Below are 57,671 nucleotides of genomic sequence, written 5' to 3'. Positions count from 1 at the left end.
CCGCCGAGCATCTCGGCGACCCGGAACGCGAGGTCGAGGGACTGACTGTGGTTGAGCCGGGGGTCGCAGGCGGTCTCGTACCGGCGGGGCAGGTCCTCGACGCCCACGGCGCTGCCGCCGCCGACGCATTCGGTCACGTCGTTGCCGGTGAACTCCACATGGATGCCGCCGGCGTGCGTGCCCAATTGCTGGTGGACCTCGAAGAAACCCTGGACCTCGTCGAGGATGACGTCGAAGCGGCGGGTCTTGTGGCCGCTGGGCGTCTGGTAGGTGTTGCCGTGCATCGGGTCGCAGACCCAGGCGGCCCGCGCGCCGGCCTCGACCGCCTTCGTCACCAGGGCCGGCAGCCGGTCGCGTACCCGCTCGGCGCCCATCCGCGCCACGAACGTGAGCCGGCCGGGCTCGCGGTGCGGGTCGAGCCGGTCGAGGTAGCCGAGGATGTCGTCCGGCCGGGTGTCCGGGCCGATCTTGACGGCGACGGGGTTGCGGATCCGGCTGAGGAAGTCGATATGCGCGCCGTCCGGCCGGCGGGTGCGCTCCCCGACCCAGACGAGGTGGCCGCTGGTCGCGTACGGCAGCCCGGACCGCTCGTCCGTACGGGTCAGCGCCCGCTCGTAGTCCAGCAGCAGCCCTTCGTGGCTGACGAAGAACTCGGCGGTCTGCACACCGTTGGGCTCCACCCCGCAGGCGTGCATGAACAGCAGGGTGCGATCGATCCCGTCGGCCAGTTCCTCGTAGCGCCCGGCGGCGGGCGAGTCGGCGACGAACCCCCGGTTCCAGGCGTGCACTTGGCGCAGATCGGCGAAGCCGCCCTGGGTCAGGGCGCGGACGAGGTTGAGGGTAGTGGTCGACGCGTCGTACATCCGGCGCATCCGGCGCGGGTCGGGTCGGCGCGCGGCCGCGGTGAACTCCAGACCGTTGACCGCGTCGCCCCGGTAGACCGGCAGCGTGACACCGTCGCGGGTCTCGGTCGGCCTGGAGCGGGGCTTGGCGTACTGGCCCGCCATCCGGCCGACCTTGACGACCGGCATCGACGCGGCGTACGTGAGCACCACCGCCATCTGGAGCAGGGTGCGCAGCTTGCCGCTGATCGCGTCGGCGGAGGTCTGTCCGAAGGTCTCCGCACAGTCGCCGCCCTGGAGCAGGAACGCCTCACCGCGCGCCACCGCCGCCAGCCGCTCCCGCAGCCGGTCGCACTCCTCGGCGAAGACCAGCTGGGGCGCGGCTCTCAACTCGGCCACCACGGCGTCGCGTTCGGCCGGGTCGGGCCACTGCGGCTGCTGGGCGGTGGCGAGCGGGGCGTCCACCGCACCGGCCGGGCCCGGCAGGGGCGCGGGGCGCGGCGGGGCGATCCGCGTCGAACCGATGTGGCCCTCTTGTGCGGGTTCCTTCATCACAGCCCCCAGAATGAGTTCGGGTTCAATTCCGTTACGTGTGTGCTGTCAGATGTGTGCCGTCAGGTAGGGCGCGCGTCCGGCCCGCTCCGTGCGCCACGGGTCTGGCTCCGCTCACTGCGCGGCTGTTTCACTCACCGTGTTCACTTGCCGTGTCCACTTGCCGTGCCGCTTCACCGGTCATCCACCGGATCTGCCGCCGGCCCCCTCATCTTCCCTTGCCCCTTCTCTTTCCTCTCCCTTTTCGCCAGCTTTTCCGCGGCTTTTCACCGGCCGCCGTCCCGCTGACGGGGAATGCCCGCGAACCCGAGGAGTTCGGATGCCGGGCAACGCACCGGTAAACGCCGCCGGATAGGTGGCGGACCACACGCGCACCACCGCTCCCCCCTGGCTCCGCCGACTCCCCCGTCCCGGCCCTTTCCGTGCAGGTCACCGCGCCTCCGCTGCCTGCGCACGACCCGCCGGCACTGTATGTGCCGCTGACCGGGGCGGCGGGCCGACGCCCGGCGTTCCTGCCGGAGAATCTCGCCGGGCGTGGGCGGACCGCCGCCCGGCGGTCGTCGGGCACGGCCGGCTCACCGGGGTCCGGCTCTTCGCCCGGCACATCGAGGTCGACGGCGCGGCCACGCTGCGTCCCGCGCCGGGCACCGCCGCCGAGCCGTGCGACCTGGCCCACGCCGAAGGTCCCGGCACCGGAGCCGACGAAGGCCGCGACCGGTTCGGCTGCACCCGCTCCGCGCAGGTGTGACCGCTGCTGCGGGCCGCGCGGGAACTGTCCACCGCGGACCGCGGACCACGAACTGCCAGGCGCCGGGTGCGCGTTCGGCTTCCTGGCCCCTCTCCGCTACGAGGCCGCCCGGCACCGGGAGCCGCTGCCCGCGCGGGAGGTGTTGCGCGGCGGCCCGGACGCGACGCCGACGCTCTTCCGGGAGACCGTCCGGTACGGCCAGGAAACCGGCGCGGTGCGGCTGCCGACCTCGGTGTGCGACGCCTTCCCGCCCGTCGCCTTCCCGACGTGGCCGCCCACGCAGCGCGCGCCGCCGCCCTGGCCGGCCGATCCGGCTGCCTGACCCGAAGCGCCCGCCCCACTCTCCGTCCGGGCCGGTGTCGAGCGCGCCACCTTCCTCCGCCGGGCCGAACGGCGCCTGGCGCACATCCGTCGTCGGTCAGCAGCGTCAGCGACCGGTCGTTGGTGGCGATCTCGTGCACGACGATGACCGGTACGTAGTCCGCGCGCCGACGATCAACAGCCTTACCCGCAGCGGATATTCGTCGGTTGGTGACAATTCCCGCACCGGCCGCCTGGACGCGGGTCCGGTTCAGACGGGCGGGACCGGTTCGGCGCGCAGTGCGGCGAGGCTCTCCTCCGGCGGGCGGAACTCCGGCCGACAGCAGCCCTCCGCCTCGCGGTGCACGGCGCCCGGCAGCCGGTGCCGGCGCACGACGGCGGCCGACGCGGCCCGGAGCGCGGGGACTTCCAGCGCGCCCGAGAGCCGTACCGAGACGGTGTGAGTCCGACCGACCCGCGTGTCCTGGAACGGTTGAGGAACCGGAGCCTTTGCCGGACGGGCGACAGTCCGGCCGCTCCGTCCGTGACTTCCGCAGGTTTTCCGGCCGTGTTTTCCCCGGCCGCTGCGTCTTCCGCGCCTTCCACGCCTTCCACGCCTTCCGCAGATCCCAGGACTTCGCTTGGTCCCGTTCTTTCCACAGGAACAATGTTTTCCACGAGACCAGCGCTTTCCGCGAAAGCAGGCTGGCACCGGGAGTTCAGACAGCCAGAGACATCAAGTGGCAGGCAAATAGCGCCGGTTGGCGCGGTGCCGGGCCCTGCGCGGCCGCCGGGCGCCCGTCGGGCCGGGGCAGGACCGGGGCAGCGCGACAGCCGACGGTCCCGCTCCCGCGGAGCCCGTCGGCCGTGATGTGCGCCACCGGCCGTGGTGCGCGCCGTTGTCCGCCGTCCGGCGCAGCGCTATTCGCGCATACCGATGGCGTCCACCGGGCGGGTGCGCAGCGCCATCCTGGTCGGCAGCAGTACCGCCGCCGCGGCCAGCGCCGAGGTCGCCGCGACGATGGCCAGGTACAGCAGCGGCGGGATGTACGGCACCGGCGAGGACGTCAGCCCCAGGCTCACCGTCATCAGGGGCAGCAGCGGGACGACGGTGCCGGCCACCACGGCGATCAGGATGACCATCAGCGTCTCGGTGCGCATCATCCGCATCACCTGCTCGGGCGTCGCCCCGACCAGCCGCAGCAGGGCGAACTCCCGGGTCCGCCCCAGTGTCGTCATCACCAGTGTGTTGGCGACCGCGACCGCGATGTAGCCGAAGACGAGTACCAGCGGCAGGGCGCTGCCGAACAGTCCGGCCGACGCCGTCCGCTGTTCGGCGACCGGCAGCCCGCCCTCGTCCATGACCTTCAGGCCCGGGTACTTCCTGCTGGTCTCCGCCAGTTCACCGGCGACCTGCTGCTTGTCCGCGCCCGGCGCGAGCCGTACCAGGACGGAGTCGTCCAGCCGTGCGGAGCTGTGCGCGATCACCGCTTCGTGCGGCAGCGTGACATCGCCGAAGCCCAGTCCGCGCCGGTAGACGGCGACGACCCTCGCCTCCTGCCGGGCGCCGTCGGGCAGGTGCAGCCGCACCCTGTCCCCCACCCCGGCCCCCAGGGTGCTCGCCGCGCCGTCGCTGAGCGCGACCGTGTCCGGGCCCTGGCCCAGGCCCGCCAGATCGCCCTTGTCGACCTGGAGATCGAGGAGCCTGTCCAGCTTCCGCGGCGTCACGCCCTGCGCGTCGTAGTCGAAGATTTCCGGGGAGTCCAGCAGCTTGCGGGAGGCGAACAGCTTGATCCGTACGGTCCCGGCCGCCGCCTCGACGCCCGGCAGCCGCCGGATGTCCTCGGTGGCGGCCGGCGGCACACCGCCGGCGTCGCTGCTGAGCGTGTAGTCGGCGATCACCCCGGCCGCGGCCTGCTCCTCGGCCGCCTCGGAGGTGGTGGTGGGGATGAACAGCTGGACGGAGGCGAAGCCGATCGCCAGGATCAGCGGCCCGATGCCGGCGGCCAGCCGGCGGGCGTTGGCCCGGGTGTTGGCGACGGCCAGACGGCCCAGCGTGCCGAACCGCCGCTGGAAGGGCCGCGCCAGCAGCCGGGTCGCCCGGCCCACCACCGGCGGCGCCAGCATCAGGATGGCGATGACCATGACGAGGCCGCCGCTGCCCGCGCCCGCGACGGCGAAGATGCTGCCGAAGAAGAGCGGCAGCAGCGAGGCGGCCAGCCCGAGCACCAGCAGCAGTACCCCGAAGGCGATCCGGGCCCGGCCCAGTGTCGGTTCCTCGGTCCCTGACCGGCTCAGCGCCTCCACCGGCCGGATCGACACCACCTTGCGGGCCACCGCGAACCCCGCGACCTGCGCGGTGAGCACACCGATGGCCACCGCGGCGAGCATCGGGACGGGACCGTAGGAGAACGCGAAGTCGCCCGGTACGACGCCGATGAGGGAGAGTGCGCCGCGCAGCACCTCCGCCGCCGGCACCCCTGGCAGACAGCCCAGCATCGACGCCGGCAGCGAGATCACCAGCGCCTCACCGGCGATCATCTTGTGGATCTGCCGGGGCGTCGCGCCGACCGCCCGCAACAGCGCCAGTTCCCGGCGCCGTTGGTGCACGCCCAGCGCCAGGGTGCTGCTGACCACCAGCATCGTGATCAAGATGACCGTGCCGCCCAGCGATCCCGCGAGCTCCTTGAGCCTGCCGCGCGCGGCGGCCACGTCCGGGTTCTCCACGCCGCTGCGCCCGTCGCCGGTGTAGATGTCCACCGGGGTCCCGCCGAGCTTCTTGCCGATCCGGTCGGCGAGTTCCCCGGGGTCGGTGCCCTTCGTGGCGAGCACGCCGATCGCCGAGACCTGGTCGTCGCGGCCGTAGAGCTCGCGGGCCTGCGCGTCGGAGAAGAACACCGGCGGACTGCGCAGTGTGCCGCCGGGCCCCTGGTAGGCGACCACGCCGACGACCTTGAATTCGGCGGCCGCCCGGGTCGTCGCCAGCCGCACCGTGCCGCCGGTGGCGACACCGGCCCGGTCGGCGAGGGACTTCTCCAGCACGACCTCACCGGGCCGCTCCGCGCCGCGGCCGCCGACCCGGGCGAACGGGCCGAGTACGGAACCGGCCCAGGTCGTGCCCAGGGTCCGCCGGTCGTCGTCGCCCTTGAGGATCTCGCCGTCCTTGCCGACCAGTTCGGTGGGGAAGCGCAGATCGGCCACCGCCCGCCGCACTCCGGGCACCGACGCCGTGGTGCCGGCCAGGGAGCGTGCCACGCCGACCGGGCCGGGCAGGCTCCTGGTCTTGGTGTTCCGGCCCTCGGTGACCGAGAACTCCTGCTTGCCCGCCACGACCACCGCGGCGGCGCCGTAGCGCTGCACCGGGACCCCGGAGCCGATACCGGACTGGAGGATGACGCCGAACGCGGTGATCAGGACGGACGCCCCGAAGAGCGCCACGAACGCCCCCACGAAGCCGCTCTTGCGCTCCTTGACCGTCTTCAGTACGAGGCGGAACACGGCTCACCACTCTCCCAGGCGGGTCATCCGCTCGGCGATCCGGTCCGGTGTCGGCCCGGTCAGCTCCTCCGCGTACCGGCCGTCCGCCAGGAACACCACCCGGTGCGCGTAGGAGGCGGCGACCGGGTCGTGGGTGACCATCACCACGGTCTGGCCCGTCGAGTCGACGATGTCCCGCAGCAGTTGCAGCACCTGCCGGGCGGTGCGGCCGTCCAGCGCGCCGGTGGGCTCGTCGGCGAAGACCACCTCGGGCCGGGCGGCCAGCGCGCGGGCGATGGCGACGCGCTGCTGCTGGCCGCCGGAGAGCTCGGACGGCCGGTGGGCGAGCCGGTCGCCCAGCCCCACCTGGGACACCACCCGGTCCAGCCAGGCGCGGTCCGGCTGCCGGTCGGCGAGCATCAGGGGCAGCGTGATGTTGTCCGCAACCGTCAGCGCCGCCATCAGGTTGTACGCCTGGAAGACGAACCCGACGCGTTCCCGGCGCAGCATGGTCAGTTCGACCTCGGTGAGGTCCGACAGGTCCGTGCCGCCCAGCACCACGGTGCCGGCGTCCGGCCGGTCCAGTCCCGCCGCACAGTGCAGGAACGTGCTCTTGCCCGCGCCGGAGGGCCCCATGACCGCGGTGAACGAACCGCGCAGGAAGCCGAGGGAGAGATCGCGCAGGGCGTGTACGGCGCCGGCGCCTCTGCCGTAGGTCTTGCGGACGCCGTCCAGGCGTACGACCTGGTGGTTACCGTCGGCCGGGCCGCCGCCGGTGCCGTGTCCCGGAGGCGTGGCCTCGTTCGCACGGGAGGCCATGGCCCGTGCCGCCTCGGCCCGTGCCGCCCGTTCCCTTCTGCTCACATCCGGTCCTTCGCTGCGCGGTCGTCCGTCGTGCCCTGCCGATCAGCACGCTAGGTTCCCGGCTCCTCGGGAACCACCGCGTGGACTGGAGGGTGAAAGGTGCAGTTAAGTGCCCCCTCGGCCGCCCGAAGGCGCCGGTCAGGCCCCGGACCGGTGGCGCGGGGCGGCCGTCCCCGGGCCGGTCTCCGCCGCCGGTGGTACGGTGCTGACGCCGCTGCTCCGGGGGGTTCAGTCATCGATGTCCACGCCCCTGTTCACCGCGTCGCGCCGGCTGCTCCGGCCGCCGTTCAGGGAACTGCTCCGGCAGATCTTCCGCCGCTTCCCGCCGTCCGCCGGTTACGTCCTGGTGTGCCTGGGCACCGGCCTCGCCGGGCTGCTGGCGCTCTACGCGCTCGCCATCGTCTTCGCCCTGTGCCTGGTGGGTACGGGCTTCCTGCTGCTGCCCACGGCGTTGCGCGCGCTGCGCCGGTTCGCCGAGTTCCACCGCCGCCAGGTCTCCCGCCAGTTGCGCGTCGGCGTGGCCACCCACTACCGGCTGCCGGAGGACGGCGCGCCGCCCGGGGCGCCGCCGTCGCTGCGCGATCCGGCCGTGCGCAAGGACCTCGTCTGGCTGCTCGCGCACAGCGTGCCGGGCACGCTGACCTGTGTCGCGGCGCTGATCGCGTGCGGCCGCGCGGTCAACTGGCTCTCCGCGCCCGTGTGGTGGCGGCTCGCACCGCGCGAGCGGGGCTCCATCATCATGATCACGGTCGATTCCTGGCCGAAGGCGATCGGCGCGATGGCCGTCGGGGTGGGCTACGCGGTGGCGGCCGCCGCCGTGCTCTCGCTGCTGGCCCGGCTGCACGCCCTGGGGTCGCGGCGGCTGCTGACCGCCCGTGCCCGGGTGCCACTCGCCCAGCGGGTCAAGCACCTGTCCGTCACCCGCGCCGAGGCGCTGGACGCGCACGACGCCGAACTGCGCCGCATCGAACGGGATCTGCACGACGGCGCGCAGGCCGGGATCGTCGCCGTCTCGCTGCGCCTGGGCCTGATCCGGCGGGCGCTCAAGAACCGGCCCGAGCAGGTCCCCGAGATGGTCGAGGCGACCCAGCAACTGACCCAGCAGGCACTGGACTCGCTGCGCCAGCTGGTGCGCGGGATCTATCCGCCGGTACTGATCGACCGCGGTCTGGTGGACGCGGTCCGGGCGCTGGCCGCGCTCTCCGCGGTGCCCACGAGGATCGATATCGATGAGCGCGCGGCGCCGCTGCGCGCACCGGCGGCGGTGGAGGCGGCGGCGTACTTCGTCATCTCCGAGACGATGACGAACATCGCCAAGCACAGCGGGGCGGACAGCGCCCTGGTGTGGCTGCGGATCACCGAGCGGGGCATCTCCCTCCGGGTGGAGGACAACGGACGCGGTGGCGCGTCGGAGCATGCCGGCAGCGGGATCATGGGCGTACGCCGCCGGGTCGCGGCCTTCGACGGCAGCACCGAGCTGACCAGCCCGCCGGGCGGCCCGACCGTACTCAGAGTGGAGATTCCATGCGGATCCTGATCGCCGAAGACAACGCGCTGCTCCGGGAGGGGCTGGTCCTGCTGCTGGCCGGCGAGGGCCACGAGATCTGCGCCACCGTCGACAACGGTGACGATCTGCTGCCCGCGCTGCTCGAACACCGCCCCGACGCCGCGGTGGTGGACGTCCGGCTGCCGCCCACCTTCCGCGACGAGGGCCTGCGCGCGGTCGTCGCGGCGCGCCGCGAAATCCCGGACCTGCCGGTACTGGTGCTGTCGCAGTACGTCGAGCGGGCGTACGCGGCCGAGCTGCTGGCGCAGAGCGCCTCCGGCGTCGGCTATCTGCTCAAGGACCGGGTGGGGCGTACGGAGGAGTTCCTGGAGGCGCTGGAGCGGGTCGCGGCCGGGGGGACGGCGATGGACCCGGAGGTGATCTCCCAGCTGATGATCCGCAAGGCGGGCGACGATCCGCTGGGCTCGCTCACCCAGCGGGAGCGGGAGGTGCTGGCGCTGATGGCCGAGGGGCAGAGCAACAGCGTCATCGCCGAATCCCTGTTCATCGTCGAGAGTTCGGTCAACAAGCACATCGGCAACATCTTCACCAAGCTCGAACTGCCGGCCCCGGCCAACGGACACCGCCGGGTGCTGGCCGTTCTGGCGTATCTGCGGGCCTGACGGGGGCGGGGGCGGCGGGGGTCACCGTCGGTGGCGGCGGCCGGTGCCGGTGGCTGGTGGCCTGTGCCGGTGGCTGGTGGCCGGTGCCGGCGGTTGGCGGCCGGTGCCGGTGGCCGGTGGCCGGTGGTCAATGGCCGGTGGTGTACGGGACCGGCGGCCGTCCCGCGCCGTGGTGGGCGCTCGGCCGGTGCCCGTCTCCGGTGCGGGGAGCCGGGGGGAGATCCGGATCGTCCGTAGCTGCCTCAACTCCCGCTGTCCGAGGGTCCGTTCGGCAATTCCCAGACCGTTGAGCGCTTGCGGCGAGTCGGCCCTCGCACGTCAGATGCGGGTCGATGTGGAGAAGACCGGGCTCGCCGGGCGGCGAGCCGACCACGTGGCTCTCCCGGGGTTTCTCCGCCGGAGTCATCGGTGAGCTCGTCGGCCATCCCTGACCATCCCGCGAACGGCCCCTCGCCCGGGGCCTGATCGCCGGCCTGCGACATGGACCGCGCCACGTCGAGGTGCAGTTCTCTGCTACCTCGCTTCGGGAGTGTGCCCTACTGCGCCCGGCCGCCCGGCGGCGCAGGATGGAGTCATCGCAGAGCCCGCCACCGCGGGCGGCGGACCACGACAGGAGGCCGTCAGGTGACACCGAAGGAGTCAGGGCCCGTAGCAAGGAGGCGCCGTGAACGGGCCGGTGCCGTGGTCGCCGCGGTGATCACCGCGGCGGCACTGACCGTGGGACTGGCCGGTTGCCGCGACGTGAGCGCCAAGACCGCCGACCGCGTGGAACTGTGCGCGAAGATCGTGGGCAAGACGTTCACCAATCCGTTTCCGAACGATGCGGAAAAGACGAAGCGGGACATCAGGAAGCGCGCCGACGAGCTGGACGAGATGGCCAAGGAAGCGCCGGACGAGAAGCTCCGTCAAGCCATCGAATCGACCGCGGAGAAGATGCGCAGCGCCGAGGTCAAGGGCAAGGGCACGAGCCGCACGGTCCTCGGGTACATCTCCGAGCAGAACGACCGGCTCAAGGACCTGCGCCACACCTGCCTGAACCGCGACGACTACAAGTAACGACGACTACAAGTCACCCCGTGAACGGGTCCCGGCCGACGCGCGGCCCGCTGCTCGCGCGTCGCCGGCACCCGCTGCCGGGCTCCTTGGGTCTCTTCCGTCACCCGAGGGCCCGGCCCCCCTTCCCAGCACCGAATCACCGAACCCAGCGTCAGGAGCAGTCATGCCGGACTCCAGCGATTGGAAGCCGACCAAAGAGCGCCCCATGTGGCCCTGGATCGTGCTCGCCGTCGTCGCCGTCGGCGTCGTCATCAATGTCCTCCTCACGATCTGAGGACGGCGCCCGCCCCCACGTCCGAGAGCACCGTCCCCGCACGGCCGCACACCCCCTGCCGAATCCGGTGCAGGGGGTGTCTGCGGAGCGGTCAGCGCTCCCAGCCGCCGGGCCGGTCCGCCCCGCGCCCCACGGCGCCACGGCTCTCCCGGGAGGGGAGCACCGCCGCCGCGATCACCAGGAACACCGCGCCGCCCACCACGTTGAACAGCCCCTGTCCCAGGTCGGTGAAGTGGAAGGCATCCGACGGGACCGCCTGGATCTGCTGGACCAGGAAGAGGCCCCCGGTGGCGAGGCCCAGCAGCGCGGACACCGCCAGCACCGCCCGGGAGCGAAGGCCCAGGCCGAGCAGGGCCAGCGCCGCCGCGAGCGCCAGGGGCAGCAGCATGGAGGTGGCGAGCGCGGCGGTGCCGCCGTCGTGCAGCCCGGTGATCAGGTCGGTCACCGGCACCGACCGGGGATCGCGGCCTCGGTACCAGGGCTGGAAGGCACTCGCCACCAGCGCCGCACCGCCCACGAGGGTGATGAAGATCGTCGCCGTCAAACGTGCCATGGAAAGGAACTCCTGCTTCTTGTCATCGGTGGATCGTGGGGTCGGTTGTCGGTTGTCGGTCTTCAGCCGTCGGTCGTCAGTCATCGGCCGTCGTACGCCGGACGCCGGTCTGTCGTGGTGCCGTGGTGCGGGCCGTCGGCCGACGCCATGGCGTGGTGCCGACCGATGCGGTGCCGGCCGTCGTTCTCGGTCAGCGCCCCGTCGATGCCCCGTCAGCCCTCGGCCGGTGCGTCATCAGCGGCCGCCAGGACCGGCCGGGTGCCGGCTGCGCAGGACGGATCTGGCGGGCAGGAGGTAGCCGGCGGCGGCCGTCAGCACGGCCGTCCCGACGATCAACGCCGCCTGGCCGGGCGGCAGATAGGGGAGCGAGCCGGTCAGTGAGAAGCTGAGCGCGGTGAGCGGGATCGCCGCCGCCAGCCCGCCGACGACCACCCCGACGGTGATCACCATCGCCGCCTCGGTGCGCAGCATCCGCCGTATCTGACGGCGGCTCGCGCCGACCAGCCGGAGCAGCACCAGCTCCTGGCGGCGGCCCACCATGATGAGCGTCAGCGTGCTGAGCACGGCGATGGCCGTGAAGCCGCCGATCACCCCCACCGCGAGCATCGTGATCACCTGTCCGAGACCCCGGTCCTCGGCCTGGAGGTGTTCGCTCCGCGGTCCGGTCACCACCGTGGTGGACACCGCGGCGGACGCCAGCCGCTCGGTCAGCGCCTTGCGTACGGACCCCGGATCGGCGCCCGGCTCCAGGCCCAGCAGGATGCGGGAGTTCAGCGGCGCGGCGAGATGCGGTGCCAGCTCCTGGGACGCGAAGAGGAAGTCGCCCAGTGCCAGGGAGCGCTGGTAGATGGCGGCCACCTTCAACGGGACCGCCGCACCGTCGCCGTAACGGATCGTCACGGTTGAGCCGATCGCGAGGTCCAGCGAGCGCGCCCGGTCGCTACCGACCGCGACCGTGCCCTTGCCCAGGTTCTTCAGATCGCCGGAGGTGACCGCCGGGTCGAGGGTGGCGGGCAGCGCCGCGGGCCGTACGCCCAGCACCGGCAGCCGGTCCAGCTTCGGCTGGCCGTCGAACTCCTGGGAGGCCAGCACGACGGTGGAGTGCAGCACACCGGTGGCCGAGGCCACCCCGGGCGTCTGCCGGGCCCGGTCGACCGCCGCCTCCGGCAGGCCCGCGCCGTCGGTGGTCACCGCGAGCTGGGCACGCATCGCCTGCCCGGCCTGCTCGGCGCCCAGCCGGTCGATGGTCGCACCGGCCGAGAGCTGCACCCCGATGAAGGCCACCACCAGCGCGATCGGCGTGATCGCGGCGCCCAGGCGGCGGGCGTTGGCGCGCGCCGCGGCGGCCGCCAGATAGCCGCCGGGACCGCCCAGCCGCCGCGCCGGTGCTCCCAGCAGCCGCGTCGCGCCGCGCGCGATCCACGGGCCGAGCAGCGCGCACGCGATCACCAGGGCCAGCGTCGCGCTGCTGGCCGCCATCGCGGCGAGTTCCCCGAATTGCAGCGCCGCCGTGGCTGCCGCGGCGAGGCCCAGGGCCAGCAGCACCACACCGGTCACGGTGCGTCCGCGCGCCGGCCGCGCCGGTTCGCGCTGCGCCTCGCCCATCGCCTCGGCCGGCCGGACCTTGGCGATCCGGCGGCAGGAGAGGGCCGCGACCCCGCGGGCCGCCAGCACGGTCAGCGCCGCGGTGATCAGCGGTACCGCGAACAGCCACAGGGGGCTGGGCAGTTCGAGTCCGGTCGGGACCGCGCCGCGTGAGCGCAGCATCGAGACCAGGGTGAGGAAGACCGGTGCCGAAACGACCGCGCCGACCAGGGCCGCGGCCAGCGCCACCACCGTGATCTCCCGGCTCACCGTGGCCCGCAGTTGCCGCGGGGTGGCGCCGACCGCGCGCAGCAGTGCCATCTCTCGCGAGCGCTGGTGCACCGCCTGCGCCACGGTACTGGCGACCACCAGGCCGGCGATCATGAGGACGATGCCGCTGACCGAACCCATCAGCATCAGCAGGCTCGTACGGCTGGGCGCCACCGCGAGGAACTCCGGGTCGCCGCGCCCGTCGCCGGTCAGTACCCGCAGGGCGCCCGAGTCCTCCTGGTAACGGTCGGCGGCCGCCGCGTCCTTGACGGGCGCTCCGCCGTCCAGTGCCCGGCGCAGTCCGGTGTACAGCCGGTCCGCGTCCACTCCCGGGTCGGCCAGCACGCCGATGGCGTCGGTGGTGTCCGGGTGCCCGGCCAGCTGCCGGGCCTGCCGGTCGCTGAAGAAGACGGTGCCCTGATGGCCCAGACCGCTCTTCCCGTCCCGCCCCGTGGGCGCGGCGATGCCGGACACCTCGTACGCGGCCGGTGTGCCGAGGGTCTGCACGGTGACCTCGTCCCCCACCCGGACGCCGGAGCGGGCCGCCAGGTCGCCGTCCAGGACGATCTGCCGGTCGGTGGCGGGCGCGTGTCCCGTGCGCAGGGTGAACGGCGCCAGCGCGGCGGCCGCCCAGCCGTGCCCGAGGACCGGGGAGTCGCCCGCGTCGCTGACCGGGCCGGGCACGGCCGTGCCGCCGCGGCCGGTCAGGGTGACCGGGATGACGTCGTCGCCGATGGCCGCCCGGACGCCCGGGACGGCGGCGAGCCGGGGCAGCGCCGTACGCGGCACCCGCACCCGTTCGGTGAGTGCCGCGGTCTCGGTCCGGGGCTGGGAGCCCGCGGGCTTGGCGGTGTAGCGGGTGCTCTGGTCTCCGGCGACCACCGCGGCGGTGGCGGCGTACCGCTCCACCCGGGCGTGGCCGATGGCCGCGGACACCGTCGTCAGCGCGAAGCTGCCCAGCAGCAGGGAGGTGAACACGAGGGCCGCGAACACCGCGGCCCATGCCTTGCGGTGCAGCCGCAGTGAGCGCCGGGCGAGGAAGCGGGCCGTGCCGCCGCGGGCCGCTGTCCCAGTACGGGGCGGGGCGCCGCCGGGGCGCGGCCGGGTGGGGGTGGTCATGGCGCTCACCGCTCCCCGAGCCGGGCCATCGTGCGGGCCACGGTGTCCGGGTCCGGGTGGTCCAGCCGGCCGACGATGCGGCCGTCCTCGATGAAGATCGCTTCGTCGGTCCAGGACGCGGCCACCGGGTCGTGGGTCACCATCACCACGGTGTGGCCCTCCTTGTCCACCGCGTCCCGGAGCAGGGTCAGGACGTCCGTCGCGGTGGCCGGGTCGAGGGCGCCGGTCGGCTCGTCCCCGAAGATCACGGCGGGGTTGGTGACCAGCGCGCGGGCGATCGCCACCCGCTGCTGCTGGCCGCCGGACAGCTCGCTCGGCGCGTCGTCGGCCCGGCCCCGCAGCCCGACCGAGTCCAGTACCCGCAGCGCCCGTTCGCGGACGGACGGGTCGTCGGGCCGGGCGCCGGCCAGCAGCAGCGGCAGCGCGGTGTTCTCCGCCACGGACAGCGAGGGGACGAGGTTGAGCGCCTGGAAGATGAAGCCGATGCGGTCCCTGCGCAGCCGGGTCAGGCCCGCCTCGCTCAGCTTCGCCAGGTCCGTGCCGCCGATGTGCACCGTGCCCGAGGTGGGCCGGTCCAGCCCGGCGGAGCACTGGAGGAACGTCGACTTGCCGGAGCCGGAGCGGCCCATGACCGCCAGGAACCGGCCCCGCGGCACGGCGAGGCTCACCCCGTCGAGAGCGTTCACGGACCGGCCGCCGCGGCGGTAGCTGCGGGTCACCCCGTCGAGTGTCAGCGCCGCTTCCGGGGCGAAGGCGTCCTCGTACCGGGCGCCGCCCCGCGGAGCGACGGCGCCGTGGACGGACGCCTCGCCGTAGCCGGCCGCCCCGCCCGCGGACACGTCCGCTCCGTGCCTGCCCGCGCCGCCGCCCGCCGCGCGTTTCACCGTACGAAGCCTGACCATCTCTGTGCCCTCCGGCGTCTGGCGACCGGAGTCCCGGTCTCGATCCCGCCACCCGCCGACTGCGCCGGAGTGGCTGTTTTCCCTGGTGAAAACGGTATGGATCAGACGGACACGGCACGATGGGGCGCACACCCCACCTGGGGTACAGCCTGCGCCACCCTCGTGTGGGGGGTTCGCCGTACCGCCCCGGCCGCCCCGGGCAACTACCGTGCTCCGTATCCTCACCAGGTGCCGGGCCCGCGGTGCCCGCCCCAGGGAGAACCTCACGATGCAGGACTTCGCCGACCGGCTGGAGCGCTCCTGGAACGCCGCGCAGTATCTGTACTTCGGCCTCCCGCTGGCCTGGCTGTGCCTTCTCGCCTCGTTCCTGGTGCCCATCGGGCTGGTCTTCGTCCTGTTCGTGATCGGCGCTCCGGCCTGGCCGGAGATCGTGCTGGTGCTGCGTCGGCTGGCCGGTTACGAGCGGACGCGCGCCGGCACCCGGCTGGGCACGCCTGTCCCCGAGCTGTACCTGCCGCTCGACGGGGCACCCGCCGACCGGATCCGGCTGGCCCTGACCGACCCCGGGACCTGGCGCGATGCGCGCTGGCTGCCGGTCCTGACGTGCTCGGTCATCGGCTTCACCGTGCTGTCGGTCCCGCTGTGGGGGGCCGGCCTGGTGGTGGACGGCGCCCGGATGGGCCTGGGCGGCGCGCTCGACCGGCGCCGCGCGGAGCACTCGGGGGTGCCCGCCGCCCCGCGTACGTCCCTGGTGCTGCGGCATCTCGACACGCTGGCCGACACCCAGGCCCGGTGGAGCGCGCGGCTGCTGCGCCCCTCGGCGTCCGCGCGGCTGGCCGAGCGGGTCGCCGAACTGTCCGACACCCGGGCCGGCGCGGTGGAGGCGCACAGCGCGGAACTGCGGCGCATCGAACGGGATCTGCACGACGGCGTCCAGGCGCAGCTGGTGGCCCTGTCGATGCGGATCGGCCTGGCCAGACAGCAGGTCCGGGCGGATCCGGACGCGGCGCTGGCCCGGCTGGACGAGGCGCAGGAGGGCGTCGAGGGGGCGCTGGCCGAACTGCGGCAGGTGGTGCGGACGGTGCATCCGCCGGTACTCACCGACCGCGGACTGGCCGGTGCGGTGCGCGCGTTGGCGGCCTCGTCAGCCATCCCGGTGGAGATGGGCCTGAGCGCCGTGGAGAGCGGCCACCGGCTGCCCGCCTCGGTCGAGGCCGCCGCGTACTTCGCGGTCGCCGAGGCGCTGACCAATATCCGTAAGCACAGTCGCGCCACCCGGGCGTCGGTACGCTTCACCCGGACCAACGGCCTGTTGCGGGTCACCGTCACCGATGACGGGGCCGGCGGGGCCGACGAGTATGGCGGCAGCGGGCTGCTCGGCATCCGCCGCCGGGTCGCCGCGCTCGACGGTACGACCGGTCTCACCAGCCCCCCGGGCGGGCCGACCGAGCTGAGAGTGGAGCTGCCGTGCGGATCGTGATCGCCGAGGACAATGCGCTGCTGCGGGAGGGCATGGTCCTGCTGCTGACGATCAACGGCCATGAGGTGGTGGCGACCTGCGCGGCCGGGCCCGAGGTGCTGCCCGCGCTGCGCACCCACCGGCCGGACGCCGCGGTACTCGATGTGCGGCTGCCGCCGACCTTCCGCGACGAGGGGCTCCGGGCCGCCGTGCAGGCCCGGAGCGAGCTCCCCGAGCTGCCGATCCTGGTGCTCTCGCAGTACGTCGAACAGGCTTATGCGGCCGAACTGCTGGCGCAGGGCGCGCGCGGGATCGGCTATCTGCTCAAGGACCGGGTCGGGCGGGTCGAGCAGTTCCTGGAGGCGCTGGAGCGGATCGCCGACGGCGGCACCGCGCTCGACCCCGAGGTCGTCACCGAGATCGTCAGCCGGAAGGCCGCCGCCCGGCCGCTGCGGAGCCTGACGCCGCGTGAGCACGAGGTGCTGGAGATGATGGCCCAGGGGCTGGCCAACGCCGCCATCGCCGAACGCCTGGTCGTCACCGAGCGGGCGGTGAGCAAACACATCCGCGGTGTCTTCGACAAGCTCGGCCTGCCACCCGAGGGCGGCAGTGTGCACCGCCGGGTACTGGCCGTCCTCGCCTACCTGGACGCCGCCGCACCGGCGAGCCCGGCGAGATGAGCGCCGGGGCCGCCGGGGCCCCTGGCCACCGTCGCCGCGCGCCTCCCGCGGCGACGGCACCCGCCGGAAACCGGTGCGCTCAGGCGTCGTTCACCGGCCCGGCCGGCGGGGTCACCGCGTGCGGTAGGCGTCGATGACGGTCTGGGTGAGGGTGTTCCCGCCGGTGTCGGTCAGCTCCGCGCGCAGGCAGACGCCGGTGCCCGCGCGCGGGTTGCGGACCGTGACGGCGCCGCGCTCCACCGGGACCCGCGTCCACGAGGCGCCGCCGTCCACGGACACCGAGACGGCCAACGCACGGACGCGCCCGTCCGCGGCGGCGCCCTGTACCGAGACGGGGACGCGCAGTGGCGCGTTCGCCGCCGCGGTGCCGGCCGGGTCGAGTCCGGGCGCGAACCGCACGGCGCTCACCGGCATCGGGACCGGTCCGCCCGTGGTGCCCGAGGTGAAGGTCCACGACGCGGTCACCCGGGTCGCGGCGCCCGGTCCGCCGTCGCGCCGCACCGTACTGGTGACCCGGTACTCCGCGCGCCCCGGCGGCACGGTGAACTCGCCCCGTCCGGGAGCGCCGGTCCGGGTCCCGACGAGCACGCCGTCGCGGTGCAGCGTGGTCGAGGCCGCGGCGTACGGCGGTGCCGACGGCAGGTGGCCCTCGCCGTCGGCGAGCAGCGGGACATCGACGGTGAGACGGTCGCCGTCGCGTACGACACCGGGGCGGCCGGCGAGACCGGGGCCGAAGACGGCGTTGTCGAAGGTGTGCGTGGTCGTGGCCCCGGCGCGCACGGCGATGGAGTCGGCGGCGTAGCGGTTCGCCGGTGCGCCGGGCGCACCGGGGGCCGTGTAGGTGACGTCCCAGGTGCCGCGTTCCGGTGTCACGAAGTAGGTGGCGGTGCCGGGGACCGCGAGTTTCCGGGTGACGCCGACGGTCGGTCCGGCGGTCGGCTGCAGGTCGACGGTCGCGGCCTCCGCGGTGCCCGGCCGGGCCGCGCCGCGGATCCGCACGGTGGCCAGGTCCTTCGCGGCGGGGTGCCGGACGAGCCCGGTCAGGGCGCGGTTGCCGGTGGCGGTGTGGCCGAGCGCGTAACCGGCGGTCCCGGTCGTCCAGTACGCGTCGAACCACTGCCGCACCGTGCCGGGTTCGGCGTCCGGGCCCAGATGCGCGACGCGCAGGTTCGGCGAGGCGGAGATCAGGTTGGCGTCCCGGGTGGCGCCGTCGTGCGTGACCCGGACGAACATCGCACTGTGCAGAAAGCCCGCGGAGCGGTCGGGCGGCCGCACGTCGACGGGGGCGGTGGTCCGCGCGTCGACGGTGAGGGTGGTGTCGCGGTCGAGGTCGAGGCGCGGCTGGACGATCCAGTCCGTACCGTCCGCGCCGTTACCGGTGGTCAGCGAACTGTCCAGGAGGTACCGGCCCTTGGGCAGCCGCACGGTGGTCGTGCCGGAGGCGTCGTAAGGATGGACGGCCTCGCCGCCGCCCGGACCGGAGATTCCGGTGACGTTGGTGGCGTAGTTCCCCGTCCGGTGGCCGCCGCGGTCGAGATGGGTGATCGTGAGGGCGTACGTCGCCGGCTCCGCGGCGAAGGCGGTGGTGCCTCCCGCGGACGCCGCGGTGCCGGCCAGGGCGACGGTGACGGCCAGAATCCGCAGGACCCTCCGGCGGGGTACGGAAGAAGAGTTCATGATCTGTACTGCGCCGCCGGGCACCGGAGTTCCCGTGAGCCGCCTCACACCGGGCGGCCCCGGCCGGCGGGTGTGGCGCACGTCACCGGAACCGGCGCAACGGACCGGGCAGGGCGGAGTGTGGAAACGCTCATGAGGAATCGCTTCCGCGGCGGAGACCGCGACGCCCTGGGAGAGCTGTACGACGAGCACGCCCAAGTGCTGTACCGCTATGCCCTGCGGGTGACGGGTGACTGGGCGGAGGCCGAGGACATCGTCTCGGCGACCTTCCTGGAGGCATGGCGCGGCCGGGAGAAGCTGCGCCCCGACGGGGACGGTCTGCGCCCGTGGCTGCTGGGCATCGCCACCAATCTGATGCGCCGCAACGCCCGCGCCCGCCGGCGCCGCGAGAGCGCGCTCGCCCGCGTCCCGGAACGCGGCTCGGTGCCGGACTTCGCCGACGATCTCGTCACCCGGCTCGCGGACACCGAGCAACTGCGCGCCGCGCACGCCGCACTCGCCCGGCTGCGCCGCCGCGACCGGGAGGTCTTCACCCTGGTGGTGTGGGCCGGCCTGGACTACGCGGCCGCGGCCGAGGCGCTCGGGGTGCCGGTCGGCACCGTCCGCTCACGCCTGTCCCGCGCCCGTACCCGGCTGCGCGAACTCGCCGACGCGGAAACCCTCGCCACCCGCGCGCGGACCGTACGGGCCGGCGCCGGACGGCCCTTCGCGGCGGAGCGCGGGGCACCCGCCGCCGCCCCCGGCAAGCCCGTACCGGTCCGCATCCCCGCAGCCCGGTCCTCGACCCAGGAGAACCACCGATGAACACCACCCCGCACCCCCGGTCCGAGGAGGCCGAACGCCTCGGCCGCACCGCGCTGCTGCCCCCGCCGCCGGTCCCCGGTCTGGAGCCCGACCGCGCGCTGCTGCTGAAGGAAACGCTGCTGCGCGAGGCCGCTTGCACCGAACCGGCCGGCGGCCGCACCCTCCGGGCCGCGCGCCCGCGCCGGCGGCTGGTCCGGATCATGGTGCCGGCGCTCACCTGCGCCCTGGCGGCCGGCGGCATCGTCGTGGTGAACCTCGCGGACCCGCCCGGGGGCCGGCCCACCGCGGTCGCGGACGGCGGCGCGCCCGGCGCCCCCGACGCGACCAGGCTCCTCGACCGCATCGCACTCGCCGCCGCCCACGGGGGGCAACCGACGGCCCGCGCCGACCAGTTCGTGTACATCGAGAGCAAGGTCGCCTACACCGCGCAGCACGCCGCGGGCGGCGCCGCGACCCAGGCTCCCGTGCACACCCGGCAGGTGTGGCTGTCCGCCGACGGCAGCCGCCCCGGCCTGCTGCGCGAGGGGGGCGGGCCCGCCTCCCCGCTCGGTGCCGACGGGCCCGTCCACACCCTCGACGGCCCGGGGGCGACGCCCCGGCCGGGCAGGCTGCACAAGGCGGGCCCGTCGGTCGACAGCCCCACCCATGTGTACGTCGCGTCGCTGCCCACCGACCCGGACGCCCTGCTGAAGCTGATCCGGGACGAGGCCCGCAGCCGCGGCGGGGACCCGGACCAGCGGGCCTTCACCGCGATCGGCGATCTGCTGGCCGAGACCTGGGCACCACCGCGGGTCGGCGCCGCGCTCTACCGGGCCGCCGCGAAGATCCCCGGGGTCACGGTGGTCCGGACGGCCGCCGACGCCGCGGGCCGCGAGGGCGTCGCCGTCGCCCGTACGGCACACGGGCGCCAGACCCAGTGGATCTTCGACCGGACGACCTACGCGTTCCTCGGCGAACGCACGGTCCTCACGGAGGCGGGCGAGGCCGGCCCGGCCGGAACCGTCGTCGGTACCTCCGCGATCCTCACCAGGGCCGCGGTCGACCGCGCCGGCGAGATCCCCGCGCCGACGACGGCGTAGCGCTACCACCACCGGACGGCACCCTCCCTCGCGCCCGCGGCTATCGTGACTGGCCGTACGCGTGGTGACAGTGTGGCGGGACAGGCGACGAGGGGGCTGGGTGGACGAGCGGCCGGACGGATGGATACGCGTCCCGGTGGGGGACGAGTCCGGGCGGTGGGACACCCGGGGGCGGTGCCTGCGGGTGCTGTTCGTGGTGCACAACGTCACGTCCGCGACCCGGCTGCTGGATGTGCTGCCGCTCTTCCGCGACGACACCAGGGTGCAGCTGCTGGCGACCTGTACGGGGTCGTCGCCGTTCCAGGCCGGGGTGGCCCAGCTGCTCGCCGAGGTGGCGGTGCCGGTGCTGCCGTGGGAGCAGGCGCTGCGGACACCGGTCGCCCTGGCCGTCTCGGCCGGGAGCGGGGAGCGGGGAGCGGGGAGCCGGGAGCCGGGAGCCGGGAGCCGGGAGCCGGGAGCCGGGAGCCGGGAGCCGGGAGCCGGGAGCCGGGAGCCGGACACCCGACACCGGATCGGGCGCCCCTGTTTTCGGGATGTCGCCGGAGTGGCTGCTCGCGGACGGTACGCCCATCGCGGACGCGATGGTGCTCTCCCATCCCGAGCAGTTGGTACGGCTGCGGGCCGCGTGCCCGTCGGCGGCGCCGACCGCCGTGCTCGGCGGGGATCCCTGCTTCGACCGGATGCTGGCCGCCCGTCCGCACCGCGACCGGTTCCGCCGGACCCTCGGCGTACGGCGCGGACAGCGGCTGCTCGTCCTGAACTCCACCTGGAACCCGGAATCGCTCTTCGGTGACGGCGGCGCCGAGGACCTGCTGCCCTCCCTGCTCCCCCGGCTGACCGGCGAACTCCCCGCCGACGAGTACCGGCTCGCGGCCGTTCTGCACCCCAATATCTGGCACGGTCACGGCCCCGGGCAGATCAGGGCCTGGCTGCACCGGGCGCGGCGCGGCGGCCTGGCACTGCTCGACCCCCTGGAGGGGTGGCGGCAGGCGCTGCTCGCCGCGGACGCGGTGATCGGGGACCACGGTTCGGTGAGTTACTACGCGGCCGCGCTCGGCGTCCCCGTCCTCCTGGGCGCGGCACCGCTCTCGGGGCTGGACCCGCGCTCCCCGGTGGCGGAGTTCGTCCGCACGGCGCCGCGTCTCGATCCACGGGCGCCGTTGCGGCGGCAGGTCGAGTCGCTGCTCGACGGACACCGTCCGCTGCCGGGCCCGGCGGCGCTGACCACCTCCGCGCCGGGCGAGTCGGCGGCGCTGCTGCGGAAGGTCTTCTACCGCCTCATCGGGATTCCCGAGCCCCCCTGGCCCGCGCTGCTCGACCCGCTGCCCCTGCCGCCGTACGATCCGCCGCTGCGCACCGCCCCGCTGCGGGTACTGACCCGGCTGCCGCGGGCGGGCGAGGTCGCGCTGCGCCGCTTCGCGGAACCGGTCCACGAACCGGCCGGCGAACCGCCGGGCGAGGGGTCGGCGGGAGACGTGGCGGCGCATCTGGCGGTGCACGAGGACACCGCGGACCCCGGGGCGGCGGCGTCGGCAGATGTGATCTTCCGGTACGGCGACGCGGCCGATCCGCGGCTGGGACCACCGGCCAACTGGTGCGCCGAGGTACTGGCCCGGTGGCCGCACTGCGCGCTCGCCGCGTACGTCACGGGGCCGGGCGACTGCACCGTACGCACCCGCGCGGGCGATCTGCTGCGGCTCACCGCCGCGCCGTCGGCCGCCGATCCGGCCGCCGGCGCCTCCGCGCTGCACGCCGCACTGGCCGGCGGCACGGCACCGGCGGAACTGGTGGCGGACGGACTGACCGTACGGACGGGCTCCACCGCCCACCACTTCACGGTCACCCCGCTCGGCTGACGCCCGCCCTTCCCCTCACCCCGTCCCCCTCACTCCGCCTCCGCCACGCACCGCTCGCGCAACGCCCGGAGGAGGCCGAGGGGGAAGGCCGCCCCTTCCTCCTGGAGCAGGGCGGCCGCCTCGTCGATCAAGGGCAGCGCGGCGGCCGGGTCACCGGCGTCGAGGTGGGTCTCGGCGAGGTCGGTGAGGGTGCGGGCGGTGTTGTACGGTTCGGCGCTGTCCCGGAAGAAGCGCAGGGCGCGCCCCAGCCGTTCCCGGGCGTCGTCCCAGTCGAGCAGGCCGCGCAGCGCACGCCCGCGGTGGCGCTCCAGGAGCGCACGGGCGCGCGGCAGATCGGCGGCGCCCTCACCGTCCTCGGGGATACCGGCGAGCAGCGCGGCGGCCTCGTCGAAGTGGTCGTACGCCTCCCGGTAGCGCCACTGCCGCAGCCGGAGCAGGCCCAGGGTCTCGACGGCGGTGGCCCGGCCGCGGAGGTGGCCGGCCCGGCGCTCCGCCTCGGCGGCGGCGCGGAGTTCGGACTCGGCCTCCTCGTAGTGCCGCACCTCGGTGAGGGCCAGCGCCAGTTGGGTGTGCATCCGCCCGGCCATCCGGGAGCGGGCGGCGAGGCCGTCGGCGGCGGGGGCGGGTGCGGGGGCGCCGACGGTGGCGTGCGCCGCGGCCTCCAGCGCGTCCGCGGCCCGCACCCCCGCGCGGAGGGCGGGCAGCAGCTCGTCATGGCGGCCCGCCTTGAGCTGCACCGCCCACAGCGCCTCGCACAGCTGGCAGACGGAGTCCGGATCTGCGAACTCCTCGGCGGCCCGGACGGCTTCGAGGAGCCGACCCAGCTCACCGGTGAGGGCGGCCAGCGCCTCGCCCTGGTCGGCGTACGGGCCCGGCTCCAGCGTCGCGTACAGCGGGCCCAGGTGCCAGCGCTGGGGGAGCACGGCGCGGTCGGCACGTACCGCGAACCGCAGTGAGGCGGCCACCGCCCGGGTCACCGCGGCGGTGCAGCCGGCGATGCCGTCCTCGCGGGCGGCGGCCGTCTCGGCGTGCCGCCGTACGGAGGGGCGGTAGCGGTAGTGGCCGGTGGCGGTGGTCTCCAGCAGCCGGTGGGCGGCCAGTTCGGCGAGCAGCGCCGCGGCCCGGGGAGCGGTGAGCTGCGCGGTGGCGGCGGCCAGGCCGGGGCCGATGGCGGGCCAGGGGCGCAGCGCCAGCAGGCGGTAGAGCCGCGCGGCGTCCGGGGCGAGGTCCTGGTAGGCGTCCTCGGCGGCGGTGTGGACGGGGTCGTCGTCGCGCACGGGCGGCTCCTGGTGCGGGCGGGCCGGCTCCGCCAGCCGTACGGCGGCGGCACGCAGGGCGAACGGCGAGCCGGCGCACCGGGCGAGCACCTCCGGCAGCGCGGCCCGCGCCGCGGCGAGGGTCTCCTCGCCGGTGAGTTGGCCGAGGAGGTCGCGGGCGTACTTCTCGGGCAGCGGGCCGACGGGGACCGGTACGGCGTCCAGGCCGCTCAGCGGGCGGCGGGCCACCACGATCGTGAACACCCCGGCCGCCGAGGTCAGCAGCGGCAGGACCTGGGCGGCGGACTGCGCGTGGTCGAGGACGACGAGCAGCCGGCGGTCCGCGACGCTGGTGCGGTACAGGTCGGCACGGTCCTCGACGGCCGGCGGGATCTCCCCGTCCGGGAACCCCAGCTGCCGGAGGAAGAGGCGCAGCACGGTGGCCTGGTCGAGCGCGCCGTCCGGCGCCGGGCCGCGCAGGTCCGCGTACAGCTGCCCGTCGGGGAAGCGTGCCAGGTGGGCGTTGCCCCAGTGGACGGCCAGCGCGCTGGTGCCGATACCGTCCGGGCCGTGGACCAGGGCGAGCCGCGGCCGCCCGTCGGCCGGCCGCCCGGCCTCCCGGTCGAGTCGCTTGAGCGGGTCCTGCCGGTCGGTGAAGAACCTTACGGAGACGGGGAGTTGACGCGGTACGGCGTCGGCGCCGCCGGGCCGCGGGGCGCCGTTCAGCCAGGCGGCGAGGGCGCGGGCGTGCGCCGGATCGCGCTGGGCGCCCTCGACCAGCAGTCCGGCCAGGGCCGCCCGCGCCTCGCTGCCGTCCGGCGCGGGCGTCTCCCGCCCGGCGATCCGCCGGACGAGTACGCCGGCCGATTCCCAGGCCCGCTTCCCGGCCTCGTTGGCCATGGACATCGTCACCGTGCCCAGGACCGCCGTGACCGCACCGATCGAGATGGGATCCACCATGCCGCAACTCCCCCTGCCTGTCCCGGGGCCGGTCCCGTACGGCCGTACCGCACCGCTGCCCCGCCTGCCGGATCAAGGTATCGGGAGCCCGGCATCCGGCGCCCGGCTCCGGATACTTCAGGACAACCGGGGGGGAGGGAATCGCCGGGCGGCTCGTCGGTTCTCCCACCTCTCCGCCTCCTCGGCTCTCCTGTTCTCCGGCCCTCCACTGCCCCGGTGTCCCCGTTCTCCGGTGTCCCTGTTCTCCGGTCTCCCGGCGTTCCCGTTCTCCGGTTTTCCGTGGCGGGTCTCAGGCCGCGGCGAGGGAGTGCAGATAGCGCATCAGCGCCATCAGCACATCGCGGCTGGAGGTGCGCAGCCGCGCGTCGCAGTCGATGATCGGTACCTCCGCCGGCAGATCGAGGGCGGTGCGGAGCTCCTCGATGCCGTGGACGGGCGCGTCCGGGAAGGTGTTGACGGCCACCACGAACGGGACGCCGCGCTCCTCCAGGCGCCCGATGACGTCGAAGCTGACCTCCAGCCGCCGGGTGTCGATCAGCACCACCGCGCCCAGGGCACCGTCGAACAGGCCGTTCCACAGGAACCAGAACCGCTGCTGGCCGGGGGTGCCGAAGAGGTAGAGGACCAGTTCGTCGTTGAGGCTGATGCGGCCGAAGTCCATCGCCACGGTCGTGGAGGTCTTGCGTTCGACACCCACGATGTCGTCCACCCCGACACCGGCCTGGGTCATCGTCTCCTCGGTCGTCAGCGGCCGGATCTCGCTGACCGAACCGACCAGGGTCGTCTTGCCGACGCCGAAGCCGCCGACGATCACCACCTTGACCGCGGCGGCGGCCGTCTGCGGCAGTTCGTCCTCGGCCCGCGGCCCCTCGGCCGGGTGCTCAAGAAGCGTCTCAGAGCTGTTGAAGTCCATGGATCACCGCCTCAATCAGGGCACGGTCGGGAAGTTGAGCGGGTGGGACGGGCGCACGCGCCACCACCCGGCCGTCGGCCAGCAGATCACCCAGCAGCACGGTGACCACGCTGACCGGCAGCCGCGTATAGGCGGACAGCTCCGCCACGGACAGCGGGGAGTGACACAGCCGCACGATCGCGGCGTGCTCGGGCTGCATCCCCAGCCTGGGGCCGGCCTTCGACACGATCAGCGTGACCAGGTCGAGGGAGGCGGACTTCCCGGAGGTGCCACTGCGCCCGCCGGTGATCACATAGAGCCGCTCGGGGCTCTGGTCCTCCCAGTCCTGGTCCGCCTCGCTCATGCCTGCGCCCCGCTTCGCCCGGCCCTGCCCTGCCGTTCGGCGGGCCGGTTCATCCGGCCTGTCCGTCGTGGCGCGGTGGGCTGCTGAGGTGCTCGCCGATGCGGGCGACCAGATCCCGCATCCGCTGGCCTATCAGCCCCGCGTCCACTCCCTCGTCGGCCAGCACCGCCAGATAAGCCCCGGCGCCCGCCGCCATCAAGTAGAAGAAGCCGCCGTCCAGTTCGATGACGACCATCCGCATCCGGCCGTCGCTCTGCGGGAATTCCGCGGAGACGGCGCCCGCCAGACTCTGGAGTCCGGCACAGGCCGCCGCCAGTCTGTCCGCGGTGTCGGTGTCCGTGCCGTACTGGGCCATCCGCAGGCCGTCCGAGGACAGCACGACGACGTGTCGGGTCTGCGGAACGCTCTCCGCGAGGTCCTTGAGCATCCAGTCCATGTTGGGCCGGTGCTGAATCATGGCTACTCACTCTTTTCCGACGGCTCGTCACTCTTCTCACGGACTGCACCGGCCGCACCGGAGGCGCCGGCGGACGCGGGCGTCTGGCTTTCGCCGGACAGACCGCTCTGGAACGCCGCCAGCCACATACCGGGCTGCACCTGCGGTGCGTCGTCCGGTGCGGGGGCGGGGGAAGCGGTGACGGGGGCCGGGGCGGCCCCGGGAACCTGCGGCGCCGCGGGAGCCGTGGCCCGCGCCTTGCGGCGCCGCTGCGGCAGACCGCCCGAGGTCCGCTCGGCCACCTGCGGGAGGTCGCCCAGGGTGTCGTCCCGCAGGTCCGCCGCCCGCGGCGGTTCGGGCGCCACCGGGGCCTGCGCGACGGGCGCGGCCGGCGGGGGCACCGCGGTCCGCGGCGAGCCCTGTGCGGGTATGTGCGCGGCTATCTGCGCGGCGGCGTGCTCCGTGCGGACCGTCCGGGGGCCCGACGCGGTGCCGATGCCGTGTGCGCGGCCCGTCGCCGGGGCGGTGGTGATCAGGTCCTGCGGGACGATCACGACCGCGCGGACCCCGCCGTACGCCGAGGTGCGCAGCGACACCTGGAAGTTGCAGAGCTGCGAGAGCCGGCCGACCACGGCCAGGCCCAGCCGCGGGGTCTCCCCCAGGTCGTTGACGTCGATGCCCTGCTGGGCCTGCCGCAGCATCCGCTCGGCGCGCTTGCGGGCCTCCTCGCTCATGCTCACGCCGCCGTCCTCGATCTCCACGGCGATACCGGACTGCACCTCTACGGCGGTCACATGCACCCGGGTCTGCGGCGGGGAGTAGCGGGTGGCGTTGTCCAGCAGTTCGGCGAGGGCGTGGATCAGCGGTTCCACCGCCGTACCGACGACCGCGACCTCCGAGATGGAGTGGAGTTCGACGCGCTGGTAGTCGATGATCCGGGACATCGCGCCGCGCAACACGCTGAACAGCGGTACCGCCCGGCTCCACTGGCGGCCGGGGCGGGCGCCGCCGAGCACCGCGATGGAGTCGGCGAGGCGGCCGATGAGGGCCGTGCCGTGGTCCAGTCGCAGCAGGTCGCCGAAGACGTCCGGCGCCTGGCCGTGGCGGTCCTCCATCTCACGGAGTTCCTGGGCCTGCTGGTGGACGATCGCCTGCACCCGGCGGGCGATGTTCACGAACGCCCGCTGGGCGGACTCGCGCAGGTCCTCCACCGCGACGACGGCTTCCAGGACGGACCGCAGCACGGCCTGGTGGGCGGCGGCGAACTCGGGGGTGAGCCCCGCCTCCCGGGCCTGGCGGGCGATCCGGTCCGACAGCGACGCGAGCACGTCCTCGGGGAACTCGCCCTGGCCGAGCCGGGCCACCGCCTCGGGCAGCAGCTCCGCCGACAGCCGGACGCTCTCCGCCTCCTGGCGGACCAGCACGGCCTGCTGCGCCGCGGCCCGCGCACGCAGCTCCGCGATCACCCGGCCGCGGCGGGACAGCTCGGCGGTGACCAGGGCCACCGCCACGGTGGCGGCCACACCGATCCACACGACCGACGTCCGCGCCAATGAGTGCACCGTCACCGCGGCGACGGCCGCGGCCACGGCGGTCACCGCGGTGGGCACGAGCCACGCGAGAACCGAGGCGGGACGCGGACCCCCGGGCGACGATCCTTCTCGCACCATCTGCACCCTCAAAACCCTCAAACCATCGAAAGATCACAGGACGACTCATGGGCCACGGCTCCACGGACGGTGCCGCCACAGACGTCACCTGTGGCAACTGCCCGTAGCCGAACCGGAAGTAGCATAACCGGATTTGATCACTTGTTGACCGCTGGTCACCAGTCCTTGACAAATGTGGATCACGTCATTCCGCGACACCGGCTGCCGGTCATCACGCACCGCGTATGGATCCGCCGCCATCGGTCACCGATGGCGCCACCCCGCCACACCTGGCCGGATAGTCCTCCAACACGATGTCCGCGGCGAGGTCCTGACCCTGCGCCAGCATGGCCGCGACGGCGACCGGGTCGTTCAGCGCGGCATTGCGCGCGGCCATCGCCTCCCGGGTGGCCGGCGCCAGGAACTCGCCCACGCCCCGGCCGCCTTCCTGACACCGTGTGACATAGGGCCGCAGGCGCCGTTCATAGCGGGCGAAGGCCGCGCGGTGGTCGCCGCCCGCGGCGGCCAGTTCACCGGCGAGGACGTAGGCCCCCACGATCGCCGAGCCCGTGCCCATACCGCCGACCGTCGCGCCGTACGCGGCGTCGCCGAGGAGGACGGTCCGGCCCGCCGACCAGCGCGGCACATCGACCCGGCTGATGGCGTCGAAGTAGAGGTCCCTGGCGCCCCACAGGGTCTCGATCAGCTCCGGCGTCCGCCAGCCGGCGCCCGCGTACGCCTGCGCTATCAGCTTCTTCTGCGCCGTGGGAGCGCGCCGGTCGTACGTCAGCTCCGCGGCGGCGAAGACGCAGAACGCCTCGCCCGCGTACCCCGCCTCGCCGGTCCGCCGGGCCGTACGGCCGGCACTCATCAGCCGGCCGGGCTCGCCGTACCCCACCGGCCGGTCGGCGAGGCCCCGGACACCACCGCCCGGCATGCCGTCGACCGGCACGCCGTCGGCCGGAACACCGCCGCCCGGGGCCGCGGCGGGCAGGTCCCAGCCGGCGACGTAGTAGCCGAGGTGGCTGACGAATCGCTCCTCGGGGCCGAAGGCCAGCCGCCGCACGGTGGAGTGCAGACCGTCCGCGCCGACCACCAGGTCGAAGGTGCGCGGCGCGCCCCGCTCGAAGGTGACCCGGACCCCGTCCTCGGACTCGGTGAGCGAGGTGACGGAGTCACCGAAGAGATATTCGGTGACGGGCGGGGCACCCGGGGCGGCCGCCCCAGCCGCGGCCCCGTACGGACCGTGCTCGTTCAGACTGCGCCCGCACGACCCGTGCTCGTACAGCCCGTGCCCGTACAGCCCGCCCCCGCACAAGCTGCGCTCGTACAGAATGCGGGACAGCTCCGAGCGCAGGATCTCGACGTCGCCGCCCGCGAACTCCGGGGGCAGTGACGCTAGTTGGCGGCCTTGGTCGTCGATGAAGTGCATCGGGCCGCCGCCCGTGCCGGACCGGCGGATCTCGCCCAGGACGCCCATCCGCGCCAGCACGTCCAGCTGCGCCGCCCCGCGGAAGTCGACCGCGAATCCGCCGCCGCGCAGGGCCGGTGCCACCTCGACCACGGTGGGGCGGAAGCCGTAGCGGCCCAGCCAGTAGGCCAGTGCCGGGCCGGCCACGCTCGCCCCCGAGATCAGCACCGCCGGCCGCTCCCCCGCCACCCGGCCCGCCATCGCTCCGTACGCCATCACACGCTCCCCACGTCGATCCGTCGCGGCCTGTCCACCGCGCCGGCCAGTCGATCCGCCGCACTCACAAGAAAAACCGTATCCGACGGACACTGTTCTGTATACCCCGGACGCAGTTTCGTATACCTCGGACACGGTTTTAGGATGCGGGGGTGGCTGGAGACGGGAAGAGCAGCGTGTTCGGGGATCAGGCGGGCAGCGCCGAGTTGTTGTGGGGCGGTCGCGAGCGCCCCAGCCGGGGTCCCAAACCGGCGCTGAGTCTGGACCGGATCACCCGTACGGCCATCGCCCTCGCCGACATCGGCGGGCTCGGGGCGGTCTCCATGCAACGGGTCGCGGGCGAACTGGACTTCACCAAGATGTCCCTGTACCGCTACGTCCCGGGCAAGACGGAGCTGGTCGCGCTCATGATCGACACCGCGATGGGCGAACCCCCGGCCGTGCGGGCCGACGCCGCCGGCCACGCCCCCGACGGCTGGCGGGCCGCGCTGCGCGAATGGGCCGGGCAGCTGTCAGCGGTCTTCGCGCGCCACCCCTGGCTGCTGGGCGCGACCGTCGGCCCCCGCGTCATGGGCCCCAACGAACTCGGCTGGACCGAGCGCGCGGTGGCCGCCCTCGCCGGCACCGGCCTGACCGGCGGCGAGCAGCTGGACGCGGTGCTGGTGGTGAGCGGCCACCTCCGGGCCATCGGCCAGGTGTCGGCGTCCATGGGGGTGGGCAGCGCACGGGCGAGCGAGCCCGAGCAGGTCATGAGCGCCGCGCTGAACGAACTGCTCGTCGGCCGCTCCGACCGGTTCCCCGCGCTCGCCGCCGCGGTCGCGTCCGTCGAGGCCGATGCCGCCGCACGGGGCCAAGCACTGGAGTTCGGCCTGGAGCGCATCCTCGACGGGCTGGAGAGCTACCTCTCGGCGCGCACGGCCGGCAGCTGACGCGGGCCGGGCAGGCGCACGGACGGACCGGGCAGGCGGCCGGACCGGGCAGGCGCGCGGCACGGCCGACCGGTCAGGGGCCGCCGACCGCACCACTCATACCGCTGACACGGTCACACCGCTCACATCGGTCACACGGCAGACACCCGGCACACCGCCACCGGTCACGCGCACACCCGCCACCACCACACCGAGGGTGGCGGCGCCGCCGTCAGCGTCCGCTCGCGCGGTTCCTCACAGCCGGACGGTCCGCCGCGGCTGGTCCTTCGCGCCCGTCAGCAGCCCGTGCAGCGACGCGAACTCGTCCACGCACTTGGCGGTGCCGTTGACGACGCAGTCCAGCGGCTGGTCCGCGACCCGCACCGGGACGCCCATCTCCTCGCGCAGCCGCCGGTCCAGACCGCGCAGCAGGGCGCCGCCGCCGGTGAGGGAGATGCCGTGCTCGATGATGTCGCCGGAGAGCTCCGGCGGGCATTCGTCGAGGGTGCGGTGGACGGCGCGGACGATCGCCTCGACGGGCTCGGCCAGCGCGTCGCGGACCTCCTCCTCGGTGATCTCCTGGATCCGGGGCAGCCCGCTGACGTGGTCGCGGCCTCGGATGGTGTACGAGGCGCGGTGGTCGGGCTCACCGTCCTCGTCGACGCCGATCGGGGTCGGGGCCGCCGAACCGATGGCGATCTTGATGTCCTCGGCGGTGCGCTCCCCGATGGCCAGCGAGTGCTTCTTCTTGACGTACGCGCTGATCGCGGCGTCCAGCGCATCGCCCGCGACCCGTACGGACTGGGCGGTGACGAGGCCGCCCATGGAGACGACCGCGACCTCGGTCGTACCGCCGCCGACGTCCACCACCATGCAGCCGACCGGCTCGTCCACCGGGAGCCCCGCGCCGATCGCCGCGGCCATCGGCTCCTCGATGAGATGCACCTCGCGGGCCCCGGCGCCCCGGGCGGAGTCGATGACCGCGCGCCGCTCGACACCGGTGATACCCGAGGGCACGCAGATGACGACCCGCGGCTTGGAGAAGCGGCGGCTGGGCAGCGCCTTCTTCATCAGGGCGCGCAGCATCTGCTCGGCGGCGTCGAAGTCGGCGATGACGCCTTCCTTGAGGGGGCGCATCGCGGTGATCCCGGAGGGGGTGCGGCCGATGGTCCGCTTGGCCTCCGCCCCGACGGCGATGACCTCGCCCGCGGCGTTGACGGCGACGACGGACGGCTCGTTCAGCACCACGCCCTTGCCACGCGCGTACACCAGGGTGTTCGCCGTGCCGAGGTCGATGCCTATGTCGTACGTACCGGACGAAGTGCTGGACGCCATGGGGAGTTCGCTTGCTCTCTCTCGACTGGACGACAGTCCCCCGAGAGGGGGGCCTCGGACATCGCGGGCCCAAGACGGCACCAGTGGTTCACCAAAGGCGTCAATTACGGGCAATTATGAAGACTACTGGAGGGGCGAAATGGTTCCTGCCCGGACTGTACCGGTGGGCGGCGCCCGCTCGTCCGGAGCGGCCGGCCGGCGCCCCGGAGCCCTTGGCGCCCGGTCCGCCAAGGGGGCGCGCCCGCCGGCTGCCGCGCACGTCAGGCGGCGCACATCAGCCGTTCTCCGCAGCCGTTTCCCGTCAGCCGTTCTCGTCAGCCGCTGCCGTCCCGCGTTCCCCGCGCGTCCCGCCGTCCCCGCGCCGCTCCGGCCCGCGTGCCGCCCGGTTGCGGCCGCCCGGTCCGCGCGACAGCGCCTGCGCGAGCTCGTCCAGGGCGTCGAGGAGCAGATCGGCGGCGCGCAGTGCGACGTCCTGGCCACCGCTCCCGGCGTCCCAGTCCTCCCATACGGCGCGCAGCGCGCCCCAGTCCGGTGCACGCCGCTCCCGTACGTCCTGCACCGCACGCTCCAGAGAGGCGCGCAGTTCGGTGGCGAACGCGGCGGCGCCGGGTGACGGTTCGGCGTCCTTGCCGGGGAGGTGGGCCTCCAAGATCATCGTGACCCGGCCCATCGTGCCCAGCGCGGCGCTGGCCGCGTCCGCCGTGGAACGCGAGAGGCCGCGGTGGCGCACCGGTTCCTTCGCCGCCCGCGCCTCGCTCTCCTCCCAGGCGGCGCGGGCCGCGCGGGAGTCCAGCAGGGCCTCGCGGACCTGCCGCGGGCGGCGCTGGGCGGGCCGGGCGTAGCCGTCCAGCACGGCCAGCGCGTAGCGGCCGTTCGCCGCCAGCCACTCGGCGAGCCGGTCGCGCAGCTTGGGCGTCTCCCAGGCGGGGAACAGCGCGTACGACAGCATCGCGAGCAGCCCGCCGACGAGGGTGAGCACGATGCGTTCCAGGACGGTCTGTTCCCAGCCGGCGCCCGCGATGCCGAGCAGGAAGACGACATACGCGGCCACGCAGGCCGAGGTCACCGAGACGCCGGTGCGCATCAGCAGGTACATCAGCAGCACGCAGACGACGGCGAGCGCGGCGCAGATGTACATCCCCGGGTGGGCCAGCGCCATGATGGCGCCGCCGATGGCGACCCCGACGAGGGTGCCGCTGAAGCGGGCGACGCCGCGGGAGTAGGTCTGGGCGAAGTCGGGGCGCATCACCATGACGGAGGTGAGCGGCGCCCAGTAGCCGTGCCCGAAGGGCAGTGCGGTGCCCAGCAGATAGCCGGCCGCGGCGACCGCGCAGACCCGCAGGGCGTGCCGGAAGATGTGCGAGGACCAGCGCGCCTCGCGGCGCAGGGCGCGCAGCGCCACCGGTACGAGCCGGGGCACGCTGGGGCGCAGCAGATGGCCGCGTTCGGCCGGGGTGGTGGGGCGGGTGGCCCGGACCGGCTCATCGGTGAGTTCGACGGCGTCGGCGAGCAGCGAGATCAGGCGGTAGGCGGAGCGGCGGGCGGCCCCCGTGAGCATCGGGCCGCTGACCGGGACTTCGAGGGTGGCCATGGCCTCGGGCGGCAGCCGGACGGGCCGGGCGTGCCGCACGGCGCTCGCGACGGCGTCCAGGACGGTGGCGGCGGCGCCGAGCAGATCGCGGGCGCGGTCCCGTTCCGGCCCGTTCAGGGGTACGCCGACGACCGGGTCGGCGAGCGAGGCGAGGACGGGTCTGACGCGTTCGGCCAGACCGCGCGGGCCGTGCAGCTGGACGGGGCGGCGCTTGGCCTGACGCGGGGTCACGGCGGAGGCCAGCCGGGCGTCCATCAGGGGCTGCGGGTCGAACGGGGCGACCGGGTCGTGCCGCAGCCGGCGGGCGTAGTCGGCCTCGGCGGCCAACGCGTCGGCGAGCGCGTCGCGCTGCACGCCCCAGGGGCGGACCGGGAAGACGACGATCAGGGTGGCCTGGACGAGGCCGCCGAAGGCGATCAGGGCGGCGTGTGTCAGGGCGCCCAGGACGGACGTCGGCAGGGTGACGGTGACCAGCATGATCGCCACGGTCTGGGTGCCGGCCAGGCCGGTGACCGGGCCGATCGCCCAGGCCATCCCGGCGAGGAAGGTCCAGCCGACGAGCAGCAGCAGGAACCAGACGATATGGGAGGCGGCCAGATAGCCGAGGAAGGTGGAGACGGCCAGGCCGGCGGCGACGGCGAGCGCCAGCACCGGGCGCGGCCGCATGCTGCGCTGGAAGGTGGCGATACCGGAGGCGAACGCGCCGAAGGCGGAGGAGACCGCGAGGGTGGGGTTGCCGAACCACAGGGCCAGGCCGATGACGATGGCGACGCCGATCGTGCCGCGGACGGCGATCACCGGGGTGAGTTTGGCCCGCTCGATCGTCAGCCCGGAGCGGGCGGTCTGTTTCAGCGCGCGCGACCAGGTCATACCGAGAGAATACGGTCCGTTGCCGGGCGCTTCGGAACGCCCCTGTCGCGGCTTTTCCGGTGCCGGGTTACGGCGCTGCCGGGAAAATGACGGTAAACCCGTCTTCTGCTCCGCGTAAACCCCACAGGTCACAGCGTGTTGGCCGACGGCGGTCCGGCCGGTGCGAGCAACCAGACACCCCGGAAGGGAAACCCCCGGCCACCGCGGCGCCCTCTTGCTGGCCAGCCGGGAGATGTCCCGGCACGTTCGGCAAGGAGAAGGCCCCGTGCGAAAAGCCCTGTTCACCCCGGTGGTCACGCTGATCACCCTGACCGTTCTCGCCGCCACGGCCGGGTGCGGGTCGAGCGACGCGCCGCCCTCCGCCGTACGTTTCGGCGGTCCGAAGGCGGGGGCGGCGATGCACGCCCCGCCGCCGGGCAAGGGGTCGCTGGCGCAGCTGCCCACCCACCCGATCACCTTCCAGGAGACGAGCCGGGTCGGCGGGGCCGGGGAGAACACACCGATCGCGCTGACCACCCTGCACGGCCCGAAGTCGGGCTTCACCGGGAAGGTGTGGGTGTGGGCGCCGCCGGAGTACTACAAGAAAGAGAACGCGGACAAGGGCTTCCCGGTGATGGAGGCGCTGCCCGGCGCCTACGGATACCCCGTCAACTACTGGATCGGCTCGGACCTCAAGCTGGAGGAGAGCCTGGCGCAGATGTCCAAGGCGGGCACCAGCCTCCCGTTCATCGTCGTGATGCCGGTGCTCAACCCCAATGACAAGCAGTACTACGACGGCAGCGACATCCCGGGGCAGCCGAAGATCGGCACCTGGTTGAGCAAGGACGTGCCCGATCTGGTCCGGCAGAACTTCCGCACCCTCAAGACCCGTAACGGCTGGGCCATCATGGGCTCCTCCTCGGGCGGCTTCGCGGCGCTGAAGAACGTGTTGCAGAACCCGGACACGTTCAAGGTGGCCATCCCCAACGGCCCGGACATCGTGCCGGACTCCCCGCTGTGGAAGGGCCACGCCACGGCGGAGCGCGAGAACAACCCCGAGGTGCTGGCCCGGCGGCTGATCGCACGCGGCGGACCGCCGGTCTACCTGGCGTTCCAGGACGGTTCCCAGGAGGGCACGGTGCTGCCCAAGGTCCGGAAGTTCATCGCGCAGTACGGGCACGGGCCGGTGAAGACCCGGCTGCAGATCGTGCCGGGCGGTACGCACAGCGGCCAGACCTATGTACAGGGTCTCGACGAGGGCACGATGCAGTGGGTCAGCGCGCAGATGCAGGGGCCGTCCGCCTGAGCGCGGCCGGGGCGCGCCGGGTCACCGGACCGGGCCCCGGCGCTCCCGGCGGACCTCGCCGCCCCGCCGGGCCGCGGTCGGGCACCGGCCCGCGGCGGTGGCGGACGGGGCGGCTCGCGCCGGGCGGAGGTACGCGCGGACGGCGGTGATCCGCGGCGGCCCGGTGCGCAGCCGGTCCGTCAGCTCCGCGCCGGCCGGGCCCCCGGTCAGGCCCCCGGCCGGGCCGCCGTCAGGACACCACGTCCTTCTTCGCGAAACCGCGGAAGGCCAGGGCGAAGAGCACCAGCGCGTACGCCACCGAGACCGCCGAGCCCTGGATCATCCCCGGCCATTCCAGCTGGGGTTGCAGGGCGTCCGCCCAGGCGAACTGCCAGTGGGCGGGCAGGAAGTCGCGCCAGTCGCCGAGTGCGGTGACCTGGTCGAGGACGGTGCCGACGATGGTCAGGCCGACCGCGCCGCCGACCGCGCCCAGCGGCGCGTCGGTCACCGTCGAGAGCCAGAACGCCAGCGCCGCGGTGACCAGCTGGCTGACGAAGAGATAGCCGACCACCACCGCCAGCCGGGGCACCGCCTCGCCCGCGGGCAGCGCGCCGCCGGTGGGCAGCTGGAGCGGGCCCCAGCCGTACGCGGCGGTGCCCACCGCGAGCGCGACCAGCGGCAGCAGCACCATCGCGGCGGCGCTGCTCAGCAGCCCGATGGTGAGCTTGCTCAACAGCAGCCGGGCCCGTGGGACGGGCGCGGCGAGCAGATAGCGCAGTGAGGACCAGCTCGCCTCCGAGGCGACCGTGTCACCGCAGAACAGCGCCACCGGGACGACCAGCAGGAAACCCGCGGAGACGAACAGCACGGTGGCGGCGAAGTTGCTGCCGGAGGCGGTGGCGGTGTCGATCAGGCTGATCCGGCCGTTGGCGCGGCTGCGGCTGCTCGGGTCACCGCCGATCGCGAACGCCACGACCAGGACGAACGGCAGCAGCGTCAGGATCGCCGCGATCACCAGCGTGCGGCGCCGCTTGAGCTGGCGCAGCGCCTCGACGCGCAGCGGGAGGGTGCGGTGCGCGCGGTAGCCGGGCGCGGCGGGCGGCTCCGACGGTGCCGGGGCGGGTGGGGTGACGGCGGTCACCGGTCACCTCCGATCAGGGTGAGGAAGGCGTCCTCCAGGCGGCGGTGCGGCCCGACGCTGAGCACCGGGATCTCCAGCCGGATGAGGTCGGCGAGCAGTTGGGGGGTGCCGGCCGCGGCGGTGAGCCGGATCAGCAGGCCCTCCTCGGCGCGGACGGCGGAGGCGACGCCGGGCAGCGCGCCGACCTTCTCCACCAGCGCGTCGGAGAGCTCCGCCGGTGCCGCGACGCCCACCAGCAGGGTGTCTCCGGAGCCGGTGATCTCGGCGACCGGACCGGCCTGGACGAGCTGCCCGCGGTCCATCACGACCAGGTGCGTACAGCTCTGTTCGACCTCGGACAGGAGATGGCTGGAGACGATGACGGTGCGGCCGGCGGCGGCGTAGCGGATCATCACCTCGCGCATCTCGCGGATCTGCGGCGGGTCGAGTCCGTTGGTCGGCTCGTCGAGGATCAGCAGGTCCGGCAGGCCGAGCATGGCCTGGGCGAGGGCGAGCCGCTGGCGCATGCCCTGGGAGTAGGTGCGTACGGCGCGCTGCAGGGCGTCGCCGAGGCCCGCGATCTCCAGCGCCTCGTCGAGGTGCGCGTCGGCGGTGGGCCGGCCGGTGGCCTGCCAGTACAGGTCGAGGTTGGCCCGCCCGGACAGATGCGGCAGGAAGCCCGCGCCCTCCACGAACGCGCCGACCCGCGACAGCACCGGTGCGCCCGGCCGGATCGCGTGCCCGAAGACCCGGATCTCGCCCGCGTCGGGCCGGATCAGTCCCATCAGCATCCGCAGTGTGGTGGTCTTGCCCGCGCCGTTGGGCCCCAGCAGCCCCAGCACCTGGCCCCGCTCCACCCGGAACGACAGGTCCCGTACGGCGTACCGGTCGGCGGACTTCGCGTACCGCTTGCCCAGTCCGGTGATGCTCAGCGGTACCTCGGCGAGCGCGGGGTCGGGGGCGGGCGCCGCCGTCCTGCGCCGGGCGGTGAGCAGCAGCAGCGCCGCGAGCACGGCGGCGGCGGCCGGTAGTCCCCAGGTCCACGCGGGCAGCACGGCGGCCGCGCCGCGCACCTCGGGCGCGGTGGGCACGGTGAGCGCGCCGCCTTCCAGGGAGACGGTGTACGTGGCGGGTTCGACCGGTGAGGCGTAGGCGAGGTCGGTCGCCGAGAGCACCAGCCGCAGCCGGTGGCCGGCCGCGAAGTCGTGGTCGACGGCGGGCAGTTTCAGCTGGACGGTCCGGCCCTTCCCGGCGCCCTCGACCCGGTAGGGCGTGACGAGCTGGGCGGGCAGCACCTGCCGTTTGCCGTCCGGGCCGACGTCGTAGACCTTCGCGAAGAACACCGCGTCCGGGGAGCTGGCGTGCAGCCGCACGGTGGCGGTGGGGCTGCCGGTGAGGTGGAGGGGGGTGCGCAGCGGCGCCGAGTCGAAGCGGGCGTACTGGCCGGGGAAGTCCAGGGAGAGCCCGGCGCCGAGGGCGGAGAGGCTGCCGAGCGCACCGGCGCCGGGCACCGCGGAGATGGCGGGCGGACCGGCGCCGGCGGGGTTGCCGAAGGTCTGCTCGCGGCCGGCCAGCGCGATGCGCCGCGGATCGTTGGCCAGGCCGGGGTAGCGGTCGCCGCTCGCGCCGCGCAGTCGCAGGGCGCCGTTGGTGGAGTCCACTCCCCCGCTCCGGCTGACCCGGAACGCGGGCCCGGTGTCCGTCTTCTGCTCGCCCTTCAGATAGCGGTCGAACCATGCCTTGGTGCGGGCCTCGACGCGGGCGCTCTCGCGGTCGCCGCCGTCGTGCCCGCCGGCGATCCAGTCGACATCGACGGGTGCGCCGTTCTCGCGGATCGTCCGCTGCATCGCGTCGGCCTGGTCGAGCGGGAACAGCGAGTCGGTCTGGCCCTGCGTGATCAGTGTGGGCACCTTGATGCGGTCGCCGACGGCGGACGGGCTGCGGGCCGTCAGGAGGGCGCGGGCGGCGGCGTCCGGTTCACCGGCGACGGCGACCCGTTCGTACATCGCGCACAGCTCCGCCGTGAACCGTCCGCAGCCGCTCGCCGCGGGGGATCCGGCCGGTGCGGCCGGTGCGCCGGCGGTTGCGCCCGCCGACCCGGTGGTGAAGAAGATCCCGGCCCACAGCTTCTTGAACACGCCGTGCGGGAACAGCGCATCGGCGAGGTTCCAGTAGGTGAGCTGCGGGGCGATGGCGTCGACCCGCGGATCGTGGCCGGCCGCCAGCAGCGCGATGGCACCGCCGTACGAGGCGCCCGCGATGCCGACGCGCGGATCGCCCGGCTTGTCGAGCTGCACCTCGGACCGCTTCGCCAGCCAGTCGATCAGCCGGCTGACGTCGGCGACCTCGCCCTTCGGGTCGTTCAGTCCGATCTTCCCGGTCGACTTTCCGAAGCCGCGCGCCGACCAGGTCAGCACCGCGTAGCCGTCGCGGGCCAGTTGCTCGGCCTGTGCCCGGACGTCGTCCTTGCTGCCGCCGAACCCGTGGCCCAGCAGCACCGCGGGCCGCCGGGCGCCGTCCGTCCCCGCCGCGGTGAAGAAGGAGGTGTCGAGGGACACCTCCTTCTGCTTCTCGCCGTTCTTCTCGCCGTCCGCCGTCCCAGGCATCGCCAGCACCCGGTCCTCGCGGTGTACGGCGGGCGCGGCGTCCGAGGAGGCAGCCGTCCAGGTGCCGCCCCCTATGAGCAGGGCCAGCGCGCCGGCGATCGCGTAGCGGCGCCGCCCGCGCAGTCGGAGATCCATACGTGAATCCTAGGTACGCCCCGCACCGGGCGCCCCGTCCCCCGGAGTGACCCCCGCCACCTCCCTGCGCGGGGGCGGCGGCGCCGGGGCGCGGACACGGCGGACCCCCTGCCGACGGGTGGTGCGGCAGGGGGTCGTCTGCGGGCCGGCCGAGGTGGCCGCGCCGTCAGTGGTTGCTGGGGAAGCCCAGGTTGATGCCGCCGTCGGCGGGGTCGGGCCAGCGGGTGGTGACGACCTTGCCGCGGGTGTAGAAGTGCACGCCGTCGTTGCCGTAGATGTGGTGGTCGCCGAAGAGCGAGTCCTTCCAGCCGCCGAAGGAGTGGTAGCCCACCGGGACGGGGATCGGCACGTTCACGCCGACCATGCCGGCCTCGACCTCCAGCTGGAAGCGGCGGGCCGCACCGCCGTCGCGGGTGAAGATGGCGGTGCCGTTGCCCCAGGGCGAGGCGTTCATCAGGGCGATGGCCTCGTCGTAGGTCTCGACGCGGACGACGGAGAGCACCGGGCCGAAGATCTCGTCGCGGTAGGCGTCCATGGCCGGGGTGACGCGGTCGAGCAGCGAGACGCCGATCCAGTGGCCGTCCTCGTAGCCCTCGACGGTGTAGCCGGTGCCGTCGATGACGACCTCGGCGCCCTGGGCCGCGGCGCCCGTCACATACGAGGCGACCTTGTCGCGGTGGACCTTGGTGATCAGCGGGCCCATCTCGGAGGCCGGGTCGTCGCCGGGGCCGATCCGCAGCTTGGCGGCGCGCTCCTTGATCTTGCCGATCAGCGGGTCGGCGGTGTCACCGACGGCGACCACGACGGAGATGGCCATGCAGCGCTCGCCGGCCGAGCCGTAGGCGGCGTTGATGGCGGCGTCGGCGGCCAGTTCGAGGTCGGCGTCCGGCAGCACCAGCATGTGGTTCTTGGCGCCGCCCAGCGCCTGGACCCGCTTGCCGTTGGCGGTGCCGGTGGTGTGGATGTAGCGGGCGATGGGGGTGGAGCCGACGAAGGAGACGGCGGCGATGTCCGGGTGCGCCAGGATGGCGTCGACGGCCACCTTGTCACCGTTGACGATGTTGAGGACGCCGTCCGGCAGGCCCGCCTCGGCGGCCAGTTCGGCGAGCTTGAAGGCGGCGCTGGGCACCTTCTCGCTCGGCTTGAGGACGAAGGTGTTACCGCAGGCGATGGCGAGCGGGAACATCCACATCGGCACCATCGCCGGGAAGTTGAACGGCGTGATGCCGGCGACCACACCGAGCGACTGGCGGATCGAGGAGACGTCCACCCGGGTGGAGACCTGGGTGGAGAGTTCGCCCTTGAGCTTCTCGGGGATGCCGCAGGCCAGCTCGATGATCTCCAGGCCGCGGGCGACCTCGCCGAGCGCGTCGGAGTGCACCTTGCCGTGCTCGGCGGTGATCAGCGCGGCGATCTCGTCGCGGTGCGCGTCGACCAGCTCGCGGTACTTGAACAGCACCGAGGTCCGCTTGGCCAGCGAGCTGACGCCCCAGCCGGCGAACGCCTCCTTGGCGGCGGCGACGGCGGCGTCGACCTCGTCGGGGGAGGCGAAGGCGACCTGCTTCTCCTGGGCGCCGGTGGCCGGGTTGTAGACCGGACCGAAGTTGCCGGAGACGCCCTCGACGGGCTTACCGCCGATCCAGTGGCTGATGGTCTTCATGCGGGGGCCTTTCTGGGTGACGACAACGAGCTCGGGTCAGAGGTGGCGGCGGCGGCCGGCGGCGTGCCGGTCGTACACCGCGCGGGCGGCGACCGCCGCCGGCCGCGTCGCGGTCTCGGCAACGGGTACATCCCACCAGGCTTGGGCGCCCGGCGCGCCCGGCACAGTGTCGGCCGTTTCGGTCTCGACATAGACACATGTGGGCCGGTTCGTGGCGCGCGCCGCGGCGAGTGCGGTGCGCAGCTCGCCGACGGTGGCGGCGCGCAGCACCTCCATGCCGAGCGAGGCGGCGTTGGCGGCGAGATCGACGGGCAGCGGCGCGCCGGTGTACGTACCGTCCGCGGCGCGGAAGCGGTAATCGGTGCCGAAGCGTTCGCCGCCGGTCTCCTGGGAGAGCCCGCCGATGGAGGCGTAGCCGTGGTTCTGGACGAGGACGAGGTTGATGTTGACGCCCTCCTGGACCGCGGTGACGATCTCGGTGGGGTTCATCAGATACGTACCGTCGCCGACCAGCGCCCACACCGGGCGGTCCGGGGCGGCGAGCCGGACGCCGATCGCGGCGGGGATCTCGTAGCCCATGCAGGAGTAGCCGTATTCGAGGTGGTACTGCCTGCGGGACCGGGCGCGCCAGAGTTTGTGCAGGTCGGCGGGGAGGGAGCCGGCGGCGTTGACGAGGATGTCGGTGTCGTCGACGAGCGCGTCCAGGGCGCCGAGGACCTGGGTCTGGGAGGGGCGCGCGTGCGCGTCGCCGGCGGCGTAGGCGGCGTCCACCCGGGCCTCCCAGCCGTCCTTCGCCGCGCGGTAGCCCGCCTCGTACGCCTCCTCCACGCGGTGGCCGGACAGCGCCTCGGTGAGGGCTTCGAGACCGGCCCGCGCGTCGGCGACCAGGGCGTGCGCGCCGAGCTTGTGGGAGTCGAAGGAGGCGATGTTGAGGTTGACGAAGCGCACCTCGGGCGCGGCGAAGAGGGTGGCGGAGGCGGTGGTGAAGTCGGTGTAGCGGGTGCCGACGCCGAGGACCAGGTCGGCCTCGCGGGCGAGCGCGGCGGCGGTGGCGGTGCCGGTGTGGCCGATGCCGCCGATGTCGGCGGGGTGGTCGTGGCGCAGCGAGCCCTTGCCGGCCTGGGTGGACGCGACGGGGATGCCGGTGCGGTCGGCGAAGGCGCGCAGCGCGTCCTCGGCCTCGCTGTGGTGGACGCCGCCGCCCGCGATCAGCAGCGGCCGGCGGGCGGTGCGCAGGGCGTGGACCGCGGCGGCGAGGGCATCGGGGTCCGGGGCGGGCCGGGCGATCCGCCAGACGCGGTCGGCGAAGAACTCCTCGGGCCAGTCGTACGCCTCGGCCTGGACGTCCTGCGGCAGGGCGAGGGTGACCGCGCCGGTCTCGACGGGGTCGGCGAGGACGCGCATGGCCTGGAGGGCGGCCGGGATCAGCGCCTCGGGGCGGTGCACGCGGTCGAAGTAGCGGGAGACCGGGCGCAGCGCGTCGTTGACCGATACATCGCCGGCGTGGGGGACTTCGAGCTGCTGGAGGACGGGGTCGGCGGGCCGGGTGGCGAAGGCGTCGCCGGGCAGCAGCAGGACCGGGAGGCGGTTGACGGTGGCCAGGGCGGCGCCGGTGACGAGGTTGGTGGCGCCGGGGCCGATGGAGGTGGTGACGGCGTGCGCGCTCAGCCGGTCGGACTGGCGGGCGTAGCCGACGGCGGCGTGCACCATGGCCTGTTCATTGCGGCCCTGGAGGTAGGGCAGCGCGTCCTGGGACTCCAGCAGGGCCTGGCCGATGCCGGCGACGTTGCCGTGGCCGAAGATGCCCCAGCAGGCGTTGATCAGGCGGTGGCGGCGGCCGTCCCGCTCGGTGTACTGGTGGGCGAGGAACTCCACCAGTGCCTGGGCGACGGTCAGCCGGCGGGTGCGGGACGGGCCGGGCGGGGGCTTCGCGGTCATCGGGCGTCTCCTGCGGGCGCTTCGTAGAGGGGGAGGCGGGGGTCGACGGGCTGGTCGGGCCAGGTGCCGCGGATCCAGCCGTGGTCGGGGTGGTCGCAGATCAGCCACTCCCGGTCGGCGCCGGGCCCGGCCATGACGTTGAGGTAGTACAGGGTGTGGCCGGGGGCGGCGATGGACGGGCCGTGCCAGCCGTCGGGGATCAGGACGGCGTCGCCGGTACGGACCTCGGCGAGGACGTCGGTACCGCGGCCGTGGCCCGAGGGGCTGACGCGCTGGTAGCCGACGCCGTCCGTACCGTGCGCGGCGGCGATCTCGAAGTAGTAGATCTCCTCCAGTTCGGATTCCTCGCCGGGCCGGCACTCGTCGTGCTTGTGCGGCGGGTAGGACGACCAGTTGCCGCCGGGGGTGAGCACCTCGACCGCGATGAGCTTGTCGCAGTCGAAGGCGCCGGCCGCGGCGAAGTTGTTGACCTGGCGGGAGCAGTGGCCGGCGCCGCGCAGTTCGACGGGGACCTCGTGGGCGGGGCCGTAGCGGGCGGGCAGCCGCCGCGCGCAGCGGGCGCCGGTGAGCGCGAACCGGCCGCCGGCGCCGCTGTCGATCCGCACCCGCGCGTCGCGCGGTACGTAGGCGAAGTCGGTGACACCGCTGAACACGCTCTCGCGGCCGGTGAGTTCGAAGGTCTCGCCGCTGTCGGTGCGCACGGTGCAGCCGCCGGCCAGCGGCAGCACGATCCATTCGCTGTCGCCGGTGGCGAAGGAGTGGTGGCCGCCGGCCGGCAGGTCGAGGACGCGCAGCGCGGAGTGGCCCCAGCCGGCCCGCGCGGGGTCGATGTCCAGGGCGTACGCGTCGCGCGCCGCCGCGCCGGCCTTCAGGTGGAATTCAGTGCTCATGGTGCCAAGTCTCCTGCGGGGTCGCGGTGGTGGCGGTGGGTGTGCCGGCCGGCGCCGCGGTCCGGTCGGCACGCGCCCGGCGGCCGGTGGTCACAGCAGTCCCACGGCGGTGTCCACGGCGGCCGCCACATCGCCGTCGGCCGGGTAGAGGAGGGAGCGGCCGACGACCAGCCCGTGCACGGTGGGCAGCCGCAGCGCCTTGCGCCACTTCTCGTAGGCGGCTTCCTGGGCCTGGACGGTGGTGCCGATGTCGCCGCCGAGCAGCACGGTCGGCAGGGTCGAGGTCTCGCAGACCCGGGCCATCGCGTCGGCGTCGTCGGTGACCGGCAGCTTGAGCCAGGTGTACGCGGAGGTGCCGCCGAGGCCGGAGGCGATGGCGACGGAGCGGGTGACGGCCGCGGGGCTCAGATCGTTGCGTACCTTGCCGTCGATCCGGCGGGAGAGGAACGGTTCGACGAAGGTGGGCAGTTCGCGTTCGGCCATCGCGTCGATGGCGCGGGCGGTGGTCTCCAGGGTGGTCAGCGAGCCGGGGTCGGCGTAGTCGATGCGCAGCAGGAGCTTGCCCGCGTCGAAGCGGAGCCGGGCGATGTCCTGGGGGCGGTAGCCGGTGAACCGGTCGTCCATCTCGAAGGCGGCGCCGGCGATGCCGCCGCGGTTCATGGAGCCCATGACGACCTTGCCTTCGAGGGCGCCGAGCAGCAGCAGGTCCTCCAGGATGTCGGCGGTGGCGAGGACCCCGTCCACACCGGGCCGCGACAGCGCCAGGACGAGGCGTTCGAGCAGGTCGACGCGGTTGGCCATGGCGAGCTGCCGGTCGCCGACGGCGAGCGCGCCGCGGGCCGGGTGGTCGGCGGCGATGATCATCAGCCGGCCACCGGCGCCGAGGAGCGGACGGCGGGCGCGCCGGGCGGCGGCCTCCGCGACGGCTTCGGGGTGCCGGGCCCGCAGCGTCGGGAGGTCACTGATCCGAGTGGTCAAGGCGTAACTCACCTTCTTGAGTGCACAGGTACGCCGGGGGCGGCAGGTGCGAGGGGTGGGGCGGCGGAGGCCCGGACGGCGAGGGGGGCGGGGGCGGCCATGGGTGTCACCGCTCCGCGAGGAAGGCGTCGACCTCGGCGGCGGTCGGCATCGCGGACGAGCAGGCGAGCCGGGAGGCGACGATGGCGCCGGCCGCGTTGGCGTGGCGCATCATCCGTTCCAGGTCCCAGCCGTTGAGCAGACCGTGGCAGAGCGAGCCGCCGAACGAGTCACCGGCGCCCAGACCGTTGACGACCTCGACGGGGGTGGGCGGGACCTCGGCGGTGCGGCCGTCGCGGTGGACGGCGAGCACGCCCTTGGGGCCCTGTTTGATGACGGCGAGCTCGACGCCCATGGCCAGCAGCGCCTCGGCGCAGGCCCTGGGGTCGCGCAGGCCGGTGGCGACCTCGGCCTCGTCGATGTTGCCGACCGCGACCGTGGCGTGGGCGAGGGCGGCCTCGTAGTACGGGCGGGCGGTGGCCATCGCCGCGGCGCCGGACGCGCCGCCGTCCTTGGAGGCGCCGCCCTCGCCGCCCCAGAACATCGGCCGCCAGTCGAGGTCGAAGACGGTCGTGCCGGACTTGGCGCGGGCGGCCAGCGCGGCGAGGGTGGCGGACCTGCTGGGCTCCTCGCACAGTCCGGTCCCGGTGATCCAGAAGACGCGGGCGGCCCGGATGGCGTCCTGGTCCAGTTCCTCGGGGCGGATCACCAGGTCGGGGGCCTTGGGGCGGCGGTAGAAGTAGAGCGGGAAGTCGTCCGGCGGGAAGATCTCGCAGAAGGTGACCGGGGTCGGGTAGGCGTCCACCGGGGTCACCCAGCGGTCGTCCACGCCGAACTCGCGCAGTGCCTGGTGAAGGTAGTCGCCGAACGGGTCGCGGCCGGTGCGGCTGATGACGGCGGTGCGGCGGCCGAGCCGGGCCGCGGCGACCGCGACGTTGGTGGCCGAGCCGCCGAGGAACTTCCCGAAGGTCTCCACCCGGGCCAGCGGCACGCCGGTCTGGAGCGGGTAGATGTCCACTCCGATGCGGCCCATCGTGATCAGGTCGTACGGCTCGGTCATGTGCGCCCCTTCGGTTCGGCCGGCGCGGCGGGTTCGGCGGGTTCGGCTCTGAGCACAGGTCTAACGAAGAGGATCAGACCCTGTCAATAGTTTGTCCTTACATTCTGACGTCGAGCAGGAAAAGCGAGGGAAACCCGGCCGGACCGCCCTCCGGGTTACAAAGTCCTTAAGTCCTTATGTCAGGACGAAGTCTTGACACTCTTGAGGGCGGCAGCGAGGCTGTGCCCCACAACCCCGCCCCAGCGCCTCCCGGTCACCGCCGACCGGCGAGAGGAGAGCCGCAGCATGTCCGCACCCCGTGCCGTTGCGCCCGTTCTGGACCGAATCCGCGTCGGTTCCGCCCCCGACTCCTGGGGGGTCTGGTTCCCCGAGGACGAGCGGCAGGTCCCCTGGCAGCGCTTCCTCGACGAGGTCGCCCAGGCCGGCTACGAGTGGATCGAACTCGGCCCGTACGGCTACCTGCCCACCGACCCCGCCGTCCTGCACGACGAGATCGCCCGCCGGCAGCTCAAGGTCTCGGCCGGCACGATCTTCACCTCCCTGCACCAGGGCCCGGCCGTCTGGGACAAGACCTGGGCCCATGTCTCGGAAGTCGCCACCCTCACCAGGGCGATGGGCGCGGGCCACCTCGTCGTCATCCCCTCCTTCTGGCGCGACGACAAGACCGCCGAGGAGATCGAACCGCGCGAACTGACCACAGAGCAGTGGCGGCACCTGACCACCGGTATGGAGCGGCTGGGCAAGCGGGTCCGCGACGAGTTCGGCCTGGACATCGTCGTCCACCCGCACGCCGACACCCATATCGACACCGAGGAGCACGTCGCGCGGTTCCTCGACGGCACCGACGCCGACCTGGTCGGCCTCTGCCTGGACACCGGCCACTACGCCTACTGCGGCGGCGACAGCGTCAAACTCCTGCGCACCTACGGCGAGCGGATCGGCTACCTGCACCTCAAGCAGGTCGACCCGGACATCCTGGCCGGCGTCGTCGCCAAGGGCACGCCCTTCGGACCGGCCGTCCAGCAGGGCGTGATGTGCGAACCGCCGCTCGGCGTGCCCGCCCTGCCGCCCGTCCTGGAGGCCGCCCAGGCGCTGGACGTCGATCTCTTCGCCATCGTCGAGCAGGACATGTACCCCTGCCCGCCCGACCAGCCGTTCCCCATCGCCGAGCGCACCCGGCGCTTCCTGCGCTCCTGCGGCGCCTGACAACCCCCGCCCCCTATACGGACCTACGGACTCACGGAGCAGGAGAGACACGGATGAGCCAGCACCAGACCCTCGGCGTAGCGGTCATCGGCACCGGCCGGATGGGCGCCGACCACGTACGCCGGATCAACGACGTCATCAGCGGCGCCCGGGTGGCGGCGGTGGCCGATATCGACGCGGACCGCGTGCGGCGCCTCGCGGACGGCATCGACGGCTGTACCCCGTACACCGACCCGGCCGCCGCCATGGCCGACCCCGGGGTGGACGCCGTCCTGATCGCCTCGCCGGGCCCCGCCCACGAGGACGCACTGCTCGCCGCCTTCGCGCGCGATCTGCCGGTGCTCTGCGAGAAGCCGCTGACCCCGGACCCGGCCTCCGCGCTGCGCGTCGTCGCGGCCGAGACCGCGCTCGGGCACCGGCGCGTCCAGGTCGGCTTCATGCGCCGCTACGACGCCGACTACCTCACCCTCAAGTCCCTGCTGGACAAGGGCACTTACGGCCGTCCGCTGATGCTGCACAACAAGCACCGCAACGCCGACACCCCGCCCGGCTTCAGCAACGCGATGATGATCCACGACTCGGTGGTGCACGAGATCGATGTGACCCGCTGGCTGCTGGACGAGGAGATCACCGCGGTCCAGGTGCTCCGCCCGGCCCCCACCGGCCACGCCCCCGAGGGCCTCGGCGACCCGCAGCTGATCCTCTTCGAGACGGCCGGCGGCCGCGTCGTGGACACCGAACTCTTCGTCAACTGCCGCTTCGGCTACCAGGTCAGCTGCGAGGCGGTCTGCGAGGACGGCACCGCCCGGATCGGCGACGACCGCGGGGTCTTCGTGAACGCCGCGGGCCACTGGGGCGGCGCCATCACCCCCGGCTTCGTGGAGCGCTTCGAGGAGGCGTACGACCGGCAGGTGCAGCGCTGGGTGGACGCGACCCGGCGCGGTGCGGTCAAGGGCCCCAGTTGCTGGGACGGCTATGCGGCGGCCGCGGTCTGCGAGGCCGGGGTACGCGCCCAGGCCACCGGTGAGCGCGTCGCCGTGGAGCTGGCCGAGCGCCCCGCGCTGTACCGCTGAGGCCGCGCGGCCGCAGCGCCGCGCACCACGCCGCCACAGTCGCCGTGGCTGCCGCACCCACCGCACTCGCCGCATCCGCCGCACCGCGAAAGGCGCCCCTCGTCACCACCCCGAAAGGCCCCCGCACCATGCGCACCACCCCTGATCCCTGTCCGTCCCACCCCACCGCACCGCTCGAACCGCCCACTTCGGCCGCCGAGTCGGGCTACGGGCGGGAGGGCCGCGCCGAGGCCACCGCCCGCCTCCCGCGCGAGACCAACGGCCGCCGCGCCACCGCGAACCGGAGCTGACCATGGCCGCTCCGACCAGCCAGGCGGCGCCCACCGGCCCGCACGGGAACACCCGGGCCCGCAGCGCCAGACGCTTCATCGTCTCCATCGCCGCCATCGCCGCCCTCGGCGGCGCCCTCTTCGGCTATGACACCGGAGTGATCTCCGGCGCCCTGCCCTTCATGGAGGGCCACTTCGGCCTCACCTCCCTGGGCGAGGGCGTCATCACCAGCGCGCTGCTGATCGGCGCGGCCTTCGGCTCGCTGGCCGGCGGCCGGATGTCCGACGCGCTGGGGCGGCGCAACTCCCTGCTGTGGGCGGGCGCCGTGTTCATCGGCGGCGCGCTCGCGGTGGCCCTCGCCCCCTCCGTACCGTTCATGACCGTGGCCCGCTTCGTCCTCGGCCTCGCGGTCGGCAGCGCCTCCGTCATCACCCCGCTGTACCTGTCGGAGATCGCGCCCCCGCACATCCGCGGTCGGCTGGTCTCCTTCAACTCCCTGATGATCGTCAGCGGTCAGCTGCTCGCGTATCTCATCAACGCCGTCCTGGCGCACTGGGAAGCCTGGCGCTGGATGCTGGGCCTGGCCGCACTGCCCGCCGTGGCGCTCTTCATCGGGCTGTTCTTCCTGCCGGACACCCCGCGCTGGTACATCAGCAAGGGCCGGCCCGACGACGCGGCCCGGGTGCTGCGCCGCACCCTGCCCGCCGAGGACGTCGCCGGGGAACTGGCCCGCATCGACCACGCCCGCGGGCTGGAGGCCGACGCCCGGCGCGGCGCCTGGGACGAGCTGCGGACACCGTGGGTGCGGCGGCTGCTGCTGGTCGGCATCGGGCTGGCGATCGTCCAGCAGATCACCGGCGTCAACGCCGTCATCTACTTCGCGCCCAAGATCCTCGCCGCCACCGGTCTGGGCACCAATACCGCGATCACCGCCACCATCGCCGTCGGCGCCGTCTCCGTCATCGCCACCGCGATCGGGATGTCGCTGATCGACCGGGTCGGCCGGCGCCCCATGCTGATCTCCGGACTGGCCGGTATGACGGTCGCGCTGGCCCTGCTCGGCGCGTCCTTCCACCTGCCGCGCTCCACGGCCGTCAGCTATCTGGTGCTCGGCCTGATGGTCCTCTACATGGCGTTCATGCAGGCCACCCTCAACACCGGCGTCTGGCTGCTGCTCGCCGAGATGTTCCCGCTCAAGGTGCGCGGACTGGCCATGGGCGCCGCGGTCTTCGTGATGTGGCTGGTCAACTTCTCCGTCGCACTGGTCTTCCCGCTGCTGCTCGACGCGGTCGGCGCCAGCGTCACCTTCTGGTTCTTCGGCGTGATGTGCGTCCTGTCCCTGCTCTTCTGCAAGCGGTACGCACCGGAGACCAAGGGCCTGGCCCTGGAGGACCTCGAACACGAACTGCGCAAGGCGGCCACCCCGCACTGACGGCCCGCCGGGCCGGGCCCCGGCCCGGCCACCGCGCTCCGGCCACCGCCCCGGCTGTCCCGCCCCGGTCACGGCTGGCACCGTTGCGCGGGACTTCCGTCACAGCCGGTCGACAGCTCTCCACACCCCTCACCCGGCGCCGCCGACCGGGCCGGTCCGAGTGACCGCCAAGCCGAACGCGGTACCCCGCCGGCCCCTCGGACCGGCCCCGCGCACGGCTCCTGGAGGTGCGCGGAGATGACCGATCGCAGACTCTGGTCGTATCGGGAGATCGCCGCACACCTCCAGGTGCAGCCCGACACCGTGCGCGCCTACCGCAAGCACGGACTGCTGCCGGAGCCGGACCTGGTCGAAGGCGGCAGACCGTACTGGTTCGCCGACACGGTCCGGGCGTGGGCGGCGCGGCGCCTCAGCAGCCGGGGGCGGCGCGGGTGGTGGGAGTGAGCCGGGCCCCGCTCCGGGTACGGCGGGGTGCCCGTGCCTTTCGGGTGTGCTCGTGCCTTTCGGGGGTGCCCGTGGCTTTCGGGGGTGCCCGTGGCTTTCGGGGGTGCCCGTGGCTTTCGGGGGTGCCCGTGGCTTTCGGGGGTGCCCGTGCCCTCGCCCGTCGGCGGGCGACTGGCGGGGCCGGGTGCGTCAGATCTGCCGGGGAGGGCCGAAGAGCAGGTCATAGCCCGGGGGGAGCTGGAGCAGGACGCGCCGCATGAGTTCCTCACCGGCGGCTTCGGCCACGACGCTGAGGACGGCGCCGACATCCCCGGTGGCGGTCTCCTCGGTGGCGCCCTCGATCCACGCGGCAGTCGCCCGTACGAAGCGGTCGGGGCCGAGCGGTTCGGCGGCGGGGAGCGGATTGAGCAGTACCAGCACACAGGTCGCGGGCAGCCTGGCGGCCAGTTCCGCCCGTTCGTCGCCCACGAGGTGCGCGCCCAGGAGGCCGAGCACGATACGGGCCGCCCGCTCCGCCTCGCGCCGCGAAGGGTACTGACCCCGCTCCTGCACGGCGGCCAGGAACGCGTCCCACGACAGAGCCATCGGCGCTCCCTCCTCACGCTCCGGTTCCGCGCCCGGCTCCCGCTCCGCCGCCTGTCTGCGGCCAGCGGAAAGAGCCGGTCCGCACCGGCACCGGCATCCCGCCACTTCGCGCCCAGGATGCCGCTACAAACGGGCCATTTCCCTCTATATCGCCCCGTCGCGAAGTTGACAAGGGTCGACTCGGTATCGTCCCGGGCCGCCGGTCCTAGGCGGGCCGCGGCGGGGCGGTCGATCCCCTGATCTCCAGCTCCGGGGCGACGAGTTGACGGGCGGCGGGCCCGTCCGGGCGCTCCATCCGGTCCAGCAGGCAGCGCGCGGCGCGGCGACCCACCTCGTGGCTGGCGTTGTTCACCGAGTTCAGCCAGAGATGCCGGATGCGCGAGAGGTAGGTGTTGTCGTAGCCGACGAGGGACAGGTCGGCGGGCACCGCCAGGCCCAGCTCCTCCGCGGCGGACAGCGCGCCGACACCCGAGATGTCGTTGAACGCGAAGAGGGCGGTGGGGCGTTCACCGCCGCGCACCGGGTTGAGCAGCCGGACGGCGGCGCGGTAGCCGCCCTCCTCGGTCCCGTCGCCGCTCTCCACGACGGCGGACAGTCCCGGCCCGTGCGCGCGTACGGCGGCCTCGAAACCGCGTCTGCGCGCCTCGCCCACCAGGCCCTGTCCGGCGATATGGGCGAGCCGGGTGTGGCCGAGGCCGATGAGGTGCTCGGTGGCGAGCCGGGCGCCGCGCTCGTCGTCGTTGGCGACGATGTCGACCCGCGGCAGCCGGGGCCCGTGGTCGCCCGCGATCACGGTCGGCAGCCGCTCGGCGACCGCGGCCAGGCCCGCACTGTCCGGCAGCGTGCCGACGACGACGATGCCGTCCACCCGCAGCTCCAGAAAGGTGCGGGCGAAGTCCTGGCCGGCCCGCCGGTCGAGCCGCCCGTCGGCCATCAGCATCCGCAGCCCGTGCGCGTGCAGCAGCGAGTTCAGACCGTCGAGAACCTCCACGAACCAGGGGTTGCGCATGTCGTCGAGGAGGACGCCGACGGTGTGCGTACGGCGCGCCACCAGGCTGCGGGCCGCGGCGTTCGGGCGGTACCCCAGCTCCTGGATCGCCTCCAGCACGGCCTGCCGCTTGCCGTCGCTGACCCGCGGCGAGCCCTGCAACACCAGTGAGACCAGCGACTTCGAAACACCCGCGCGCTCGGCGACACCGCGGATCGTCGGGGGCCGGTCCGCACTCGGCCGTTCATTGGACCGTTCCATGGGCGGAAATCCTTCCATTCGGCGGGACCGGCGTCAACGCGAGCCGGCGTGACGGCCCCGCGGCGGCCCACCCGGGCCGTCCCGGGGGTTGACATACGGACATACGGACGTGCAGGGTGCCGGGACGGCGGTGTTGGACCGTTCCAAAGCTCGCGTCCACCACGCACCTTAACGTGCGTCCAGTCCCGTCCCACCGCCCCCGCCATCCCCACGCATGGCAACAGAACACCTCCCCTCCCCTCTGTCTCCCCCTCCCTGGAAAGGAACCGGGCATGAAGATCGGCCTGATCGGCACGGGGCGCATCGGCGCCTTCCACGCCGAGACCCTCCGCAGCGTCCCCGGCGTCACCGGCATCGTCGTCGCGGACGCGGACCCCACGCGCGCCGCGTCACTGGCGGACACCCTCGGCGTGCGCGCCGCCACGAGCGTCGAGGAGATGTACGCGGACGGCCTGGACGGTGTGGTGATCACCGCCGCGACCAGTGCCCACGCCTCGCTCATCCACCAGGCCCTGGACGCCGGGGTGCCGGTCTTCTGCGAGAAGCCGGTCGCCCTGGACGTACCGGGCACCCGCGACGTGGTGACGCGGGCCGAGGCCGGCACCGTCCCCGTGCAGATCGGCTTCCAGCGGCGCTTCGACGCCGGTTACCGCGCCGCCCGCGCGGCGCTGCGCTCCGGTGAGCTGGGCTGGCTGCACACCCTGCGCGCCTGCACCAGCGACCGGACGCCGCCGCCCGCCGCCTACATCCCCACCTCCGGCGGCCTGTTCCGGGATTGCAGCATCCACGACTTCGACATCCTCCGCTGGCTGACCGGCCGCGAGGTGGTCTCGGTCTACGCCCAGGGCGCCAACCGTGGCGCGCCCTTCTTCGCCGCGGGCGATGACGTCGACACCTGTGCGGCGCTGCTGCGCTTCGACGACGACACCCTGGCCACCGTCACCGCGACCCGTTACAACGGCGCGGGCCACGATGTCCGGCTGGAGGTCTGCGGCTCGGAGGGCGCCCGGATCGTCGGCCTGGACGACCGCGCGCCGCTGCCGTCGGCCGAGACCGGACTGTCCTGGCAGCGCGCCGCGGCCCCGTACGCCACGTTCATGGAGCGCTTCCACGACGCGTACGTCACGGAGCTGGGCGTCTTCGCCGAGGTCGCCGCCGGCCGCACGCCGAGCCCCTGCTCGCCCGGCGAGGCGCTGGAGGCGCTGTACATCGCCGAGGCGTGCGAACACTCCCGCCGGACCGGCGAGCCGGTCACCGTCGCGGACATCCGCGCCGCGGCCGCCGGCGGTGCGACCACGGACGTCTGACCGGCCGCGGACGCCTGACCGACCACGGCCGGGCACCCGGCCGCGGATGGGTGCCCGGCCGCGACGTCGAACCGCTCGGCGCGCCGGGGTGCATCGGCAGCTGCACCAGAGACCACCGGCACCGGCCACGGACCGCTCGGTGCGCCGGGGTACGCCGAGCCGCCGGTGGGGGTCTCCCGGGCCCCCTCGGCGGTGTCGACGCGCGCGGCGCCACCCCGGGACCGGTGCCGCTCCTCAGCTGCGGGCCGCCACGACTCCCCCTCCCCCGTCCGGGAACGCGCCCCCGGACGATGCGCCCCCGCCGGCCGGTGCGCCCCCGCCGGCCGACACGGCCCCACCCGGCACGCCCCCGGATATGGCGGTCAGATCCAGCCGCCAGTCATGGGACCGCATCGGGCGCCCCTTCGGATACTCGAACTCGCACTCCCCCATGAGCTCGAATCCCGCCTTCCGGCAGACGGCGTTGGACGCGGTGTGGTGCACCGAAGGAAACGCGTGCAGAGAGCGGTGGAGCCCCTCGGCCCCCGCTCGCCCGATGACCTCCCGTGCGGCCGCCACCGCGATGCCCCGGCCCTGGAACTCGGGCAGCACGCCCCAGCCCGTCTCGTACACCGCCGCACCCTGCCAGCTCAGCTCCCAGAACCCGATCGACCCCACCACGGCGCCCGCCGGAGCACCCGGCTCCCCCTCGTCATCCCCCGGCGCACCGTCCGGCAGCAGTACGACCCGGAACATCTGCCCCGCCCCGTCCAGGCCGAGATATCTCCGGTGCCGCGCGAGCAACTGCCGCTCCGTCTCCGGGCCGCCCAGATGCCCGGTCATCTCCGGTGCGTTGAGCCTGCGCAGCAGATCGAGACCGTCCGTGCCCCACGGCTCGATCCGCACCCGCGGTGGCGTCCGTACCCACGCCCCCGTCCCCCTCTTCATCCCCGTCCCCGCCTTCGCCTGCGTCTGTGCCTCTGCCGGTGTCTCTGCCTGCGTCGTCCGCTGCGGTTTCATCTGCGTCTGCACCCGCCCCCGTTTCGCCCTGTCCACACAGTAAGGGCGGCCACTGACAACGCCGCTGATCTGCGCAAACACCCGGTCGCGCCCCCCGGCCGGCCGCAGCCACGCGTCATCAACCCCGATCAGCCGGACGGCCGGCCGAGCGCGCCCGCCGCCCGGGAGGCCCGTCGCCGCGGTCCCTTCGTCCCCTCCTGCCCCTCCGGCCCGTTGCCGCCCTTGCCGCTCCCGTCGCCCGGTACCCTCGCGGACCGGCGGCGGGCCGTCCACTGGATCGCCGTGCCCACCGCGGCGACCATGCAGGAGACGCCCACGCCGACCCCCGCGGCGAAGAACGGATCGCCCGCGGCGGCGCTGCCGAGGTAGCCGAGGCCGATGGAGTACGTCGCCCACGTCGTCTCGGCGAACGCGGCACCGAGCGCGTACCTGCGGACCGGATAGCGCAGCACACCGGCCGCCAACGGGCCGGCGATCCGTCCACTGGGCAGGAACCGGACACCGATCACGAACGGCAGGCCGTAGCGCTCGATCCGGCCCAGGGTCCACTCCAGCATCGCCCGGCGCCGGGGCCTGCGCAGCATCCAGGCCCGTACGGGACCGCCGAACCGCCGGGCGACGAGGTAGATCAGGAGGTCACCCAGCGTGGCGCTGCCCGCGACGACCAGCAGGATCAGCGGGAGATAGGCGTGCCCCTCGGAGGCGAGCACACCGGCGGTGACGAGCAGCGCGGAATTGGGGACCAGCGGCGGCAGAGTGGTGAGCGCCAGCAGGCCGTACAGGGCGAACGCGTCCATCCGGCCGCCTCCTCGGATCCACCCCGAGCCGTACCCCCAAGGCTGACGCGCGGCGCGGCGCACGGCAACGCGTACGATCCGGCGCGCTCCGGCGGGACACCGCTCGTCGCGTCGTGGGGTGGCGGCGCGCGGCGCGGTGGCACACAGTTGGATTGATACCCCCTAGGGGTATACAGTGTGGGGGCATCGGGAAGCACCGGGTGACACCGGGGCCCCTCGTACAACACCGGCATCACGCGGAACACATCGGCACCACAAGGAGAGACCCATGGCCGAGAACAGCTCCTGCTGCACCTCCGAAGAGTCCTGCCACTCCGGCGACACCGACGTCCAGGTGGGCGCGGTGACCACCACCTACCGGGTCAGCGGTATGACGTGTGGTCACTGCGAGGGCGCCGTATCGTCCGAGATCTCCGAGATCACCGGTGTCAGCTCGGTGCAGGCCGTGGCGGCGACCGGCCTGGTGACCGTCGTGTCGCAGGCCCCGCTCGACGACGAGGCCGTGCGCGCGGCCGTCGACGAGGCGGGTTACGAGCTCGTGGGCCAGGCGGCCTGACCGCGATGTCCGGTTCCGGCACGCAGGCGCGGGTCGAACTCGCCATCGGCGGGATGACCTGCGCCTCGTGCGCGGCGCGCGTCGAGAAGAAGCTCAACCGCATGGAGGGCGTCACCGCCACCGTCAACTACGCGACGGAGCGGGCGAAGGTCTCCTACGGGCACGGCGTCTCGGTCGCGGACCTGATCACCACGGTGGAGAAGACCGGCTACACGGCGCGTCCGCCCGCGCCCGCGGAGCCCGCGCCGTCCACCACGGCCCCCGGCGCACCACCGGCCGGCGACGACGGCTCCACCGGCGCCCTGCGGCAGCGGCTGCTGGTCTGCGCAGCGCTGGCCGTGCCCGTCATCGTGCTGGCGATGGTGCCCGCGCTCCAGTTCACCTCCTGGCAGTGGCTGTCGCTGACCCTCGCCGCGCCGGTCGTCGTCTGGGGCGGCTACCCCTTCCACCGCGCCACCTGGACGCGTCTGCGGCACGGCGCGGCCACCATGGACACCCTCGTGTCCCTGGGGACACTCGCCGCGTTCGGCTGGTCCCTGTGGGCGCTGTTCCTCGGCGACGCGGGCGCGCCCGGGATGCGGCACGGTTTCGATCTGACGGTCTCGCGTACCGAGGGTTCCTCGGCGATCTATCTGGAGGTCGCGGCCGGGGTGACCGTCTTCCTGCTGCTGGGCCGCCATCTGGAGGCGCGTGCGAAGCGGAAGGCGGGCGCGGCGCTGCGGGCGCTGCTCGAACTGGGCGCCAGGGACGTCGCCGTACTGCGCGACGGCCGCGAAGTCCGCGTCCCCATCGCGGAGCTGAGCGTCGGCGACCGGTTCGTCGTACGCCCCGGCGAGAAGATCGCCACCGACGGACGGGTGGTGGCGGGGTCCTCCGCGGTGGACGCGTCAATGCTCACCGGTGAGTCCGTCCCGGTCGAGGTCGCCCCCGGCGACACGGTCACGGGGGCGACGGTGAACGCCGCCGGGCGGCTGGAGATCGAGGCCACCCGGGTCGGCGGCGACACCCAACTCGCCCGGATGGCACGGCTGGTCGAGGCCGCCCAGAGCGGCAAGGCCGAGGTGCAGCGGCTGGCGGACCGGGTCTCCGCGGTCTTCGTGCCGGTGGTGCTGCTGATCGCGGCCGGCACACTGGCCGGCCGGCTGCTGGCGACCGGCGACGCGACGGCGTCGTTCACCGCCGCGGTGGCCGTCCTGATCATCGCCTGCCCCTGCGCCCTGGGCCTCGCGACACCGACCGCGCTGATGGTCGGTACGGGCCGCGGCGCCCAGCTCGGCATCCTGCTCAAGGGGCCGGAGGTGCTGGAATCGACCCGGCGGGTGGACACCGTCCTGCTGGACAAGACCGGCACGGTCACCAGCGGCCGGATGAGCCTGGTGGACATCACCGCCGCCGACGGTGTCACGGAGGGCGAACTGCTGCGGCTGGCCGGTGCGTTGGAGCACGCCTCGGAGCATCCGGTGGCCCGCGCCGTCGCGGCGGGCGCGGCGGAGCGGGTGGGCCAACCGCCCCCGGTGGAAGGGTTCGTGAACGTGCCGGGACTGGGCGCCCGCGGTGTCGTGGCCGGGCACCGGGTGCTGGCCGGGCGGGCGGCGCTGGCCGAGCGGGCCGGGATCGCGCTGCCGCCGGAGCTGCGGAGCGCGCTGACGGCCGCCGAAGTCGCGGGCCGTACCGCCGTGGTGGTGGCCTGGGACGGCCGGGCGCGCGGGGTGCTCGCGGTCTCCGACGCGGTGAAGCCCACCAGCGCCGAAGCCGTCCGACGGCTCCGCGCCCTCGGACTCACCCCCGTCCTGCTCACCGGCGACAACGAAGCCGTGGCCCGCGCCGTCGCCACCGAAGTCGGCATCGAC

General features: G+C 73.9%; 44 protein-coding genes and 1 pseudogene (1 of these 45 running past the window's edge). 19 read left to right on the top strand and 26 right to left on the bottom strand.

The genetic code is table 11. The annotated features are described in order from the left end of the window. Positions 1 to 1,394, bottom strand: the 5' portion of a protein-coding gene (locus IH09_RS31320; RefSeq protein ID WP_094794971.1) for a class II 3-deoxy-7-phosphoheptulonate synthase. The gene continues 4 nt to the left of window position 1, outside the view; only the first 1,394 of its 1,398 coding nucleotides appear in the window; its start codon is at positions 1,392 to 1,394; its stop codon lies beyond the left edge, outside the window. An 890-nt stretch (positions 1,395 to 2,284) separates the two neighbouring features. On the opposite strand from IH09_RS31320, the gene IH09_RS31310 reads away from it, so the two are divergent. Beyond that, positions 2,285 to 2,464, top strand: coding sequence for a hypothetical protein (locus IH09_RS31310; protein WP_052860915.1), 180 nt, complete (start codon positions 2,285 to 2,287; stop codon positions 2,462 to 2,464). Between the two features lie 899 nt (positions 2,465 to 3,363). On the opposite strand, the gene IH09_RS31305 is transcribed toward IH09_RS31310, so the two are convergent. Together IH09_RS31305 and IH09_RS31300 are read right to left on the bottom strand one after the other, a co-directional pair. After that, positions 3,364 to 5,940: an FtsX-like permease family protein gene (locus IH09_RS31305; protein ID WP_052860914.1), complete on the bottom strand. Its 2,577-nt coding sequence runs from the start codon at positions 5,938 to 5,940 to the stop codon at positions 3,364 to 3,366. Between the two features lie 3 nt (positions 5,941 to 5,943). Further along, complete coding sequence (locus tag IH09_RS31300; RefSeq protein ID WP_240150581.1) at positions 5,944 to 6,738, bottom strand: ABC transporter ATP-binding protein; 795 nt, start codon at positions 6,736 to 6,738, stop codon at positions 5,944 to 5,946. A gap of 283 nt (positions 6,739 to 7,021) precedes the next feature. Here IH09_RS31300 and IH09_RS31295 point away from each other — a divergent pair, with 283 nt between their 5' ends. From IH09_RS31295 to IH09_RS31285, 3 genes are all read left to right on the top strand, one after another. Next, on the top strand, positions 7,022 to 8,320 hold the full coding sequence (locus tag IH09_RS31295) for a sensor histidine kinase (protein WP_110952696.1): 1,299 nt from the start codon (positions 7,022 to 7,024) through the stop codon (positions 8,318 to 8,320). Continuing rightward, the gene (locus IH09_RS31290) at positions 8,308 to 8,952 is read left to right on the top strand and encodes a LuxR C-terminal-related transcriptional regulator (RefSeq protein ID WP_052860913.1); all 645 of its coding nucleotides are present in this window, start codon (positions 8,308 to 8,310) and stop codon (positions 8,950 to 8,952) included. The genes IH09_RS31295 and IH09_RS31290 overlap by 13 nt, the downstream gene beginning before the upstream one ends. Positions 8,953 to 9,633: 681 nt before the next feature. Further along, positions 9,634 to 10,008: a hypothetical protein gene (locus IH09_RS31285; protein ID WP_052860912.1), complete on the top strand. Its 375-nt coding sequence runs from the start codon at positions 9,634 to 9,636 to the stop codon at positions 10,006 to 10,008. 365 nt (positions 10,009 to 10,373) lie between these two features. On the opposite strand, the gene IH09_RS31280 is transcribed toward IH09_RS31285, so the two are convergent. From IH09_RS31280 to IH09_RS31270, 3 genes are all read right to left on the bottom strand, one after another. Beyond that, a complete protein-coding gene (locus IH09_RS31280; RefSeq protein ID WP_190233458.1) occupies positions 10,374 to 10,835 on the bottom strand; it encodes a hypothetical protein in 462 nt (153 codons plus the stop codon). Positions 10,836 to 11,069: 234 nt separating this feature from the next. Further along, the gene (locus IH09_RS31275; protein ID WP_110952695.1) at positions 11,070 to 13,808 is read right to left on the bottom strand and encodes an ABC transporter permease; all 2,739 of its coding nucleotides are present in this window, start codon (positions 13,806 to 13,808) and stop codon (positions 11,070 to 11,072) included. Between the two features lie 5 nt (positions 13,809 to 13,813). Further along, complete coding sequence (locus IH09_RS31270) at positions 13,814 to 14,542, bottom strand: ABC transporter ATP-binding protein (RefSeq protein WP_052860931.1); 729 nt, start codon at positions 14,540 to 14,542, stop codon at positions 13,814 to 13,816. Between the two features lie 436 nt (positions 14,543 to 14,978). Between IH09_RS31270 and IH09_RS31265 the strand changes: the two genes are divergently transcribed. Both IH09_RS31265 and IH09_RS31260 read left to right on the top strand, forming a co-directional pair. Beyond that, a complete protein-coding gene (locus IH09_RS31265; protein WP_052860910.1) occupies positions 14,979 to 16,190 on the top strand; it encodes a sensor histidine kinase in 1,212 nt (403 codons plus the stop codon). Then, a complete protein-coding gene (locus tag IH09_RS31260) occupies positions 16,178 to 16,849 on the top strand; it encodes a response regulator (protein WP_052860909.1) in 672 nt (223 codons plus the stop codon). The genes IH09_RS31265 and IH09_RS31260 overlap by 13 nt, the downstream gene beginning before the upstream one ends. Before the next feature lie 111 nt (positions 16,850 to 16,960). Here the strand turns inward: IH09_RS31260 and IH09_RS31255 are convergent, their stop codons facing one another. Continuing rightward, a complete protein-coding gene (locus IH09_RS31255; RefSeq protein WP_052860930.1) occupies positions 16,961 to 18,526 on the bottom strand; it encodes a molybdopterin-binding protein in 1,566 nt (521 codons plus the stop codon). Between the two features lie 132 nt (positions 18,527 to 18,658). On the opposite strand from IH09_RS31255, the gene IH09_RS31250 reads away from it, so the two are divergent. The 3 genes from IH09_RS31250 (at position 18,659) to IH09_RS31240 (ending at position 22,265) form a co-directional block, all read left to right on the top strand. Next, the gene (locus IH09_RS31250) at positions 18,659 to 19,330 is read left to right on the top strand and encodes an RNA polymerase sigma factor (protein ID WP_110952694.1); all 672 of its coding nucleotides are present in this window, start codon (positions 18,659 to 18,661) and stop codon (positions 19,328 to 19,330) included. After that, positions 19,327 to 20,409, top strand: a complete 1,083-nt coding sequence (locus IH09_RS31245) for a CU044_5270 family protein (protein WP_052860908.1) — start codon at positions 19,327 to 19,329, stop codon at positions 20,407 to 20,409. Before IH09_RS31250 ends, IH09_RS31245 begins: the two co-directional genes overlap by 4 nt. A gap of 533 nt (positions 20,410 to 20,942) precedes the next feature. Beyond that, the gene (locus tag IH09_RS31240; protein WP_052860907.1) at positions 20,943 to 22,265 is read left to right on the top strand and encodes a hypothetical protein; all 1,323 of its coding nucleotides are present in this window, start codon (positions 20,943 to 20,945) and stop codon (positions 22,263 to 22,265) included. Positions 22,266 to 22,294: 29 nt separating this feature from the next. Here the strand turns inward: IH09_RS31240 and IH09_RS31235 are convergent, their stop codons facing one another. From IH09_RS31235 to IH09_RS31210, 6 genes are all read right to left on the bottom strand, one after another. Continuing rightward, entirely contained in the window at positions 22,295 to 24,481 is a 2,187-nt protein-coding gene (locus IH09_RS31235) for a tetratricopeptide repeat protein (protein WP_052860906.1), read from the bottom strand. 289 nt (positions 24,482 to 24,770) lie between these two features. Further along, entirely contained in the window at positions 24,771 to 25,394 is a 624-nt protein-coding gene (locus tag IH09_RS31230; RefSeq protein ID WP_052860905.1) for a GTP-binding protein, read from the bottom strand. Beyond that, a complete protein-coding gene (locus IH09_RS31225) occupies positions 25,375 to 25,737 on the bottom strand; it encodes a DUF742 domain-containing protein (RefSeq protein WP_052860904.1) in 363 nt (120 codons plus the stop codon). The genes IH09_RS31230 and IH09_RS31225 overlap by 20 nt, the downstream gene beginning before the upstream one ends. A gap of 49 nt (positions 25,738 to 25,786) precedes the next feature. Further along, complete coding sequence (locus tag IH09_RS31220; protein WP_052860903.1) at positions 25,787 to 26,194, bottom strand: roadblock/LC7 domain-containing protein; 408 nt, start codon at positions 26,192 to 26,194, stop codon at positions 25,787 to 25,789. 2 nt (positions 26,195 to 26,196) lie between these two features. Continuing rightward, entirely contained in the window at positions 26,197 to 27,843 is a 1,647-nt protein-coding gene (locus IH09_RS31215; RefSeq protein WP_052860902.1) for an ATP-binding protein, read from the bottom strand. Positions 27,844 to 28,054: 211 nt separating this feature from the next. Next, entirely contained in the window at positions 28,055 to 29,509 is a 1,455-nt protein-coding gene (locus IH09_RS31210) for a Rossmann-fold NAD(P)-binding domain-containing protein (protein WP_052860901.1), read from the bottom strand. A gap of 152 nt (positions 29,510 to 29,661) precedes the next feature. Here IH09_RS31210 and IH09_RS31205 point away from each other — a divergent pair, with 152 nt between their 5' ends. Further along, the gene (locus IH09_RS31205; protein ID WP_318279607.1) at positions 29,662 to 30,438 is read left to right on the top strand and encodes a TetR/AcrR family transcriptional regulator; all 777 of its coding nucleotides are present in this window, start codon (positions 29,662 to 29,664) and stop codon (positions 30,436 to 30,438) included. 234 nt (positions 30,439 to 30,672) lie between these two features. Here IH09_RS31205 and mreB read toward each other — a convergent pair whose 3' ends face one another. Both mreB and IH09_RS31195 read right to left on the bottom strand, forming a co-directional pair. Further along, on the bottom strand, positions 30,673 to 31,752 hold the full coding sequence (gene mreB, locus IH09_RS31200) for a rod shape-determining protein (protein WP_052860899.1): 1,080 nt from the start codon (positions 31,750 to 31,752) through the stop codon (positions 30,673 to 30,675). 301 nt (positions 31,753 to 32,053) lie between these two features. Continuing rightward, positions 32,054 to 34,213 carry an FUSC family protein gene (locus IH09_RS31195; RefSeq protein WP_052860898.1) on the bottom strand — a complete coding sequence of 720 codons (2,160 nt, stop codon included), beginning with the start codon at positions 34,211 to 34,213 and terminating at the stop codon, positions 32,054 to 32,056. A gap of 265 nt (positions 34,214 to 34,478) precedes the next feature. Here IH09_RS31195 and IH09_RS31190 point away from each other — a divergent pair, with 265 nt between their 5' ends. Further along, positions 34,479 to 35,498, top strand: a complete 1,020-nt coding sequence (locus IH09_RS31190) for an alpha/beta hydrolase (RefSeq protein ID WP_052860897.1) — start codon at positions 34,479 to 34,481, stop codon at positions 35,496 to 35,498. Positions 35,499 to 35,727: 229 nt separating this feature from the next. Here the strand turns inward: IH09_RS31190 and IH09_RS31185 are convergent, their stop codons facing one another. The 7 genes from IH09_RS31185 to iolC form a co-directional block, all read right to left on the bottom strand. Continuing rightward, complete coding sequence (locus IH09_RS31185; protein WP_052860896.1) at positions 35,728 to 36,618, bottom strand: ABC transporter permease; 891 nt, start codon at positions 36,616 to 36,618, stop codon at positions 35,728 to 35,730. Further along, positions 36,615 to 39,338, bottom strand: a complete 2,724-nt coding sequence (locus tag IH09_RS31180) for an alpha/beta fold hydrolase (RefSeq protein WP_052860895.1) — start codon at positions 39,336 to 39,338, stop codon at positions 36,615 to 36,617. The genes IH09_RS31185 and IH09_RS31180 overlap by 4 nt, the downstream gene beginning before the upstream one ends. Positions 39,339 to 39,504: 166 nt before the next feature. Continuing rightward, positions 39,505 to 40,998, bottom strand: a complete 1,494-nt coding sequence (locus tag IH09_RS31175) for a CoA-acylating methylmalonate-semialdehyde dehydrogenase (protein WP_052860894.1) — start codon at positions 40,996 to 40,998, stop codon at positions 39,505 to 39,507. A gap of 36 nt (positions 40,999 to 41,034) precedes the next feature. Next, on the bottom strand, positions 41,035 to 42,936 hold the full coding sequence (gene iolD, locus IH09_RS31170) for a 3D-(3,5/4)-trihydroxycyclohexane-1,2-dione acylhydrolase (decyclizing) (protein WP_052860893.1): 1,902 nt from the start codon (positions 42,934 to 42,936) through the stop codon (positions 41,035 to 41,037). Then, positions 42,933 to 43,826 (bottom strand): 5-deoxy-glucuronate isomerase, encoded by an 894-nt coding sequence (gene iolB, locus IH09_RS31165; RefSeq protein WP_052860892.1) that lies wholly within the window; start codon positions 43,824 to 43,826, stop codon positions 42,933 to 42,935. Before iolB ends, iolD begins: the two co-directional genes overlap by 4 nt. A 90-nt stretch (positions 43,827 to 43,916) precedes the next feature. Further along, positions 43,917 to 44,804 (bottom strand): Cgl0159 family (beta/alpha)8-fold protein, encoded by an 888-nt coding sequence (locus IH09_RS31160; RefSeq protein WP_052860891.1) that lies wholly within the window; start codon positions 44,802 to 44,804, stop codon positions 43,917 to 43,919. Positions 44,805 to 44,910: 106 nt separating this feature from the next. Further along, positions 44,911 to 45,903: a 5-dehydro-2-deoxygluconokinase gene (gene iolC / locus IH09_RS31155; RefSeq protein WP_052860890.1), complete on the bottom strand. Its 993-nt coding sequence runs from the start codon at positions 45,901 to 45,903 to the stop codon at positions 44,911 to 44,913. Between the two features lie 285 nt (positions 45,904 to 46,188). Between iolC and IH09_RS31150 the strand changes: the two genes are divergently transcribed. The 5 genes from IH09_RS31150 (at position 46,189) to IH09_RS31135 (ending at position 50,328) form a co-directional block, all read left to right on the top strand. Beyond that, positions 46,189 to 47,109, top strand: a complete 921-nt coding sequence (locus IH09_RS31150) for a sugar phosphate isomerase/epimerase family protein (RefSeq protein WP_052860889.1) — start codon at positions 46,189 to 46,191, stop codon at positions 47,107 to 47,109. 53 nt (positions 47,110 to 47,162) lie between these two features. Next, positions 47,163 to 48,182, top strand: coding sequence for a Gfo/Idh/MocA family protein (locus IH09_RS31145; RefSeq protein ID WP_052860888.1), 1,020 nt, complete (start codon positions 47,163 to 47,165; stop codon positions 48,180 to 48,182). Positions 48,183 to 48,226: 44 nt separating this feature from the next. Continuing rightward, complete coding sequence (locus IH09_RS39400; RefSeq protein ID WP_190233457.1) at positions 48,227 to 48,472, top strand: hypothetical protein; 246 nt, start codon at positions 48,227 to 48,229, stop codon at positions 48,470 to 48,472. Positions 48,473 to 48,474: 2 nt separating this feature from the next. Further along, on the top strand, positions 48,475 to 49,884 hold the full coding sequence (locus IH09_RS31140) for a sugar porter family MFS transporter (protein WP_052860887.1): 1,410 nt from the start codon (positions 48,475 to 48,477) through the stop codon (positions 49,882 to 49,884). Positions 49,885 to 50,121: 237 nt separating this feature from the next. Beyond that, positions 50,122 to 50,328, top strand: coding sequence for a helix-turn-helix transcriptional regulator (locus tag IH09_RS31135; RefSeq protein WP_052860886.1), 207 nt, complete (start codon positions 50,122 to 50,124; stop codon positions 50,326 to 50,328). A 189-nt stretch (positions 50,329 to 50,517) separates the two neighbouring features. Here IH09_RS31135 and IH09_RS31130 read toward each other — a convergent pair whose 3' ends face one another. Both IH09_RS31130 and IH09_RS31125 read right to left on the bottom strand, forming a co-directional pair. Then, positions 50,518 to 50,913, bottom strand: coding sequence for a DUF2267 domain-containing protein (locus IH09_RS31130; RefSeq protein ID WP_052860885.1), 396 nt, complete (start codon positions 50,911 to 50,913; stop codon positions 50,518 to 50,520). A gap of 205 nt (positions 50,914 to 51,118) precedes the next feature. Beyond that, entirely contained in the window at positions 51,119 to 52,162 is a 1,044-nt protein-coding gene (locus IH09_RS31125) for a LacI family DNA-binding transcriptional regulator (RefSeq protein WP_052860884.1), read from the bottom strand. A gap of 272 nt (positions 52,163 to 52,434) precedes the next feature. Here IH09_RS31125 and IH09_RS31120 point away from each other — a divergent pair, with 272 nt between their 5' ends. Then, positions 52,435 to 53,469, top strand: coding sequence for a Gfo/Idh/MocA family protein (locus IH09_RS31120; RefSeq protein ID WP_052860883.1), 1,035 nt, complete (start codon positions 52,435 to 52,437; stop codon positions 53,467 to 53,469). Between the two features lie 351 nt (positions 53,470 to 53,820). Here IH09_RS31120 and IH09_RS31115 read toward each other — a convergent pair. After that, positions 53,821 to 54,396, bottom strand: a pseudogene (locus tag IH09_RS31115) (GNAT family N-acetyltransferase); the annotation flags it as partial. A 200-nt stretch (positions 54,397 to 54,596) separates the two neighbouring features. Then, the gene (locus tag IH09_RS31110) at positions 54,597 to 55,265 is read right to left on the bottom strand and encodes a DedA family protein (RefSeq protein WP_052860882.1); all 669 of its coding nucleotides are present in this window, start codon (positions 55,263 to 55,265) and stop codon (positions 54,597 to 54,599) included. Between the two features lie 268 nt (positions 55,266 to 55,533). On the opposite strand from IH09_RS31110, the gene IH09_RS31105 reads away from it, so the two are divergent. Together IH09_RS31105 and IH09_RS31100 are read left to right on the top strand one after the other, a co-directional pair. Beyond that, the gene (locus tag IH09_RS31105) at positions 55,534 to 55,821 is read left to right on the top strand and encodes a heavy-metal-associated domain-containing protein (RefSeq protein ID WP_052860881.1); all 288 of its coding nucleotides are present in this window, start codon (positions 55,534 to 55,536) and stop codon (positions 55,819 to 55,821) included. 5 nt (positions 55,822 to 55,826) lie between these two features. Continuing rightward, positions 55,827 to 57,671, top strand: a 1,845-nt coding sequence (locus IH09_RS31100; RefSeq protein ID WP_052860880.1) for a heavy metal translocating P-type ATPase, incomplete at its 3' end; no start/stop codon positions are given.

The organism is Streptomyces celluloflavus (genome assembly GCA_000720995.1).
Classification (GTDB): Bacteria; Actinomycetota; Actinomycetes; order Streptomycetales; family Streptomycetaceae; genus Streptomyces; species Streptomyces celluloflavus.
This window is presented reverse-complemented; position numbering and strand designations above follow the sequence as displayed.

What these genes read in the sequence shown, in the direction of transcription:
- IH09_RS31275 (WP_110952695.1), bottom strand. Translation starts at nt 13,808, where the DNA reads ATGACCACCCCCACCCGGCCGCGCCCCGGCGGCGCCCCGCCCCGTACT.
- IH09_RS31235 (WP_052860906.1), bottom strand. Translation starts at nt 24,481, where the DNA reads ATGGTGGATCCCATCTCGATCGGTGCGGTCACGGCGGTCCTGGGCACG.
- IH09_RS31280 (WP_190233458.1), bottom strand. Translation starts at nt 10,835, where the DNA reads ATGGCACGTTTGACGGCGACGATCTTCATCACCCTCGTGGGCGGTGCG.
- IH09_RS31230 (WP_052860905.1), bottom strand. Translation starts at nt 25,394, where the DNA reads ATGGACTTCAACAGCTCTGAGACGCTTCTTGAGCACCCGGCCGAGGGG.
- IH09_RS31110 (WP_052860882.1), bottom strand. Translation starts at nt 55,265, where the DNA reads ATGGACGCGTTCGCCCTGTACGGCCTGCTGGCGCTCACCACTCTGCCG.
- IH09_RS31175 (WP_052860894.1), bottom strand. Translation starts at nt 40,998, where the DNA reads ATGAAGACCATCAGCCACTGGATCGGCGGTAAGCCCGTCGAGGGCGTC.
- IH09_RS31255 (WP_052860930.1), bottom strand. Translation starts at nt 18,526, where the DNA reads ATGAACTCTTCTTCCGTACCCCGCCGGAGGGTCCTGCGGATTCTGGCC.
- IH09_RS31210 (WP_052860901.1), bottom strand. Translation starts at nt 29,509, where the DNA reads ATGGCGTACGGAGCGATGGCGGGCCGGGTGGCGGGGGAGCGGCCGGCG.
- IH09_RS31180 (WP_052860895.1), bottom strand. Translation starts at nt 39,338, where the DNA reads ATGGATCTCCGACTGCGCGGGCGGCGCCGCTACGCGATCGCCGGCGCG.
- IH09_RS31105 (WP_052860881.1), top strand. Translation starts at nt 55,534, where the DNA reads ATGGCCGAGAACAGCTCCTGCTGCACCTCCGAAGAGTCCTGCCACTCC.
- IH09_RS31250 (WP_110952694.1), top strand. Translation starts at nt 18,659, where the DNA reads ATGAGGAATCGCTTCCGCGGCGGAGACCGCGACGCCCTGGGAGAGCTG.
- IH09_RS31290 (WP_052860913.1), top strand. Translation starts at nt 8,308, where the DNA reads ATGCGGATCCTGATCGCCGAAGACAACGCGCTGCTCCGGGAGGGGCTG.
- IH09_RS31245 (WP_052860908.1), top strand. Translation starts at nt 19,327, where the DNA reads ATGAACACCACCCCGCACCCCCGGTCCGAGGAGGCCGAACGCCTCGGC.
- IH09_RS31140 (WP_052860887.1), top strand. Translation starts at nt 48,475, where the DNA reads ATGGCCGCTCCGACCAGCCAGGCGGCGCCCACCGGCCCGCACGGGAAC.
- IH09_RS31195 (WP_052860898.1), bottom strand. Translation starts at nt 34,213, where the DNA reads ATGACCTGGTCGCGCGCGCTGAAACAGACCGCCCGCTCCGGGCTGACG.
- mreB (WP_052860899.1), bottom strand. Translation starts at nt 31,752, where the DNA reads ATGGCGTCCAGCACTTCGTCCGGTACGTACGACATAGGCATCGACCTC.
- IH09_RS31215 (WP_052860902.1), bottom strand. Translation starts at nt 27,843, where the DNA reads ATGGTGCGAGAAGGATCGTCGCCCGGGGGTCCGCGTCCCGCCTCGGTT.
- IH09_RS31125 (WP_052860884.1), bottom strand. Translation starts at nt 52,162, where the DNA reads ATGGAACGGTCCAATGAACGGCCGAGTGCGGACCGGCCCCCGACGATC.
- IH09_RS31220 (WP_052860903.1), bottom strand. Translation starts at nt 26,194, where the DNA reads ATGATTCAGCACCGGCCCAACATGGACTGGATGCTCAAGGACCTCGCG.
- IH09_RS31240 (WP_052860907.1), top strand. Translation starts at nt 20,943, where the DNA reads ATGTCGCCGGAGTGGCTGCTCGCGGACGGTACGCCCATCGCGGACGCG.
- IH09_RS31265 (WP_052860910.1), top strand. Translation starts at nt 14,979, where the DNA reads ATGCAGGACTTCGCCGACCGGCTGGAGCGCTCCTGGAACGCCGCGCAG.
- IH09_RS31120 (WP_052860883.1), top strand. Translation starts at nt 52,435, where the DNA reads ATGAAGATCGGCCTGATCGGCACGGGGCGCATCGGCGCCTTCCACGCC.
- iolC (WP_052860890.1), bottom strand. Translation starts at nt 45,903, where the DNA reads ATGACCGAGCCGTACGACCTGATCACGATGGGCCGCATCGGAGTGGAC.
- IH09_RS31295 (WP_110952696.1), top strand. Translation starts at nt 7,022, where the DNA reads ATGTCCACGCCCCTGTTCACCGCGTCGCGCCGGCTGCTCCGGCCGCCG.
- iolB (WP_052860892.1), bottom strand. Translation starts at nt 43,826, where the DNA reads ATGAGCACTGAATTCCACCTGAAGGCCGGCGCGGCGGCGCGCGACGCG.
- iolD (WP_052860893.1), bottom strand. Translation starts at nt 42,936, where the DNA reads ATGACCGCGAAGCCCCCGCCCGGCCCGTCCCGCACCCGCCGGCTGACC.
- IH09_RS31130 (WP_052860885.1), bottom strand. Translation starts at nt 50,913, where the DNA reads ATGGCTCTGTCGTGGGACGCGTTCCTGGCCGCCGTGCAGGAGCGGGGT.
- IH09_RS31150 (WP_052860889.1), top strand. Translation starts at nt 46,189, where the DNA reads ATGTCCGCACCCCGTGCCGTTGCGCCCGTTCTGGACCGAATCCGCGTC.
- IH09_RS31135 (WP_052860886.1), top strand. Translation starts at nt 50,122, where the DNA reads ATGACCGATCGCAGACTCTGGTCGTATCGGGAGATCGCCGCACACCTC.
- IH09_RS31300 (WP_240150581.1), bottom strand. Translation starts at nt 6,738, where the DNA reads ATGGCCTCCCGTGCGAACGAGGCCACGCCTCCGGGACACGGCACCGGC.
- IH09_RS31225 (WP_052860904.1), bottom strand. Translation starts at nt 25,737, where the DNA reads ATGAGCGAGGCGGACCAGGACTGGGAGGACCAGAGCCCCGAGCGGCTC.
- IH09_RS31145 (WP_052860888.1), top strand. Translation starts at nt 47,163, where the DNA reads ATGAGCCAGCACCAGACCCTCGGCGTAGCGGTCATCGGCACCGGCCGG.